Origin of the sequence: Solibacillus sp. FSL H8-0538 (genome assembly GCF_038003525.1) — a bacterium.
Classification (GTDB): Bacteria; Bacillota; Bacilli; order Bacillales_A; family Planococcaceae; genus JBBOPI01.
Genome location: NZ_JBBOPI010000001.1, coordinates 461,029 through 518,699 on the forward strand (window position 1 = coordinate 461,029; position 57,671 = coordinate 518,699).

The following is a 57,671-nucleotide window of genomic DNA, read 5'->3' on the forward strand; positions in this document are numbered from 1 at the left end:
ACATGTATCGGACAAACGAATTCGTGAGCTACGTGGTAACGAAATTTCGATGATTTTCCAGGAGCCGATGACATCACTAAATCCGGTATTGACGATTGGTGACCAAATGATGGAGAGTATTCGTCTCCACATGAAACTGGATAAAAAAGCAGCACGTCAATATGCGATTGAGATGTTAGAGAAGGTACGTATACCGCGTGCTGAAGTCATTATTGATGAATACCCACACGGATTATCAGGGGGAATGAGGCAGCGTGTCATGATCGCCATGGCACTCTCTTGTAAGCCGAAATTACTTATTGCAGATGAGCCAACCACGGCACTAGATGTAACCATTCAGGCTCAAATATTAAAGCTGATGCAGGGCTTACGTGAAGAATCGGACACGTCAATTATGCTTATTACGCATGATTTAGGCGTGATTGCTGAAATGGCAGACCGCGTCATTGTTATGTACGCAGGGCAAGTTGTAGAGGAAGCGGAAGTGTTTGAGTTATTCGACAATCCGAAGCATCCGTATACGAAAGGGCTGATGGCATCAATCCCGCATATTGAATTTGATGGAAATGAACGACTTGTTTCGATTCCAGGAACGGTTCCGTCACTCGACCAAATGCCACAAGGTTGTCGTTTTCAGTCTCGCTGTTCTTTTGCGACAGACAAGTGTATAGAGCAACAACCGTCATTAACGCAAATAACTACACAGCATGCAGTACGCTGCTTCTTATATGAATCGGGGGAGGAATAATAAATGGGCGCACAACAAACAAAAGAGCCATTATTAAAAGTTGAGCATCTAAAAACATATTACCCGATCAAAAAAGGTGTTTTGTCTAAAGTAGTTGGTCAAGTAAAGGCAGTGGATGGGGTAAGCTTTGCGATTTATCCAGGGGAGACGCTAGGGCTTGTTGGAGAATCAGGCTGTGGTAAATCGACAATTGGTAAAACCATATTAGGACTTGAAACATTAACAGAGGGGCAAATTTTCTTTCAAGGACAGGATTTAGCACAACTATCCAAAAGAGAAATGAAGCCATTTCGTAAAGATTTGCAAATCATTTTTCAGGATCCGTTCTCGTCACTAAATCCGCGTAAGCGTGTGAATGATATTTTAGGAGAGGCACTACAGGTTCATAAAATTGTGGATAAACAAGAAATTCCCACAAAAATTGACGCACTTATGGAAATAGTGGGCTTACCGAAGCATTATAAAACACGCTACCCACATGAATTTTCTGGTGGGCAACGTCAGCGTATTGGGATTGCAAGGGCGCTTTGTTTAAACCCGCAGCTTATTATTTGTGACGAACCAGTATCCGCACTCGACGTATCGATTCAGGCGCAAGTGCTAAATTTATTAAAGGACTTACAAAAAGAATTAAATTTAACATACTTATTTATTGCCCACGGACTCGGTGCAGTGAAATATACATGTGATCGTATTGCCGTGATGTACTTAGGGAAAATCGTTGAAATTGCGACAACCGAGGAAATATTTAGCAATCCGAAGCATCCGTACACACAGGCATTACTGAGCGCATATCCGATTCCCAATCCACATAAACGCGGGCAGGAACGAATCGTGATTGAAGGCGATGTGCCAAGTCCAGCGAATCCGCCAAGTGGCTGTCGCTTCCATACGCGCTGTCCAATTGCAACGGCGATTTGCCGCGAGCAGGAGCCATTACTTAAATCAGATGACGAAGGACATGAAGTTGCTTGCTTCGCATTAGACCAGTAAGAAAGAGGGGGATTCAATGGTTTCGTACATTATTCGTCGGTTATTAATTGCAATACCAGTTATTATCGGTGTAACAATTTTTAATTTCATCATTATTAATTTAGCCCCTGGTAATCCAGTTGAAATGTTCATTGATCCAAATACATCAGCGGATATGATTGAGCTACGAAAAGAGCAGCTTGGTTTAAATGACCCGATGTGGCAACAATATTTGCACTGGATGGGAAATTTGCTACAAGGAAATTTAGGCTTTTCATATACAACGAATGATCCTGTAGTGGATGTTCTTTTAGCACGTATCGGCCCAACGTTTTTATTAATGGGCTTAGCGCTAATTGTTGGGCTTACAATTGCGATTCCACTTGGGATTTTAAGCGCAAAGAAACAATACAGCTTTTTAGACTACACAACAATGGGTGTATCGTTTTTCGGTATTTCCATTCCAGGCTTCTTTTTAGGGCTTGGACTAATTTACATTTTTGGACTGACACTAAACTGGTTGCCAAGTGGTGGAATGTTCACGCTCGGAAAAGAAGGGGACTTACTCGACCGCATTAAACACTTAGTATTACCAGTTATGGTACTGAGCATTTATGTCGCAGGAACGAATATTCGTTACGTTCGTGCAAGTATGCTTGAGGTATTTGGTCAAGATTATTTACGTACGGCACGTGCAAAAGGACTAAAGGAATATGTTGTCACGAATAAACATGCCTTCCGAAATGCGCTTATTCCAATCATTACAATTATCGGAATTGAAGTGCCAGCATTACTTGGCGGTGCGGTTATTACAGAGCAAATTTTCCAATGGCCAGGTATGGGACAATTAACGATTCAATCTATCATGTCGCGTGACTATCCAACATTAATGGCTATTAACTTTATGGCCGCAATAATGGTGCTTAGCGCAAACTTAATTACAGATATAGTTTACTCGGTTGCGGATCCACGCATCAAGTATGACTAAATAGGAGGACACACTATGGCTACAACAAATGTAGAGCTCCAGCAAAATGCACCAAATTCGCAGCAACCTGCTACCACGCTTTCAAAAAAGGAACAAGGCTATTTCGGCATGGTAATGAAGCGCTTCTTTAAGCATAAAATGGCCGTTTTTGGGCTCATTTCTTTTATTGCACTTACACTTATGGCAATATTTGCACCGTTTATTGCACCATATGATCCGTATGCAATGAATAGTGTTTTTGGCGGTGCACCGTCAGCGGACCATTTACTCGGGACTGATCAAATTGGGCGTGATGTACTAAGTCGCTTAATTTACGCATCACGTGTTTCACTCGTTGTTGGCATTGGAGCAGTAAGTATTTTCGTTATTATCGGTACGATTGTTGGCGCAGTGTCAGCTTATTTTGGTGGTTGGATTGACATGGTATTTATGCGCATTACCGATGTATTTATGGCATTTCCTGCATTGATGTTAATTTTAGTCATCGTAAGTATTGTTGGGCCTAGCTTAACAAACTTAATTTTGATATTAGGATTATTAGGATGGCCGGCAGTTGCAAGGCTTGTTCGAGGAAGTGTGTTATCGCTGAAGGAAATGGATTTTGTAAAGGCGGCAGTGGCGCTTGGTTATAGCACACCACGTATTTTATTTTTGCACATTCTACCTAATGCGATTGCACCGGTGCTTGTTTACGCGACTTTCGGTGTAGCGAGTACAATTTTAATGGAAGCCGCACTTAGCTTTTTAGGGCTCGGTGTACGTCCACCAACTGCAAGCTGGGGCAATATGCTGACGGATGCTCAGTCACTAACGGTTCTAACAGAAATGCCATGGTTATGGATCCCACCTGGCTTGATGATTGTCATTGCAGTATTGTCGATCAATTTTGTCGGCGATGGCCTGCGTGATGCAATGGATCCAAAGAATATGAATTAATCAGGGGGAAAACGGATGAAAAAGAGTTTACGATTTTTACTAGCTTGTATGAGTATTTTTGCTTTGCTCGCACTGGCAGCTTGTAGCAATAGCACGCCGGACTCTTCAAAAGAAAAAGAAACAACTACGAAAACAACAGCTAGTGGCGACAAAATTATGTACGTAGGGATTATGACACCACCTACACAGCTAAATCCAATTAATGCGCGTGAACTAAATACTCAAATTTTATCATCAATTCTTTTTGAAAGCTTATTCGATCTTAATGAAAATTTCGAGTTTTTACCGAAATTAGCAGATAGCATGGAAACAGAGGATAACATCAATTTCACAGTAAACTTAAATAAAGATGCGAAATGGACAGACGGCGAACCGTTTACAACAGAAGACGTGTTATTCACACTAAAAACGATGGCAAATCCAGAAGTAACAAGCCTTGGTTTACAGCCTCTTTCTGTTATTGAAGGGCTTGAAGCGAACGGTACATTAGCTGCTGGTGCAACAGAAATTGCAGGTGTCAAAGTAGTCGATGAGCACACATTTACAGTAACAACAAAAGTAGCGACTGACATAAATTACTTGAAAGAAAAATTAGGCGTAGATATTCGTTTCTTACCTGAGCATGTGTTAAAAGACGAAGATCCAGTGAACCTACACCAAAGTGAATTTATGCGCAATCCAAACGTAACAAACGGTGCCTTTACATTTGTAAAGCTTGAAGCAGATCAATATGTAGAATTCGCGGCGAATAAAGAATACTACCGCGGCACACCAAAGCTTGAAAAAATCTTCTTCAAAGTATTACCATCAACAAACTTAGTAGCACAATTACAAACGGGCGAAGTGCATATTAACCACCCAGGTGTTGGTCCAATTGCAACAGATGATTTAGAGCGCGTAAAAAACATGTCAAACGTTACTTTATTAAATGGACATGCACTTTATAGCCAAGTTGTTTATGTAAACTTAGACACAGTATCAAATGAAAAAGCACGACAAGCACTTGTTCAGGCAATGAATCGTGACCTAATTATTGAGCAAGTACAACAAGGGTTAGCAGAACCTTCAGATGGTCCATACCCAACAGGACATCCATATTCTAATAAAGAAAAAGTGTATTCTTATGACCCTGAAGCAGCAAAAGCGTTATTAGAAGAAGCAGGCTGGGATTTCGGAAAAGTATTAAACTTTGCCGTACCAACAGGGAATAAGGCACGTGAGCAAGCTGCAACAGTAATTGCAGAAAACTTAAAAGCAATCGGAGTACAAGTTGAAATTAATAAATACGATTTACCAACTGTTGTTCAAAAAGGTGCAGCAAAAGAATTCGATCTATTAATGTTAGGCTTACCATTCACATTAGATCCAGACTTAAGTGCGTACTATGCAACAGGCGCACCTTATAACTTCTCTGGCTATAGCAATCCGAAAGTAGATGAGCTATTTGCACAAGGAAAAGCAGAGGCGGACGTAGCGAAACGTCAAGATATCTATAGTGAAGTATCTAGCATCCTTCAGCAAGATCTACCAATCATCCATTTATATGCACTAACTTCACCAGGTGTTGTGTCAAATAAAGTAGTTAATGCAAAACCAACAGATTTCGGTATGTTCTACAACATCCACGAGTGGGATTTAACAGAATAGTTTTTAATAAAAAGGAAAAATAATCATATGAAAACGTTAATCTATTGCATCATTTATGCATAGATTAACGTTTTTCTTAATTTATCACGTCTATTGATGATCGACTTGATGTGTTAAAAGCAGCGACGATGACACAGGCAAAAAGACGTGAAAAATAAAATTAAACCATTAATAACCTTGTCTATAATCGTTTGCCGGTTCGGTTTGTGAGCCTCTTTTTGTTTGGATTGTTTTCAATAATGGGTATATACGTGTAGCTAATAAACTTGTAAAAATAGCAAGCGCAATGTCTATGCCTACCGTACTAAACAATCCTGCTGCAAGTACGTGTGATAGATTAGTTGGTATGTCTAGCCAAAGATTTAATGCAACGTAAAGGTAACTAACGCCAATTGTATAAATGACGGCAGTTCCAATTAAATTTGCGATAATAAAATGTTTACGTGTAGGTTGTTCGACGCTTTCAATGATGAAGCCGATCGTATAGGCACCTGCAACGAAGCCTATTAAATAACCAAACGTCGGCTGTAATATATACATAAAACCTCCGCCTTGTGTAAAGACAGGTAGTCCTGCCAAACCCACTAGGACATAAACCAATTGACTAAGTAAACCTCGCTTACTTCCTAATAAGGAACCTGCTAAAAACACAACAATAATTTGCAGTGTAAAGGGGACAATGGGTAACGGGATTTTTATAAAGGCTCCAATTGCGGACAATGCGGCAAAAATTGCAACTAGTGTAAGAGATAAGGTACGTGAGTTTTTCAAATTATTCCCATCTTTCTTTAAAAAATTGGTCGATAACTTCCTTCGTCGTTTCAATCATCCATTCGATTTCATCTTCCGAAATGACATATGGTGGCATGAAATAGATAATATTACCAAGCGGACGGATTAGGAGCCCTTTTTCTAGTGCACGCTGATAAATTTGATAACCGATGCGCTCTTCACTTGGGAATGGGGCCTTCGTGTTTTTATTCGCAACTAATTCTATTGCACCAACAAAGCCGGTTTGGCGATATTCACCTACATAAGGTAACTGACTGAATGCTTCCTGTGCTAATTTTTTTAATAATTGTTGTTTGGGTACTAACTTAGTCATTACTTCTTCTTCTTCAAAAATTGTCAATACTTCCTGTGCTACACGTAGGGCGAGTGGGTTACCTGTATAACTATGTGAATGTAAGAAAGCCTTCATCGTTCCGTAGTCGTCATAAAAGGCGTTATACACTTCATTCGTTGTCAGTACTGCAGAGAGCGGCAAGTATCCGCCTGTAATCCCTTTCGATAAACATAAAAAATCCGGTGTAATATCAGCTTGCTCGCAGGCAAATAATGATCCAGTACGACCAAAGCCAACTGCCACCTCATCTGCAATGAGATGCACATCGTATTGATCACATAATACTCTTAATTTTTCCAGAAATACTGCAGGATACATTTTCATACCTGCTGCTGCTTGAATTAACGGCTCAATAATAGCTGCAGAAATTGTGTCGGCATGTTGTTTCAATTGTTCTTCTACGTACTGTGTACAAGGTGCATTACAGGTCGTAGGTGACTCGCTAAAAGGACAGCGGAAGCAATCAGGTCCCTGTGTATGTACGACATTTAATAACAGAGGAGCATATACTTCGTTGTATAAATCAACCCCTCCAACAGACAAGGCACCGAGTGTTTCGCCATGATAGGCATTTGTAAACGCTAAAAAACGTTTTTTCTTCGGCTGATTCGTTTGGGCACGGTACTGAAAGCTCATTTTTAGGGCCACTTCAATTGCGGCGGATCCGTTATCGGCAAAAAACACTTTTTCCAAACCTTTTGGTGTCAACGCAACGAGTTTTTCTGCCACATGAATCGCAGGCATATGGGTAAAGTTTGCAAAAATTACGTGTTCCAATTTTTGCGCTTGCTCAGCTAAAGCCTTGCTAATACGTGGATTCGTATGGCCAAATAAATTGACCCACCACGATGAAACCGCATCTAAATAGCGTTTACCTTGTTTGTCATACAACCACACCCCCTTACCACGTTCTATCACGATCGGTGGAAAGGATTCATAATCTTTCATTTGTGAGCAAGGATGCCATATATGTTTAGTATCGAGGGCTTGTAGTTCTTTATATGTCATAGGTCATCAGCCTTTCAAAAATCGATTCATGATCGAAGCTTTCAATTGTACGATTCGCCTCAATGACCACGGATGGCACATTGATAAATCTATTTATTGTGTCGATATTATTTTTTTCTATTGTACGTTGTTCAAATTGGTTGAAAACAACACCTATTAAATCGATATTACGCGCCTGCAGTGCCTTGATCGATAATAAAGTATGGTTGATTGTACCAAGCTTCGTATTCGCTACGAGTATGACAGGTAGTGCGGATTTCTGGATAACATCAATTAATGTCACAGTAGTATCCGAATGAAGTGGTACATACAACCCCCCAGCTCCCTCACAAATAATCGTGTCATAGTCTCGTTTTAACTGTTCAATGGCTATTAAAAGCGTATCTTCATTAATTGTTTCTCCTTCAAGTTCAGCGGCATAATGCGGTGATGCCGCTATGGGGAAGGAGTATGTATTCAGTGCCTCTTTAGATAAAGGCTGTAAACTATATTCTAAATAGCTTGTTGTGTCATGGTAATAATAGTGACCTTTATTTTCGACTACACCAGTTTGTACAGGTTTGTATGGTATCACTTTATGTCCTTGCATTTGCAGATGACGCATGATTAATGTTGTGATAAATGTTTTTCCAACATCTGTGTCAGTACCAACTACCCAAAAATGTCTCAATGGACTCCCTCATTTACGTGTTTTTTTAAGTTAACCAACATTGTGTTAACCTATTTTAAAAATAGGTTAACACAAAAGGGGTTTTACGTAAATGAATTATTTTATAACTGAATACTGCAATCATTCAAAATCAAGTCATGCTGCTACTCTACATAATCTTTCTGCTTCAACACGAGTTAAATAGTTGAGTGAACCATGTATTTGTTTGCGATTGTGGCAGATTCAAAAAAATGCATTGCATCCTTAAACGAAAGGGTGCAATGCATTTTTTTATAGTTCAACTTTTGGTTTTTGATAAAGGTCGTAAAAATTATAACCAGGATCAAGTGGTGACATGTATGGATCGCTATCAGTACGGTCAGCTAATTCTTGTTTCGCTTGCTCAATAACTTCTGGGTTCAGTAGTGCCGCAATGGCTGTTGCCGCAATCACTTTTCCAGCGTGCAGTGTTGCTTTATGCGCTTGAGACGTACGCCCAACTGACACGGCTTGCCACGTATGTGCAGGTGTTCCAACTACCCAAGTAGCTGTGTTGCACTGTGCAGTAGGAACTTTCCAGCTAACATCGCCAACATCTGTGGAACCAAACATAATAGCGTTCGTTTCTTCAAATGGCTCAAGAATGTCTGAAATGGCTTTTCCTTGTAACGCTTTAATGCCATTAATATCTGACTGCAATTCTTGCTCAGTTAGTGTAGCCTGTAACTTCTCCGCGAAATCTTGCTCCTTATCATCAAAAGTAGGAACGCCTAGTGCTTCGAATTGCTCGAACATTAATTTTTGTAATGTTGTATTTGGTACAAGGTCAGATAATCCACTTACACGAGGTATAATGGCTGTTGTACCTGTCATTAAAGCGGCCCCTCGAGCGACATTATTAACGCGTTCCATAATTTCACGTGCTTGTTTCACACGCGGTGCACGAATATAGTAAAATACTTCAGCTTCGGGTTGTACAACGTTTGGTGAGAAGCCGCCTGCATTTGTAATCGCATAGTGAATACGCGCTTCTTGGATGACATGCTCGCGTAAATAGTTGACGCCAACATTCATTAATTCAACTGCATCAAGAGCACTGCGCCCAAGATGAGGACTAGCTGCTGCGTGTGCGCTCGTTCCTTCGAAGCGGTAAGAGCCACCTAAGCATGCAAGAGAGCCTTCTGTCCATATTTTATTATGTGAGCTTGGATGCCATGTAAGAGCTAAATCTACATCGTCAAAATAACCATCGCGTACAAGATGCGTTTTACCTGCGCCAGCTTCTTCAGCAGGGCAGCCGTAATAACGAATCGTCCCAGCGATATTATTTTCTTCCATATAGTAACGAAGAGCAACCGCAGCCGCAAGTGCACCAGAGCCAAGTAAATTATGCCCGCAACCATGACCGTTTTCATCTCCAGGAATCGCTTTTTTCTCTGTACTACCAGGTACTTGGCTTAGGCCAGATAACGCATCAAACTCTCCTAAAATTGCAACAATCGGAGTGCCGCTACCATAGCTTCCGATAAACGCCGTATTCATGCCTCCAACAGTACGTTCAACGTGAAAGCCTTCTTTTTCTAGTGCAGCGCAAAGAATTTCTGCAGATTTTTCTTCTCTAAAGCCAAGTTCAGGATGATCCCAAACACCGTCACTTACCTCAATAATAGCATCACGTTTTTCTTCAATAATTGCTGAAAGTCTTTCAGTATAACTCATTTAAATTCGCCCCTTTGTGAGTAAATAGTTATCAATTATTGTGCTATAGCTGTTTCTTTCTCAAAAACAAGCTCGCCTTTGTAATACGTTTGCTGTACTGATAGTTCGCCAAGCTTTTCTGGTGCAACGGCAAAAATGTCATCACTGAGCACGACAAAGTCAGCTGCATGCCCGATTTCAAGTGAACCGATACCTTTAATTAATGTAGGGATTTGTGCATATTTCGTGTAGCAATATAATGATTCTTCCACGCTTACCGCATGTTGTTTTCCTGTTGATGTTCCTTCGTAAGCAGTCCGTGTTACTGCAGATTGAATCGAAATGAATGGGTCAACTGGATCAGCCCAAGCTGTAGCAGGTGCATCCGAAGAAAAGACTGTAGTCATACCGGAAGCAAGCATGTCATCGAATAAATACGTTTCTTCTGTAGGCGCTTGCCCTAAGTTAAGAATATAGCTTTCAATTTCAGCGAACATAAAAATTGGCTGAGTTACGACGGCAATATTAAGCTCTTTAGCGCGTTGCATTTGTTCTTTAGACATAAAAGTTGCATGCTCCAAACGTACAGAAGGTCCATTTTCTAGCCAAGGTGTTAATTTTGCAGCTTCCTCGAGTACCATATCAAGTGCGATATCACCCATTGCATGAACCGAAAGCTGAATGTGTAATTCTTGTGCTTTTTGTAGCGCTTGAACAAGCTCCTCATTCGTTTGCACGATAACACCTTTATTACTCGTGTTGAAATAGCTTTCACTAACAGCTGCTGATTGACCTGATACGCTACCGTCCATAAATATTTTCAACCCAGCAATATAGATTTGCTCGCTGCTATCTGTTTGTAGTGAGTCTGTTGTCGCATCCAGCATTTGCTGCCATTCAACGTAAAGACCTGTACGGTGACGATAGCCGCGTTTTTCCGCCTCTTTATATAAGTCAAAATAATTCATTGGTTCATTCAATGCCAGCATTTCTGAAACGGTCGTAATCCCTTTAGAAAATAGTAAATCACCGAGTTGTACAAGTTTTTCTGCTTCTTCTGCAATTGACGGCGTGGGCATTTTTTCAATAAAGAAATCACGTGCTGTTTCTATAATAACACCAGTTGCTTCACCGTTTTCATCGCGTTCAATAATGCCGCCTGGTGGGTTTGGTGTATCTTTTGTTACGTTAGCAATTTCCAGCGCGCGGCTATTCACGATCATAATGTGGCCACATGCACGGCGAAGTGCAACCGGTAACTCTGTACAGGCTTTATCTAAATCCCACCGAGTTGGCGTGCGGCCTTCAGCAAGTTTACCTTCCTCGTAGCCCCATCCAGTGAGCCAGCCATCTGTTGTTTTTTCAGCGACTGTGCGTACTTCATTAATTAAGTCCTCAATACTTGTTACATCTGGTGCAGAACATTTTACCCCAAGTGCCGCATTTGCTAAAAATAAAGGGTGTAAATGTGCATCAATAATACCTGGAATGACACATTGTCCATTTAAATTGACGGCTTCCGTTGATTCCTTTGGTGATGCATTAATTGCCTGAATAACCCCATTGTCAACCGTAATGGACTCCACAAAAGGTTGATTTTTGTTGGCTGTAAAAATTTTTCCGTTATAATAAGTTACTGCAGTCATCATAATCCCCCTATAGTCTAAAATAAATCCTATAATTCCATAAGCAATAAATATGCCAACTTAATACCTTTTTAATAAATGAAGAATTCCGCGTTTTATTTTTAAAAGCACCGAGTAATATGTAAAATTTTTTTTACAAAACATATAATTTTTACTTTTTAGGTGATGTATTTATTTGGTGATGCTTTTTTTCATCACCGTTGATGGAGGGATTTTGGATTTCTAAAACAATGTAAAACGAAGGTAAAAAAACTTGTCGATATCGGAGGCGGTCATATATGTAGTAGCGCAGGCGTACCTATACAATTAAATTTGAAGGATGCAAGTAAAGTTGCTAAAAGTGCAAGTAAACCAAGAAATATTGCAAGTAAAAGAGCAGAGTTTGCAAGTAAATGGAGCTATCTTGCAAGTAAAAAAGTTGGGTGCAAGTAAAGCTGCTAAAAGTGCAAGTAAACCAAGAAATGTTGCAAGTAAAAGAGTAGAGTTTGCAAGTAAATGGAGCTATCTTGCAAGTAAAAAAGAAGGATGCAAGTAAAGCTGCAAAAAGTGCAAGTAAATTAAGAAATGTTGCAAGTAAAAGAGTAGAGTTTGCAAGTAAATGGAGCTATCTTACAAGTAAATAAGAAGGGTGCAAGTAAAGCTGCAAAAAGTGCAAGTAAACCAAGAAATGTTGCAAGTAAAAGAGCAGAGTTTGCAAGTAAATGGAGCTATCTTGCAAGTAAAAAAGTTGGGTGCAAGTAAAGCTGCAAAAAGTGCAAGTAAATTAATAAATGTTGCAAGTAAAAGAGCAGAGTTTGCAAGTAAATGGAGCTATCTTGCAAGTAAAAAAGAAGGATGCAAGTAAAGCTGCAAAAAGTGCAAGTAAATTAAGAAATGTTGCAAGTAAAAGAGCAGAGTTTGCAAGTAAATTTAGTTTTCTTCCAAGTAAACCAAGCTTTCCTACAAATAAAAAAGCAAGAGAATCATTTAAGAATCCCTTACCTTAGTCTTTTACAAACCCCCGATAAACACGTAGCCTGTGAAGTATAAAAATAGGAAGCCTGATAGCAGCGAGAAGACACGCATCGTTTTGGCGCCGAAAAATTTTCCGCCGACACTACTTAAGTAGGCGAGGGTGAAGCCCCAAATGACAGAAATCGTTAAAAAGCCCAGTAAAAATGGTGTTACAGCTTCCATAGAAGAATCGCCGACTGTTGATGCAACAACGCTACCACCAACTGTTGCAAACCATAAAAGTCCAGTAGGGGAAGAAAGCACAAGACCAATGCCAGTTAAAAACTGCTTAAAATTGGATCTATCTTTTAATACGCCGCTATTTAAATCCATTTCTTTCGGCTTCCATGCATCGCGGAAGGATTGCACTGTTAGCCATAATAAAATGATTGTCCCTGCAATCCATAGTATGTTTTGAAAAAATGGATTTGATTGTAGTAGCGCGGCAATGCCAACAACGGAAAGAATCGCATACGTCATATCACCAACTGTTGATCCAATCGCGTAATAAAGTGCTGGAACAAAGCCCTTTATTATCCCTGTTCGAATTAATGCGAGATTGCCTGTCCCGATTTCTAATACAAGCGACATCCCGAGTAAAAACCCTGCCATATATAAAGCCATTTCGTAATCATCCTTTTAACATAATAAAATACCGCTCAACTTTTTGGCGGATGGGAATGTAATATTTGCTACAAATGCTGTAGAAGTAAGTTAAGTTCAGTAGAACAATAGCAACTCATTGTATCGAATAGGGAAGGATGAAATCAAGGAAAAAGTATTTTGATATAATAATTTGGATGATTCTTAATTTAAAGAAAACAAGAGGGGGTGTAGCGTCCAGTAAATCAGGGGAGAAAAAGACGCAAAAAAAGAGGCATCCATAAAGGATGCCTCTTTTGCGCCTAAGTATTTTAACTTAATTCCTAAGAATTAAAGTTTAGTTACGTTAGTAGCTTGTGGTCCACGGTTACCGTCTTCAACTTCAAATTCAACTTTTTGACCTTCGTCAAGTGATTTGAAACCTTCGCCTTGGATAGCTGAGAAGTGTACGAACACGTCGTTACCGCCTTCAACTTCGATAAATCCAAAACCTTTTTCTGAGTTAAACCATTTTACTGTACCTTGTTCCATGTGAGAAAACCTCCAAAAAATAAAATTAATCCAATTCCTTCAGTGATGTAAAAATTCACATATTAGAAAAGCGAGCGAACACGTTCACTTTTTTAATATGTGAATTCATTGTTTACGGTGAAGCAATTTAATTATTAACCTAATTGTATAACAGTTTCCCCAATATGTCCAGTTAAATACTTAAATAAATTCAATGAAATAAAAAAATAAGAAATGCAATGATATCAAGGGTTTGTAAGGTCAAAAAAATAAAGTATTCTCACTTTAATTAATCGAATTTTTAAAAAATATTTTTTCGTGGATAAGAAAATATAGCTTTTCCACCCATATAAGGAAGGACATCAACGCGCACTATTTTGGCCGAGTTTAGTCATTCTAAATTTTTTGGTAAAAATAACTTGGATAAATAATAGGTGAACAGGATCGGGTTGAAAAATTAAAAGACCAGCTAACAAAAAACATTTCGGAGTATATGTGGATAACGGATGAATGACCGCAAACGCGAAATTCCATACTAATAGAAGAAACGCATTTTTCTCATAGTAGGAAGGTACGTTTTTTGTGTTCATCCACAACGTTATCCACCTATCCACGTAGCAATCGGTATTAATATCAGAAAAATAAGAAGTTTTACACATTATTCACAATGAGCGGTGTATAACTCCGACTTTGCATAGGCAATTGTGTATAACTAATTCGACACGCTCGCTACTAGCGAAAAACTTATCCCCACTTTCTGAGAAGTTAAAAATAAATTGAACTTTTTGCTTCATTCATTTGTATAGTTAATAAATATACAAAATACGGAAGGTGATTCATGTGGATATTGGTTGGAAGATTTCATTAATTGTTTCAGGTGTGTTTATGCTAATTATTTTGGCAATAATGATTCCGTTAGACCGCAAGTATATAATACGTGAAAATCGCAAAATAAATTATAAAAAGACGACAATTTATCTACGCTGGAACGTGTTTGATACACTGACGTTAGTGTTAGCAATTTATACAATTGTCTGTGTGCAAGCTTTAAATATGCTACTGTCATCTGGACAAACGATTGAAAATCCGTACGTCCAGTTTTTCACGAACCAGTCTCAAGCCTGGGTCATTGTCATTGTAGTCTATTTCGTGTCCCGTGTTTCGATGACGTTAAAGTCGATTAAAGCTCACTGGGGGGATGAGCTTGATCAGGACTAATGAATACAATATGAAAGCTTATCAGGCAGGGGATATTGAGGCATTTGAGCGCCTTTATGAGCGAATGCAAAAGCCTTTATTCTCTTTTTTATTCCGCTACACGCGTGATGAACAGCTTAGCATTGATATTGTACAAGATACATTTGAACGTGTGCAGCTGACAAAAGACCGCTATGATGAAAGTAAGGGAACAGTAAAGTCCTACTTGTTTCAAATTGCTTATCGGCTCATGATTAATAAATTGAATCGCCGCAAAAAATGGCAAACTATTTTCCCATTTTTGACGCCCATTGCAAGAGTCCGTTTATCCATTGATGATACACTAACAATACAGTGCGCCATTACTCAATTACCGGATAAGCAACGAGCCGTGATTTTACTTGCCTATTATGACGACTTGCCGCAGAATGAAATTTCGCAGATTTTATCCATTCCGGTAGGCACAGTCAAATCTCGCTTACATACCGCAATGGCGGCCTTAAAAGAAGCGTTAAAGGAGGAATTCCGTGATGAAGGAAGACATTAAAAAAGATAAGGCTCTGATGCAACACCTAGAGCAGTATAAAGTGGAAGTCCCAGCGTTCACCTCAAAAACGAAAAAAACGAGCTGGAATCGCTTTATTCACTATTTGGCTTCCCCTACCAAGGATCCTCTAGAACAGCTCTCGACTAGTTCTGCGGGCTACATATCTTTAAAAGTCGTGCCATTAGTAGCAGCGTTTGTAATCACAGTTATACAAGTGTTGTTACACTAACATATTGAGTTGAGCCATTTCCGTTTGGTGGAGATGGCTTTTTACATGGGGATAAATCCAGTATTTATTCGAGTTATCCACTTTTCCACAATGAGCCTGTGTATAAGTTTTCAGAAAATAAAGAAATTTGACGATTTTTGCGGAAGTAAGCTGTATATAAGAGGGGATTTTGTAGAAAAAGCGTAAACTTAATAAAGTTACTCACAACCCACTTTTTTAGTGGATAAGAAAGTATTATTTCCCCATCCACATAAGTAAGGACATCAACACGTATTGTAGTTTTATTAGGAAAGCCCACTTACTAATAAATAGCAAGAGGTAGTGACATGAATTCACTACCTCTTGATGGTTTTAGAGCATTTTAACTAATTTTTCTTGTAGGAGCTCTTTATTTCTTTCTTTAAATACATCATTATGTGAAGAAACCATTGCATGTTCATAAGCAGAGGGTTCGAGGTATTTTTTTACACTGTTTACTGCGTTGACCGCATCTTGAAATGCCCCAACGAGTAAGTTGATTTTACCCTCGTAAGAAATAATGTCTCCAGCAGCAAACAGACCATCTACCGATAATTTTCCTCTTCCTGTACCGACATAATAATAGTCGTCTTTTAGTTTAGGTTGCAAATCGGCCGCGAATTCAAATGAGCTTTCACGATTGTAGCCGTGATTGATTAACACATCATCAACAGCGATCGTAACTTTTTCATAACCAGTTTCTATAACAACTTCTTTAATACATGTTCTTTCGTTATTTGCAACGAGTGACTGAATTGAAGCATTTAAAAAAATTTGACCGCCACCTTTTATAAACGCCTGGACCTGTGCTTCATGCGCTGAAAGTTGTTCTTTCCGGTAAATGACCTTTACGGAGGCAGCTACCTCTAATAGTTCGACAGCCCAATCAATTGCTGCATTTCCACCACCAGAGATCAGTATATGTTTACCACTAAATCGTTCTAAGTGTTGAACGGTATAGTGGAGATTCGTCATTTCAAATTTTTCTGCCCCTTGAATATCTAGTTTAATAGGCGAAATAATACCGCCACCGTTAGCTAAAATAACGGCCTTCGATACATGTTTCATACCTGAGTTGGTCGTAATAACAAAAAGACCGTCAATCTTCTCAATGTATTCTACCTTTGTATTTAGGCAAACGGTAGGATCAAAGGTCAAACCTTGTTGAACTAATTCTTTTACAAAATCTTGTCCTAATGTAGGGCGCATGCCACCGACATCCCAAATCATTTTTTCGGGGTAAATCTGCACTTTACCACCTAACTTCGGTTGGAATTCGATAATTTTCGTTTTCATGCCACGTAAGCCACTATAGAACGAACTATAAAGACCAGCTGGACCGCCCCCAACAATCGTTATATCGTAAATATTCTGCATTTCAATAACCCCCATAATTTATATTGACTTTTTAAAAAGAAAGGATAATAATATTGTTTGTTAAGTATAACTGAAAACGATTATCATTATCAAGTTTTTCGAAGGAAGTGACAGTATGGGGCGTTTGGTCATTGAGAATGTACAAGTCGGATATGAGCAACAAACAATCGTTCAAAATTTAACCATCCAAATTCCAAATGGAAAGATAACAACGATTATTGGTGCGAACGGATGTGGCAAATCTACACTCCTAAAAGCGATGACACGGATTATCCCTTATAAAAAGGGGAGTATTTTACTTGATGGTGAAGAAATTTATTTAACCAATACAAAGGAATTAGCTAAAAAAATGGCTATTTTACCGCAAACTCAAGATAGCGGCGCGGGGCTATTAGTTGAAGAATTGGTTTCTTATGGACGTTTTCCGTATCAAAAAGGCTTTGGTCAACTAACGAAAGAAGATAGAGAAATCATTAACTGGGCACTTGATGTTACAAATACAGCAGCGTTTCGTGAAAAAGCGGTAGATGAATTGTCTGGTGGCCAACGACAACGTGTTTGGATTGCCATGGCACTCGTACAGGACACGGAAATTATTTTCCTAGATGAGCCAACCACATATTTAGATTTAGCACATCAGCTAGAAATATTGACGCTATTACAAAAGCTGAATGAAACAGAAAAACGCACAATTGTAATGGTCTTACATGATTTGAACCATGCTGCACGTTTTTCAGATTTTATGGTAGCTTTGTCGAAAGGGAATTTAATCTGTAGTGGCACGCCAGAAGAGGTCATGACCGAAAATGTATTAAAAGAAGTTTTTAACATCGATGCTTATATTGGTGTAGATCCAAGAACAAGTAAACCAATTTGTCTAACGTACGATTTGATTTAATGGCGTTATTAAAGGCTACTGTTAGTTTTTTAAGCAAGACAGCAATCACGCTAAGCGAACTGTATGGCGTTCTACATGGTTCGTTCTCGCGCTTTAGGCAAGGCGCGATTGCAAGAAGTTTTGCATTTTTATTTATCACATCTAAATATCAACAATGAAATAAAACAGAGCCAATATAATTAAGGGAGAGAATGAATAATGAAAAAATGGATGTTATTGATGGTAGCAGCACTGATGCTCGTTTTAGCTGCATGCAGTGAGAAAGAAGAATCTACAGAAAACAAAGAGGCACAAACGGTTACATATGAATCTGAAACGGGTCCTGTCGAGGTTCCAGCAAATCCACAACGTGTAGTAGTATTATCCTCATATGCAGGAGATTTAATTAAATTAGGCGTGAATATTGTAGGCGTTGACGCTTGGTCAGCAGGAAACCCAAACTTTACTGAAGAACTAAAAGATGCAGAAGTTGTAACTAATGAAGATTTAGAAAAAATTATTGAACTTGAGCCAGACTTAATTATTGGGTTAAACAATATTGAAAATGCAGATAAACTAAAGGAAATCGCACCGACTGTTCTTTTCACTTATGGTGGCGTAGATTATCTACAGCAACATATTGAGGTAGGTAAAGCAGTAAATAAAGAAAAAGAAGCAACTGCCTGGGTAGAAGATTTTAAAGCACGTGCGCAAGGAATAGGTGAAAAAATTAAGGCTGAAATTGGTGAAGAAGCAACGATTACTGTAGCTGAAAACTATGATAAACAAATATATCTTTTCGGAGATAACTGGGGTCGTGGAACAGAGATTTTATATCAAGAAATGGGCTTGAAAATGCCACAACAAGTAATTGATGTCGCATTGGAGCCGGGTTACTTTGCCATTTCTCAAGAAGTGTTAGGAGACTATGTGGGTGATTATTTATTACTTAACTTAATTACTGAAGGGCAAGATACAACATTTACAGATTCTACTTGGTATAACGAAATTGATGCGGTAAAAAATGGTCAAGTATTTGAAGCGAACGGTGCCACATTCTACTTTAATGATGCTTTTTCACTAGATTATCAATTAGATTTCTTTGAAAACGCATTTTTAGGCACTAATTAAGGAGAGTAGAATGGTGATGATGTACACACTAAAAAGTTCATTTTTCATTAAAATGCTCATAGCGTTTAGTGTGCTCTTGCTAATAATTTTAATAGCGGTAGGCTTTGGAGCCGCTAATACAACAATAAAAGATGTGTGTGAGGCAATTATTGGCCAATCAGGTGGGGAATATTATGATGTGTTAAGAGAGATTCGTTTTCCACGTGTGCTCGCTGCCTTCTTTGTGGGAAGTGCACTAGCGGTTGCGGGTACTATCATGCAAGGAATGACAAGAAATCCTTTAGCAGATCCAGGATTACTGGGCTTAACGTCTGGTGCAAACTTAGCATTGGCCATTACGTTAGCTTTTGTTCCAACTACGCCTTATATTTTCATGATTGCCGCTTGTTTTGTAGGGGCGGCAATTGGGATGATCATTGTATTTGGAATCGGTACCTCATCTAAAAACGGCTTATCTCCGCTAAAACTTGTTTTAGCTGGAGCAGCCGTTTCGTTGTTTTTACAAGCAATTGCAGACGGTATAGGCATAGTCTTTAAACTTTCGAAAAATATTTCAATGTGGACTGCAGGTGGGCTAATTGGTACAACATGGGATGCGCTTATTGTGGTTCCGGTAATTGGCGTTGCGCTTTTCCTAGCCTTGTTTTTTGGTCGTCAGCTTACGATTTTAAGTTTAAATGAAGAATTAGCAGTTGGACTTGGGCAAAATGTGAAAAGGACTCGACTATTATTGATGGTACTTATTGTTGTTTTAGCAGGTTCTGCTGTTGCACTTGTCGGAAATTTATCATTTGTGGGCTTAATCATTCCACATATTGTGCGTAGATTAGTTGGCAGTGATTACCGCTTCATTTTACCAATGAGTATATTAGCGGGCGGCATCTTTATGATTTTTGCAGATTTTTTGAGTCGAATGATTAACTCTCCCTTTGAGACACCCGTTGTAGCATTAGTATCCTTAATCGGCTTACCATTTTTCCTATTCTTAGTGAAAAAAGGGGGACGCCGTTTTGTCTAATAAGCGAAAAAAACAACTACGTATCGCCTACTCAATGATGGGATTGATCGCATTTCTCGTTTTCATTTGCGGGATTTCTATCGGCGCGTCATCCGTATCAATTGATCGAATCCTTCCAACTTTATTCGGGAATGGTACGTTCAAAGAGGAATTTATTTTATTTACTGTACGCTTACCTAGAGTCCTTCTATTAAGTTTGGCAGGGATGTGTCTTGCTTTGGCAGGATCGATTCTTCAAACGTTAACAAAAAATGATTTAGCGGACCCTGGAATTATTGGCATAAATGCAGGAGCAGGGGTAGGAATCACCATCTTTTATTTACTGATGGATGGAGGATTGACGCACTTTGCTTATATTCTTCCTGCTGTCGGATTTTTGAGTGCGATTGTAACGGCTGCTGTCATTTACTTCTTTGCTTACGACAAGGAGCATGGCATTCAACCAGTCAATTTAGTCTTGATCGGGGTAGGGTTTGCGTCAGCATTATCTGGCCTCATGATGTTATTAATTTCATCCGCAGATCGCGCGGATGTCCAATTCGTCGCCCAATGGTTAGCAGGTTCTATTTGGGGTGCAGATTGGCCGTTTATTTGGGCATTACTCCCGTGGCTCGTCATTGCGTTGCCGATTATAGGCCGTAAGACAAAAACGCTAAATATTCTCGCTTTAAATGAAGCAACTGCTAAAGGATTAGGGGTATACCTCAAAAAAGAACGGGCAATTTTACTGACAATCGCGGTTGCATTAGCGGCAGCGGCTGTGTCTGTTACGGGTAGCCTAAGCTTTATTGGATTAATTGCACCGCATATTGCCAAAAAATTAGTGGGTGCGAGCCATCAACGCTTTATCTGGCTGTCCATGCTGATTGGGGCAACATTCCTTGTTTTAGCAGATACAATCGGTCGTGTTGTTTACAGTGAGGCAACGATCCCAACAGGAATTGTAGTGGCAGTGATTGGCGCACCGTATTTTATTTATTTGCTTAAGAAGGCGGATTAAAGCATTCACTAGAATGAAAAAGAGTAATAGAAAATCCTGCACAGAAAGGTTCATGTGCAGGATTTTTAATTGCTAGAATGATGTTGTGACAGAAGGAGTGAAAACACGCTTTTTATTGGACTAGTTGATGATGTGGTCAAGAAATTCCCATAAAAAAACGACCCGCAATTACGGGCCATCTGTAAATTATTTTGTATAAGAAAGAACCGCTGTTTGTGTAGTTTTTGCTAAAGCTGCAGTAGCTTCAGCTTTGTTGCTATATTCAAACATACGAACTGAATCTTGCTCAAAAATTGTAATTACCCACATTGTAAAAGTCCCCTTTTTGTATCCATATTTGTTATATAACAACCGAAGTTATTTTGTTGTTATGTATTATTTGTTGTATATCAGTTATGAGTCTTATTCTACTCCGATTTTTTTAAAAGAAAAGGGGTTTGTGCACACATTCACAAATCGTTCAATAATTGACGGATGTTTGTGAATGTTATGTGAATACGCACGTTTAAGTGAGTAATTCTACTGCGTTAATTGGGTAGTATCTTGAAATAAATATTTCTACCTGTACTAAGGTTGGCTGCGCTAAATAGCGAATCTTTTTTTACTGAAATAAGGTGTTTACTTTTTAAAGTTCAATTGCTGTCAATGTAGGAGAGGGATTATGGATGGAGAATCAGGGCTTTCTTTATTTGAAAGCACAATAGCTAAAAAGCCAATCCTCTACGTTTTGGGATTGGCTTCTTGCTTGGTAGATAAGTAAGGACAGCATCTCGCCCTATTTTGGGCGAGATGTGTCTTTCTAATTGTTAAGGAGATTATAAAACTTCGCCATGTGGATAACATTCAAATAAGTAAATGCTACGTCTAGGCTAAAGCGCCAGCCCCTCGAGGTCGCGGTCTGCCCTCGGGCGAAAGTGGTGGAGCGTTTACTTTCGCTTCGGGCTCGCAAGCAGCTGTCGGGGCTAAACAGGCGCTTTAGCGCATTTGTTCTTCAAATGTATCTATCACACGATTTGAGGCAGATTGGTTCTATAATAGTTAATCAAACTTCATCCCTTTTAATAAATCCGCAAAGGCATTATTAATCGGTTCTTCTTCTTTCTCTTGCTGCTTCAAATACTTCTGCACAGATTTTTTATCCACTTTGCCGCCGCCTTCTTTTTTACGGCGAGCTTCAAAAGCAGATAATTTCTCACGATAGCCACATTTACATACAAAGATTTGACCATCGCCTTCACCGCGAAGTTCTAGTTTTTTCTTACATTGTGGGCAGCGGGCGTTTGTGACGCGGGCTACGTTTTTACGGTGTCCACATTCGCGGTCTTGGCACACAAGCATTTTGCCTTTTTTGCCGTTCACTTCAAGCATTGGTTTACCACAGTCGGGACAAGACTTTGTGGAAATGTTGTCATGTTTGTATTTTTTATCGCTACCTTTTATTTCAGCAACGATTTCTTTTGTATGACGTTTCATTTCATTAATGAATGCTTCTTTTTTCAGCTTGCCATTCGCGATTTGCTCGAGCTTCATTTCCCACTCCGCTGTTGTCGCAGGGGATTTCAATTCATCCGGTACTAAATCAAGCAGCTGGCGACCTTTTGACGTAATGTGAATGTCTTTGCCACGCTTTTCGATGAGGAATGAGTTAAACAGCTTGTCGATAATATCAGCACGTGTTGCAACGGTTCCAAGTCCGCCTGTTGATTTTAAAGTTTCCGCTAGTTTTTTATCGCCCGTACCCATATACTTCGTCGGGTTTTCCATCGCAGAAAGTAACGTTGCTTCTGTAAAGCGTGCAGGTGGCTTTGTTTGGCCGGATGTTTGCGCGATTAGTTTCACGTCCAGTACATCGCCCTTATCAATGCGTGGTAAAATTTGCTCTTTTAAATCATCCGCCGCATCATCATCTTCAAAGCGGTTTTCGTAAACTTCTTTCCAGCCCGAAGCTAAAATCGTTTTGCCGCGTGCAACAAAGTTTTCATCGCCAATTTTTGCACGAAGCGTCAATTGCTCGTACTCGAAAGCAGGGAATAGCACAGCTAAGAAGCGTTTTACAACAAGGTCATAAATTTTACGCTCTTTATCGGTCATCGCTGAGAAGTTCACGTAGCCTTCTGTTGGAATGATGGCATGGTGATCACTTACTTTGCTATCGTCCACAAATGATTTCGACGTTTTAATCGGTTTTGCTAACACCTTATTTGCCAGTGTGCGGTATTCACCAACTGCACAAGCTTTCAGGCGTTCTGGTAGTGTTGGGACAATATCCTGCGAAATGAAACGAGAATCAGTACGCGGATATGTTAAAACTTTGTGCTGCTCATATAATTTTTGCATAATGTTTAATGTTTCTTTTGCCGAGTAGCCAAAGATTTTATTGGCATCACGTTGAAGCTCCGTTAAATCATAAAGACCAGGGGAGAACGTTTTCTTCGGTTTCTTTTCGATTTCTGTAACAGTCGCATTGCCATTACCTAATTTCTTCACGATGGCATCAATTTTTTCTTTTTCGAAGCTGCGGCCATTGCCTTTTGCATCTTGCCACGTTAATTTCAGTTTGTCGGCTGTTTGTGCTTCAATGCCGTAATATGTTTGCGCTTTGAAGGTTTTAATTTCGTCTTCGCGTGCGGCAATTATGGCAACTGTTGGCGTTTGAACACGGCCGCAGTTCAGCTGTGCATTATAACGTGTAGTTAGTGCACGAGTTGCGTTCAGCCCGATATACCAGTCCGCCTCCGAACGAGCGACGGCTGCATGGTAAAGGTTTTCATATGCTTTACCGGGTTTTAAGTTCGCGAAGCCATCTTTAATCGCTTTGTCTGTTACAGATGAAATCCATAGGCGTTTAATCGGTTTATTTACTTTTGCCTTTTCAATAATCCAGCGGGCAACAAGTTCACCCTCACGACCCGCATCCGTTGCGATAATAATTTCATTCACATCACCACGCGTTAATACGGATTTCACGGCATTATATTGCTTGCCTGTTTGTTTAATCACTGTTAAATTCATGCGCTCTGGTAACATCGGCAAATCTTCTAAATTCCACGTTTTATATTTTACGTCATAACTTTCAGGGTCCGCTAATGTAACGAGGTGACCTAGCGCCCAAGTGACAATATATTTATCTCCCTCAAGGAAGCCGTTTCCTTTTTTTGTACATTTCAATACATTTGCAATATCTCTTGCTACTGATGGTTTCTCAGCAATTACTATACTTTTTGCCATAAATAAAACACCCTTTCGTTAGCCATATTATAAATATAGCACATCAGGGTGGTCGTTACAGTTATTCAAATGTGGAGAAAAGCGGCCTACGTTGCTCTTCAAAACGTTAATCACTCAAACATAAGCCAAACACCCTTCATTTATTTTATAACAACTCGCCTCAATCTTCTTACAGTTCCGTTTCACATTCGCGACAGCATCAGAAAGTTCTGCTTCATTTTTAAACGTATAATGCTCGTTCGTAACAACGGCAATTGAAAGCGTCATCTCAGAGAAGACCACCTCATTACCATCGCGGTTTTTCACCATAATCGGATTCACTAAATGTGTTTCATCATAAAATTGCGCTATGCCTGCATCAAAATGCTCGATGATCCCTTCACACAACGGACCTGCATTGTAGTGCGGCACAATCGCAACGAAATCATCACCGCCAATATGGCCTAAAAAATAGTCGGGCTGGGCGATATGCTGCTTTAGTATTTGGGTTAAATAAAGGAGGACCTTATCTCCGCGGTTAAAGCCGTACAGATCATTAAATACTTTAAAGCGGTCTAAATCGAAATAAATAAAGCTGTACGCGGGCTGCTGTAGAATGTCCTCAATTTTTTTATCAATTAAGTGATTACCTGGCAATGAACTAAGCGGATTAAGGAAGCTAGCAAACTCGACTTGTGTTTCTGCAAGCTTTAATAACAGAGACCGGACACTAACGATGCCAACGAATTGCTCCTCTTTCGTCACGATAATATCATCGTACAAATCTTCTTCAATACGTGCCATTGCAAGCGTGCTAACCTCCGTGATTGGCTGATAGAAATCCACAATAAGTGGGTTCGGTTTTGCAATCAGCTTATTGGTACGGCCCATATACAAGTTATAGCCGTATAATGTACCGATTTTTTGATAAAAATGTGCGCGGGGAATATGGCCAACCGGTTTATGATCCTGCAGTACAACAATCCCGCGTAGTGTAGGATTGTTCACGAACGTTTCATTTATTTCCTTATTTTTTACTTCCTCGTCGATCCAATCGGCCAGTTCGATAATTTCACCAATATTTGTCATGTTATCGCCACCTTCAATTAGTCAAAATCAAGATATCATAGGACTATGGGCAAGGAGTAGTTGTTCGTTTGGGCGACCGAGCGCATAGCCTTGCGCATAGTGAACACCCGCTTGTTTAATAAAATGAAATTCCTCGATGCGCTCAATTCCTTCTGCGATGACTTTTGTGCCGGACTGCTGGGCGTAATGTAAAATGACTGATAATAACTGCTGCTGGGCAATCTCCATATCAATGTTTTGAATGAGTGAGCGATCAATTTTAATGAATTCAGGCTTTAAATAAATCAACGTTTTCAAACTATTATAGCCAGAACCAACATCATCAATGGCGATGCGGTAGCCTTGCGAGCGGTAATGTGACAGCACGCGCGAAAACTCATCGAAATCCGTCACCGCACTGCGCTCCGTTAACTCAAATACAACTTGCTGCGGCTGGATGCCTAATGATCTCAATAAGCTAAGCGTTTCTCCACTATGATAATTTTTATCGAGTAACACATTCGGATGAATATTTACGAAAAGGATAAAATTTTGATTTCTTAAATGATCGTCAAGTCGCTCCCTAAAACGATGTAGCGATAAATTACGGCAAAAGCACTCAAAAGAGAAAACCTTTTTCGTCTGCCCGACAAACTCATAAAACACGTCGGCATTGCTAAACAATGGAGAGGGAGTGGGGCGATTTAATGCCTCAAAGCCAAATGTTTCATTTTTTTCTATATCTAAAATTGGTTGGAAAAATGTATTCATCTGTTCTTTGCGCATGATTTTTTTTAATGCGAAAAGCCTTTTCATATAAAGGAAGAGACGGCTTTTGTAAGGATTGAAAAGCTTGGAATTCTCAAAAATACGAACAGTTTTTGGCGTTGTTACGGATATGGGCTTCACACTTGCACCTTCTTCGGTTAATAATGCTTAAATTTTATCAGAACATTGTTAGAGCAATATAAAAGTATTGTAAATTTATGTTAATTCATAAACCATTACATAGGGGAATATAACAATATTAAATTTAAATTATTACTAGTAGAAATGGCTTAAATGTGAACAAAAGATGAAAGTAAAGAGGGATTTTTCCGATAATAATGGTATATAAGTATGTAAAGAATATTTCAATCGGAATACGGAGAGGGGTGATTTGTAATGAAAATTGCTAGTTTAATACATCATGTAGGAGCAGATTTTGAAGATCGAAAGCGAGCGTTGCAGCGAAAAGAAATGGGCGAGGCTTATAAAAAGAATGCTAAATACGTAGATGCTAATAAAAATCCGATGCTAAAGGCGCTGGAAAATTTACTTTCAGGAAAGACGGAAAAGGATTTACATGCGGCTGACATTGAAGCAAAGGAGCAATCAGCACAGGAGTTAGCTGGCAATGACAAACAGCAACAGCTTGAATTGCTCGAGGTGAAGAAGGAAATTCAGCTGCTCAAGCAGACCGAGCAAAATGTTATCGCACATGAGCAGGCACATAAGGCAGCAGGTGGAGGCGTAACAGGGGCGATTTCTTATTCCCATACAACGGGTCCTGACGAACAGCGTTACATTGTGGCTGGTGAGGTTTCTATTGATGTACCGTCTAGGTCTACAACGGATGAAACAATCGCAATTTTGGAAAAGGTCAAGCAGGCCGCACTTGCACCAGCACAACCATCCCCACAGGATTTACGCGTAGCCGCGAGTGCAGCAGCGCAAATCCTGCAAACCAAATCCGAGTTGTCTGGTGAATTAGTGGAACAACTTGAAGAGGTGGAGCCGTTTGTGGACGAAAGCTTACAGGTCAGCATTCCGGAGCGCTTCCAAAATGAATTCCAGCGCAACGCTCAGGAGGAAACGATATTTGGCAAGGACTTAGAAAGCTTATTATTCAAGCGTACGTTCAATAAAGCGATAGCAAAGTACGCAACGCATATTGAGATGGTGAAAAATGGCTACCGCATGTTCGACGAGCCTAAGTTTTCACAAACAGCGTAATTTACATGGAAAACTGTGTCTTGTAGGCACAGTTTTTTTTCGTAGATTTTTGTTCACGTTTCTATGTACTTATGAGTCGCCTCCTTTTTTGATATACTGATACAAGAATTTTAGATAAAAAGAGGTGTAGGTTATGGCAAAAAAAGTAGCAAAAACAAATGCCGTTCGTCTAATTGAGCAACAGAAAATTGCACATCAATTATTTGAATATGAAACGGATAATGGGGAGGCAGTGGATGGCATTACTGTCGCAACGAAAATCGGTCAGCCGGTGGAGCATGTTTATAAAACATTGATCGCAACAGCAGGTAAGGGCCATTATTATGTATTCGTTATTCCAGTTGCAGCTGAGCTTAATTTAAAGGCAGCAGCGAAAGCAGTGGGTGAGAAAAAAGTTGAGCTCATTGCTGTGAAGGAACTACTCGGCTTAACAGGCTATGTGCGTGGCGGCTGTTCACCTGTAGGGATGAAGAAGCTATTCCCAACATTCATTGATGCCTCCGCAGAAGCATTAGACTTTATCATCGTAAGCGCTGGGAAAATCGGCATGCAAATGAAGCTTAAACCAACAGATATTGCACATATCTCCCAAGCGGCATTTGCTGAAATTACGGTATAATTCAAAAGGCTGTTTACAATTTTGTGGTGCAAGTAAATTTGCTAATTGTGCAAGTAATCTTGGGAATGTTTGCACGTAAACCGACCAAGCAGCCTATCTTAAACAATACACTTTAGAAACACATACTTGAAAGCAGGTCTCCATCATGAAAATAGCGTTCGCATGGCGCGGATGACAATGGAAATATTCGCAGTTACAGCAGGCTGGCTACTCCACGGTCCAATTGGTGTTACAACCGTCGTACTCGCATGAGGCGCTGGCTATATTATTTTAAACATCTCCTTGATCAAATCGCAGGAGAAATAGTGTAAGCTCTCCAAAATGGGGAGCTTTTTAATGCCCATTTTATTGCGTAGCATCCTTTTATATGATTTAGTTAGACTAGGAAATAAATTTACATAACTTTGTATATTTCGTAGTTAATGAAAGTGGGTTTAGGTATGAGAAAATCATTTTTATGGCAATGGGCATTTTTCCTCGTTGGATTAATGGTAATGGCACTGGGGATTACGTTAACGATTAAAGGAAAAGCAATCGGCACAAGCCCATGGGATGTTTTACATATTGGTTTATATAAACAGGTAGGCTTAACAATTGGCTCGTGGTCTATTTTAACCGGTTTATTTATCATCGTTACAACCTCTATATTTTTAAAACAGTGGCCGCGCCTTGCTACGTGGTTAAATATGTTATTAATTGGGTCGTTCATTGATTTCTTTAACTGGCTATTACCGAATACGACTGTTATTGCATTTGAGCTGGCGTATTTTATCGCAGGATTTTTTGTCATGAGTATGGGCTGTGCGCTTTATATTTCCGCGAACTTAGGAGCGGGGCCACGTGATACGGTTATGATGATAATTGCTGAAAAATTCGGGGGTTCCGTTAGGTTGGGGCGTACAGTTATGGAAGTGTTTGCGGCATTGTCCGGCTGGCTACTCGGCGGTCCAGTTGGTGTTGGTACAGTCATTTTAGCGCTTGGTACGGGATATGTCATTCAGTGGGCGCTCCCGAAATTCCAGGAAGCATTACAAAAAAGAATGATAGAGTCAAACGAAAGCACGCAACAGGCATAATGTCCATTGCGTGTTTTTACTGTTAAGGAAATTTTAAAATTTCTCCGTGTAGATAACAGTTAAATAAGTAAATGCACCATCTAGGCGAAAGTGCCAGCCCCTCGAAGTCACAGTCTGCCCTCGGGCTAAGGCAAAGAGCGCCTTCACTTCGCATTTTCCAGCGCTTGTCGGGGCTAAGCAGTTTTTGTTACTTGTGTAGTTCAACATAAGAAAACAATCGAAAAGAGAAGTTCCTCCAACTCCCGTTTCATGCTAAAATGAGAGCAACTTGCATATGAAAGGAAGAGGCAACATGTCAAAAACATTAAATGCATTTATAGACGACAACCTTCAAGCGCTGCATGATCAAGGTTTATACAATGAAATTGATCCAGTTGAAAGCGCAAACGGACCAGTAATTCAAGTGCGCGGTAAAAGTTTAATTAACTTATCTTCAAATAACTATCTTGGTTTAGCAACAAACGAGGAATTAAAAACAATTGCTAAGAATGCGATTGATAAATATGGCGTTGGGGCAGGGGCTGTACGTACAATTAACGGCACACTTGACCTTCACGTAAAACTGGAAGAAAAGCTAGCAGAATTCAAAGGAACAGAAGCGGCAATTTCTTATCAATCAGGCTTCAACTGTAATATGGCCGCTATTTCTGCTGTTATGGATAAAAACGATGCAATTCTGTCTGATGCACTAAACCATGCATCAATTATCGATGGCTGTCGCTTATCGAAAGCGAAAATCATTCCGTTTCATCACTCAGATATGGACGACCTACGCGCGAAAGCAAAGGAAGCAACAGAATCTGGCCTTTACAATAAAGTAATGGTTATTACGGACGGCGTATTCTCAATGGACGGCGATATCGCCAAGCTACCAGAAATCGTAGAAATCGCAAAGGAATTTGATTTAATTACGTATGTGGATGATGCGCATGGTTCAGGCGTTACAGGTAAAGGGAAGGGTACAGTGAAGCATTTCGGGTTAGAGCGTGAAATTGACTTCCAAATCGGTACTTTATCGAAAGCAATCGGCGTTGTCGGCGGTTATGTGGCTGGCAAGAAAAACTTGATTAATTGGTTAAAAGTCCGCTCTCGTCCGTTCCTATTCTCAACAGCATTGCCACCGGGTGATGTAGCAGCAATTACACGTGCAGTTGAAATGATTATGGAATCAACAGAGTTGCATGACAAGCTTTGGGAAAACGGCGACTACCTGAAAAAAGGTTTAGCTGAGCTAGGGTTTAACATTGGTGAATCGGAAACACCGATCACACCATGTATTATTGGGGACGAAAAATTGACACAGGAATTTTCAAAACGTTTATTTGAAGAAGGCGTTTACGCAAAATCAATCGTCTTCCCAACAGTTCCTAAAGGCACAGGTCGTGTCCGCAACATGCCAACAGCAGCGCACACAAAAGGAATGCTAGACGACGCACTCGTAATCTATGCAAAAGTAGGCCGCGAATTAGGCGTTATTCAATAAAATGAAGGTGATGAAAACGTAGAGTTTTCATCACCTTTTTTTATGGATAAGAAAAGACATCAACTCGCTCTATTTTGGGTGAGTTGTGTCTTTCTAAGGGATTTGGACTCTAAATAGAACTACAGAATCTTTAAATAGAATCCGCCTCCGCAGCCGTCTCAGCCATGGGTTTTTCTACTAATACATGCCTGCCGTTTTGCTTGGCAGTAATGGCTATGTCACAGTGTAAATCGGGAGGTGTGTAAATAATGACGGCGTCCACTTGTTCGTCAGCCCAAATTGCCTCTAATGAACGTGATGCATACTCCCTAAATCGTTTCCTTTCTTACAATCAAGAGATAGTGAAAAGGAAAAAATACACTTTTTACACAGTCTAATTAATAGGCATTTAGTTTTTCACAATCGTTAAGTTGCACACATTCGCTACACGGCTTACACCTGCAAGCCCCATGGATACTTTAAATTCATCGTATAGATTTTGCATGACTTGGCGTACGCCTGCTTCACCTGCGTAGGCTAGTCCATACACGAATGGCCGACCAATTGCGACAGCTGTTGCGCCTAAAGCTAATGCTTTTAGTACATCGATACCGCGGTACACGCCGCCGTCCAAAATAACCGGAATGCGTCGGTCAACAGCTTTCACAACTGCAGGAAGCGCATCCAAGCTACCAACCACGCCGTCTAATTGGCGCCCCCCATGATTGGAAACAAAAATTCCATCTACGCCTGCTTCAATTGCTAACTTTGCATCTTCAGGATGTAAAATTCCTTTTAATAATACAGGTAATTTCGTACGTTCCTTCAATTCACGCACATTGTCCCAGCTTAAAGTGGGATGATAAATATTTGCCAGCAAACCTTCAATAAATGCCTCGGATGAATCATCACGTAGCGTTGACATGAACACAGGATCGGTTTCATAGTTACCACGCGAGAAGCCTTTTTTCAAGGGTGAAAATTGGTTGCGAACATCGTGCTCTCTCCAGCCAAGCATTACGGTATCAATTGTTAATACAATGGCTTCAAAACCAGCTTGTTCTGCGCGCTCTACCATACTAAATGAAATATCTTCATTTGTTGACCAGTATAATTGGAACCATTTCGTATGATGTGGTGCAGTTTCTGCAATTTGTTCCATCGAATAACTTGAAACGGTGCTTTGTACATACGGAATTTGTAAATCCATTGCTGCACGCACAACCGCTAGCTCACCGTCTTCGTGCGCAATTTTATTCATGCCGACGGGAGCAAATAGTAGGGGAGTTGGATGTGTTTTTCCGAATAATTCAATGGATGTATCCAGTATTGATACATCATTTAAAAAACGCGGTACAATGGAATATTTGTGAAAAGCATCACGATTATTACGTAGTGACTGCTCGCCGCCCGCACCTGAACGTACATAGCTATAAGGGCCAATATCAATTTTGTCTTTAACCGCTTGCTCTAATTCTTCAAAACCAATCGGAAAAGCTTGTGCCGTTCCGATATTTTTTAATAATAAATCACCTTTACTCATGAACTCATCTCCATTAATCACGTTTTAGGTTGCTTGCCACGCGGTTCCCAACAGACTGAATGATTTGTACTAAAATAATTAAAATAAATACGGCGGCATACATCACGTCGACTTGATAACGAATATGACCGAAGCGGTAGGCCAAGTCACCAAGGCCACCTGCACCCACAAGCCCAGCCATCGCTGTTGCACCGACTAAGCCAACTGTTGCGATCGTTAAGCCTAGAACGATGGATGAACGTGCTTCGCGAAGTAGAACATTCATCACGATATGACGGCGTTTAATGCCCATTGCTGTATATGCTTCAACGACACCAGGTGACACCTCAAGCAGTGCCGATTCCAATAATCGTGCGATATACGGCGCTGTGTATACAACAAGTGGAACGATTACCCCTTTAACCCCAATCGTCGTCCCAACAATGAACTTTGTAAATGGAAGGATAAAGAATAGTAGAATAATGAACGGAATCGAACGGATAATATTAATAACTAAGTTTAAAATTTGGTAGAGCCATTTATTTTCGAATAATTGCCCAGGTCGTGTTAGAACGATTAAAATCCCGAGTGGAATTCCAATTAATACAGCTAGCACAAGGGAAATAGACGCCATTTGAAGCGTTTCGCCAAGTGATTTCAAAATAACATGTCCCCATTGATCAAAAAATGCTTGTAAACTACTCATTGTCGTCGCCTCCTAATCGTTCAATTTGGACGCCATTTTGTTCAAGATAGGATGTGATTTGTTGGATTTCTTGCGGCTTTCCCCCTACATGAACAACGATATTGCCGACAATGCCGTTTTTCAATTCAATAATGTTTGCAGCTAAAATATTCGGCGCTACATTAAAGCGGTTACTAATATCGGCAATCAGTGGTTTTCCTGTGCTTTCACCAACAAATGTTAAACGTACTACCGCACCTGTTAAGTTCAGCTGGTTGATTAATGATTTAGATAATGAACGTTGTGAAATAGTGTTCAAGAATTTGCGCGTTGTTGGATGCGTGGGCTTTTTAAATAGCTCGATTGCTGAGTTATGCTCCACAAGCTTCCCTTTTTCGAGTACATACACGTAATCGCAAATTTTTTGGATTACGTTCATTTCATGGGTAATCAGTAAAATAGTAATCCCAAGTTCACGATTGATTTTTAACAGAAGCTCTAAAATGGAGTCTGTCGTTTCTGGATCAAGTGCGCTCGTTGCTTCATCGCTTAGTAAAACTTCGGGTTCCTGTGCAAGGGCGCGGGCGATAGCGACACGTTGTTTTTGTCCACCAGATAATTGGTTAGGGAAGTTCGTTAATTTATCCGTTAACCCAACAATCTCAGCATACTTTGCGACTTTAGCTGCTACCTCTTTTTTACTATAGCCGAGTAAGTTTAGAGGAATTGCAATATTGTCATAAACTGTTGCTGTTTTAAGTAGGTTAAAACCTTGGAAGATCATCCCGATTTTTTGACGTGTTTTCCGAAGGTCCTCTGTTGATGCAGACATTAAATCCACACCGTTAATTCGAACATTGCCACTAGTTGGGCGCTCAAGTAAGTTGACACAACGAATCAGTGTACTTTTTCCGGCACCACTATAGCCGATGACGCCGTGAATTTCGCCTTTTTTGACATGTAAATCTACATCATCAACGGCATTGAATACACCTTGCTTAGATGGGTACTGCTTCACGATGTTTTGGAGTTGTATCATAAAAATCCTCGCCTTTCTAGAGAAAAAGCTACCGGCAAAGTTGCCGATAACTTTTCGTATTTTTGGTGGATAAGAAAGTATAACTTTTCCATTCACATTAGTAAGGACATCAACTCGCCGTATTTTGGGCGAGTTGTGTCTTTCTAATTACGAATTAAAATCCTGGAATAACTGCGCCTTCATATGTTTCTATAATATAATTACGTACTTCGTCAGTTTGGTAAGCTTCGATGAATTTCTTTAAATCTTCGCTATCTTCTTCACCTGGACGTACAACTAATTTGTTTACGTACGGAGAGTCAGATGATTCAAGAATGATCGAATCGTTTTTCGGATTTAAACCTGCTTCAAGTGCGAAGTTTGTGTTGATTGCTGCAAAATCTACTTCAGCTAATTGAGTTGGTAATTGAGCGGCTTCTAGTTCGATAAATTCATAATTATGTGGGTTATCTACTACATCAAAGATGGATGCGTTAATGCTCACACCTTCTTTTAATGTGATATAACCAGCATCTGCTAATACAACTAATGCACGTCCACCGTTTGTCGCATCATTAGGTAAAGCAAATGTTGCACCGTCAGGAACTTCTTCCATTGACGCGTATTTAGACGAGTATATGCCCATTGGATTTAAAATTGTATTTCCTACTGATACAAGTTCTTCGCCGCGGTCCGTGTTGAATGTATCTAAGAATGGCTGCGTTTGGAAGTTGTTAATATCAAGATCGCCTTCTACTAGCGCTGTGTTCGGTAATACATAATCAGAGAATACACGGATGTCTACTTCTAAGCCGTTTTCCGCTGCGATGTCTGCTGCAATTTCTGTAATTTCTTCGTGTAAGCCAGCAGTTACGCCGATTACTAATTTACCGTCATTTAATGTGTCTTCTGCAGTTTCTTCTCCGCCACAAGCTGCAAGAGCAAGTGCTAAGGCTGATGTTGCAAATAAAAAGCCGATTTTTTTAAATTTCATGGTTGAAATCCCCCTAGATGTTTTGTTTTAGTTAATAAAAAAATGCCTCTCTTGAAAAAGAGAGGCATCGAAAAGTCAATTTAGATTACCACTCTTATCTTTCAAAACATTTCTGTTTTGTAGGAATTAGCACCGGCCAACAAGTGTTGGTGGTTGCCGAGCTTCATAGGGCCTATCCCTCAGCTACTCTTAATAAGAGAAAAACATTATATTTAAAAACTAATTAATGTAAATATACAGACTATTTAGAACAAAATCAATATAAAATTATATTTTTCTGAAAAAACTTTATTTTAAGATAGTTTGTTGTTAAATAGAAAAAAGCACATCTTATGGGAGGGATGTGCTTTTCATAACTATTTGACGATGACTTGCTTGAATAAATTTAATTTTTCTACGCGGCGTACAGCTTCACGCATACGATCCTCATTTACAAGTAGACCAACGCGCACATAGCCTTCACCGTATTCACCAAAGCCATTACCAGCAGCAACGGCTACGTCTGCCTTTTCTAATAGTAAATTTGCAAATTCCTGGCTTGTGTAGCCTTCTGCAACAGGCAACCATGCAAAGAACGAGCCTTTTGGTGCCGTAATGTTCCAGCCGATGCGGTGCGCTTCTTCAACGAGTATATTGCGGCGGCTTTCGTATGTTGTCCGTAAAGCTTCAACACAGTCCTGTTCCGCATTTAATGCCACTGCTGCAGCATGTTGCACAGCGGGGAACTGGTTACAAAATAGATGATCTTGAATGATATTGATTGCTTCAATTATTTTGGCATTGCCGACAGCAAAACCAATGCGCCAGCCTGCCATATTATATGATTTTGATAATGTATACAGCTCGATGCCGACATCTTTTGCACCGGCCGCTTGTAAGAAGCTCGGAGGACGAACGCCGTCAAAGCCGATTGCACCGTACGCAAAGTCATGCGCAACGGCAATATTATTTTCCTTCGCAAACGCTACTGTGTCTTCAAAAAAAGCTAAATCTGCTGTGCCCCCAGTTGGATTGTTCGGATAGTTTATGTACATCAATTTTGCTCGCTCGCGTACTTCTGGAGAAAGTACCTTGTAATCTGGTAAAAATGCATTCGCCTCTTCAAGCGGCATCGTATCAAATTTCACGTCTGCAAGTGCAACTCCTGATAAATAATCCGGATAACCTGGGTCTGGCAACAGCATATAATCGCCAGGATTTAAAATTGCCATTGGTAGCTCTACTAAACCAATTTTTGTTCCGCCTAAAATCGCTATTTCTGTGTTCGGATCAATATCCACGCTGTATTCACGTTTGTAAAAATCAGCGGCTGCCTGTTTAATTTCTGGGATACCGCGGAACGGAGAATATTTATGCGTTTGCGGATCCATCACTGCATGCTGCAGGGCTTCAACAATATGACCTGGTGTTGGTTGATCAGGATTGCCTTGCCCTAGATTAATAATATCGCGTCCTTCCGCAAGCGCTGCATTTACTTTTCCAACGAGTGCAGCAAAAAATTGCGGAGGGAGTTGCTGTAGTTTTTTCGAAAATTCCATGTACATTCACCTTTTTCAGAATATAATAAAAATAGTACTGTTATGGTAGTCTTTTTTTAGCGAATAGTAAAGTGTATTTTTAGGTTATCCGCATAAGAAAGTATAACTTTTGGAGATGTCTAGGCATTCGCGCTTTTGCTAAGAGGTCGTTTTAATTCCTTGGGTGTAAACGGGTGCGAATGCGCTTTTTTAGTAGATAAGAAAGTATAACTTTCTTATCTACATAAGTAAGGACATCATCTCGCCCTCTATTGGGCGAGATGTGTCTTTCTAAATAAAAATGTCTAGAGGTGGGGTTCTAATGAAAATCGGATGTATCCAATTAAATGTAGGTTTTGGAAAAGTAGAAGAAAATTATGCGCGCGCAGAGAAATTTATTCGCGAGGCGGCGGCAGGTGGAGCAGAAATCATCGTACTACCTGAAATGTGGAATACCGGCTATGCACTTGAAAAATTAGGGGAGCTTGCAGATGTGAACGGTGAGCGCACGCAAAAATTTTTAAGTGAACTGGCACGCGAATTACACGTACATATTGTTGGCGGTTCTGTTTCAGTGAAGCGCGGCGATAAATTTTACAATACGATGTACACGTTTAATCGCACAGGCGAGCTAGTCGGCGAATATAGCAAGGCGCATTTGTTCCGCTTAATGGACGAGCATTTGTATTTGGAGGCGGGGGATGCAATGAACCGCTTCCAGCTTGACGATATTGAAGCAGCGGGTGTGATTTGCTACGACATTCGTTTCCCGGAATGGCTACGCTCGCATGCACTGGATGGCGCGAAGGTATTATTTATTCCCGCACAGTGGCCAACACCCCGTATTGATCACTGGAAAACGCTATTACAAGCGCGTGCCATTGAAAATCAGTGCTTCGTTATTGCGGTAAATCGCATTGCGAGTAAGGTAGAAAACTTTAACGGGCAGTCGATGATTATTGAGCCGTGGGGCGAGGTCTTATGGACAGGCGCTGATGATGAGGAGTTAGCCATTATCGACGTTGATTTTTCAATTGTTGATGAAGTGCGCAGCCGCATCCCAGTATATGATGACCGTCGCCCGGGATTATATGAAGAAGTAGTAAAACAATCAGTTCGTAAATAATTTAGAGAGACAAAGTCGGAGCAATTCGATTTTGTCTTTTTTAGTGGATAAGAAAGTATAACTTTCCCATCCACATAAGTAAGGACATCAACTCACCCTATTTTGGGCGAGTTGTGTCTTTCTAATCGTTAAGGAAATTATCAAATTTCGCCTTGTGGATACCATTTAAATAAGTAAATGCAACGCCCAGGCGAAAGCGCTAGCCTCTCGAAGTCGCGGTCTGTCCTCGGGCGAAAAGCGCCTTCACTTTGGATTCTCTAGCGCTTTTGTTACTTCTCGCCCCAAAGTGCGGCTATTCGCTAAAAATTCCCACTTGCCGTCTTAAGCGTCTCATTTTAAAATAGGAACAAATGTTCTGTTGTTGGGTATCATATAGTAGAAAGAGGTGAGACTATGTATGAAAATGCTCCGAATCGTTCCGTTATTTGTATTGATATGCGCTGCTTTTACGCCAGCTGCATAGGGCTTCTTGAAAATTTAGATGTGATGAAGGTGCCGATTGCTGTTGTGGGGAACTTTAGCCAAAAGGGAAGTGTTGTGCTCGCTGCGTCTCCACCGATGAAGGAGCGCTTTCACATTAAAACAGGCTCCCGCTATTATGAAATTCCGAAGCATCCAGACATTCGTTTATTTGAGCCGAAAATGGAGTTTTTCGTTAAAATTTCGATGGAGATTACGCGGCTCTTAAATGATTTTGTACCGAAAGAGGCGATTCATGTGTATAGCGTGGATGAAAGCTTTGTCGATTTAACCGGTACTGAAAAATTATGGGGACCACCTGAGGAAACGGCGAAGTATATGCAACAGCGCATTTACGATCAGTTTCAAATTCCGAGTGCAATCGGGATGGGACCGAATATGCTCATGGCAAAGCTTGCTCTTGATATTGAAGCGAAAAAAACAGACTTTGCGAAGTGGACGTATGCAGACGTACCAACAAAGCTCTGGCCTATATCACCACTAAGTGACATGTGGGGCATCGGCAGGAGAACGGAGCGCACACTAAATAATATGGGGATTTTCTCGGTAAAGGATCTCGCGCATACAGACTTAAAAACGCTCGAGAAACGCTTTGGCATTATGGGCAACCAACTGTATTACCATGCGTGGGGCATTGATTATTCAAAAATGGGCGCGCCCATTATGCAGGGGCAAATTAGCTACGGCAAAGGACAAATGCTAATGCGTGATTACCGCAGCCGAAAAGAAATTTTAACGGTTATTTTAGAGATGTGTGAGGATGTAGCAAGACGTGCGCGCGAGGCACAGCAAATCGGCCGCACAATTTCTCTTGGACTTGGCTACAGCAAAGATGCATTTGGCGGGGGCTTCCACCATTCACGGACGATTTACGAGCCGACGAACGATACGATGAAAATTTACAAAGTGTGTGAGCGACTACTCGATGAATTTTATGCTGAACGACCAGCACGTCAGCTATCGATTGCACTGACAAACTTAGAAAGTGAACATTCAATGCAGCTGAGCCTTTTTGATGATCAAAAATGGAGGAAGCGAAAACTTGGTGCGGCGATGGATAAAATTCGTACGAAATATGGCTCGACGTCAATTTTGCGTGCAGTGTCATATACAGAGGCGGGAACAGCGCTCTCTCGCTCCGCATTACTAGGAGGACATAAAAAATAGTGGCAGGTGGAGAAGATGAACCGAGATCGAGGAACAATCAAATGGAATGCAATGATGCTGCCAGAGCATGTGAAGCTACTTCGTGAATGGCAGAGTGAGGATAAGCTCGTTGAAAAACCAGAACTCGATGAATGGGCGCTGCAGGAACTGAGCGAGCAATTAACACATGCATATGAAAATGCGCTCCAAGTTGAAATGAAAATATGGGAGACGACAGCGATTTATAAGGTGCGCGGCAAAATTGATAAAATCCAGTCAGAAAAGCAACAACTACGACTAGAGGACGGGCGCACATTCAGTTTTCATCGAATTTGCGGTGCCGCATTGGCTGACTAAATAAGTGTTTATGTTATAGATTAAATACGAACAGCACTTACTGAAAATGGTTACTAGCTTTGTGCAGAACGATTACAATGTATATGCATATAATAATTGTAAAGATGTGCGGAGTCGAAAAAATGAAAGAACGGCGATTAAAATTATATTACAGTAGCAAACAAAAGAGCTAACTCAGTTACAATGAGTTAGCTTTTTTTCTCGAAAATGGTAATGGATTAATAATTTTTTTTAGTGGTTGTCTTTTTAAAAAGAACAACGTATAATAATTTTCATCGAAAAGCTTGTATAGAGCGTAAAAAACGAGTTCATTTGTATTTTTACAGTGTACAAATGTTTTACATCAGAGGAGGGTACTCAACATGAAAAAAATAATCGTAACGGGTGCGTTAGGTCAAATTGGTTCAGAATTAGTAGGAAAGCTTCGTGAAACATACGGAACGGATAATGTTTTAGCAACAGATATTCGTAAAATTGGAAACAGTGCAGGACCATTTGAAGTATTAGACGTAACAGATGGCCAGCATATGCATGACTTGGCGAAAGATTTTGGCGCAGATACAATGATTCATATGGCAGCTTTACTTTCAGCGACAGCGGAAAAAAATCCGGTGTTTGCTTGGAATTTAAATATGGGCGGGCTAATGAATGCGCTTGAAGTTTCGCGCGAGCTTGATATGCAATTTTTTACACCGAGCTCAATCGGTGCATTTGGGCCTTCAACGCCAAAAGACAATACACCACAAGATACGCTACAACGTCCGTCAACAATGTACGGCGTCAATAAAGTAGCGGGTGAATTATTATGTGATTATTACCATACGCGTTTCGGTTTAGATACACGCGGTGTGCGTTTTCCAGGATTAATCTCATACGTAACGCCTCCAGGTGGCGGTACGACAGATTACGCGGTGGATATTTATTACAAAGCAATTGAAGAAGGCCGCTACACTTCATATATTGCAGAAGGCACGTATATGGACATGATGTATATGCCAGATGCACTGCAAGCGATTGTCGATTTAATGGAAGCAGATGGTTCTAAATTACAGCACCGCAATGCATTCAATATTTCAGCGATGAGCTTCGAGCCGTCACAGATCGCAGCCGAAATTCAAAAGCACATCCCAGGCTTCCGAATGAGCTATGATGTAGATTTAGTGCGCCAAGCAATTGCTGATAGCTGGCCAAATGCAATCGACTCATCAGCCGCTGTTGCAGAATGGGGCTTTAAAGCACAATATGATTTAGCAAGCATGACAACTGATATGCTTGAAAAACTAAAAAAGCAACTTAAGAAAAAAGCGATTTCTTAAAATAATGAAATAGAATCCCGAGTAGGTCCACTTTTTAAAGTGTTCACTATTCGGGGTTCTTTTTGTTAGCAGGAATATGTGAATTGAAAATGGAAGTATTAGAATGTGGTAGGAGCTTACATATTACAACGGAGGTATGAAAATGAAACCAAAAGTGTTGATAACACATGAGTTGCCAGGGGATTCCATACAAAAATTAAAAGAAATTGCAGATGTAGAGATTTTAGAGGATTCTAACGTCAACAAAGCCGTGCTAATGGAGAAGATTGTCGACAAAGAAGCCATTATCTCCTTTTTAGGTGATGAAATTGATCAAGATATTATTAAACAGGGAAATAAATTAAGAATTATTGCTAACTATGCTGTTGGCTTTAATAATATCGATGTTGAATCAGCAAAAAAATGTGGAATTATTGTAACGAATACACCTGACGTATTAACGGATTCTACAGCGGATTTGACGTGGGGTCTTATCATGGCAATTGCGAGAAGAATTCCTGAAGGGGACGCTTTTGTAAAGAATAACTTATTTAAAGGGTGGGAGCCGCAATTATTAATCGGACAAGCCGTTTCAGGCAAAACGTTAGGCATTATTGGGATGGGGAGAATTGGCCAAGCTGTAGCAAGACGTGCAAATGGATTTCAAATGAAGGTGCTATATACAAAAAGAACCCGATTAACAGAAGCGGAAGAACGCTCATTAAATGCAGAATACTGTAGTTTAGAAGAATTACTACAACAATCCGATTTTGTTTCCTTGCATACACCTTTATCAGACGCTACAAAACATTTAATAAGAAAAGAACAATTAGACTTCATGAAGCCAACAGCCTATTTAATCAATACGTCACGCGGAGCTTTAATCCATGAAAAAGACTTAGTAGAGAAATTAAAGGCCAAGGAAATTGCTGGAGCTGCTTTAGATGTATTTGAGGATGAACCTAAGTTAGCACCGGGATTAACTGAGTTAAAAAATGTTGTCTTAACGCCCCATATTGGAAGTTCTACGATTGAAACGCGAATACAAATGGCGGACTTAGCGATTGCAAATGTCATAGCTGTACTTCAAGGGGAGAAACCGCTAACGATGGTTTAACTGTCCACCGTATTTCAAAGGAGGATAAAATGAAAATTGTTATTGCTCCAGATAGTTTCAAAGGCTCTTTAAGTGCACTAGAAGTATGCGAATGTGTGAAGAAGGGTATTGATAAAGTCCTTTCTAATGTTGAAGTTATAAAAGTACCATTATCAGACGGTGGTGAGGGAATAACCCAAACGCTTATAGAAGCAATAGGAGGAATATATGAACATCATATCGTGGCAGATCCATTAAAACGAACTGTGAAAGCGTATTATGGTGTACTAGGAGACAAAGAAACTGCAGTTATCGAAGTTGCTCAAGCTTCTGGTCTCGTGCATCTGAAACCCAGTGAAAAAAATCCATTAGTTGCTACAAGCTTAGGTACTGGCCAATTATTAATGCATGCTGTAAAGAAAGGTTATCGTAAATTTATCATTGGTTTAGGTGGCAGTGGTACGAATGATGGAGGTATTGGGATTCTTATAGCTCTAGGCGTTCGTTTTTTTGATAACAGCGGTCAGCTAATTGAAATGAATCAAGTAGCTGACATTTTAAAAGTAAGAAAACTACACTTAGAAGAAGTGCCAAAAGAGTTCAATGACTGTGAATTTTTGGTGGCTAGTGATGTATCAAATATTCTTTGTGGACCAAATGGCGCTACTACAATTTTTGGACCGCAAAAAGGTGTAAATCAGAGCAATCATCATATTTTAGAGAGGGCTTTGAAACATTTTGGAACAATATTAGAGGAACAATTTCAGGATACTGTATTAAACTTTCCTGGTAGTGGAGCTGCAGGTGGTATCGGGGCGATATTTAAAGCAATATTTAAAGCTAGATTCTCATCAGGTATTGAGCTAGTAGATAAATATACCGAATTAGAAAGTAAGATTGCAACTGCGGATCTAATATTTACAGGAGAAGGTAAATTGGATACTCAAACGTTATCTGGAAAAGTTATTTATGGAGTAGGCAAATTAGCAAGTAAATATGAGAAGCCCGTAATTGCTTTATGTGGAGTGAATGAATTAGATGATAAGGGACTTGATACATTAAATTTGATCGCTGCATTCTCGATTGTCAAAGGCCCATGTACAGTTGACTATGCAATAGAAAACGCAGCTGAATTAGTAACCAATCTAACTGCTAACATCGTAAGAACTATACTGATTTTTAATAAAGGGAATAAGTAAAAAAGCCATCTCCTAGTAGCATTATGCTTACAAAGGGAGATGGCTTTTTGGTAGATAAATAAGGACAGCATCTCGCCCGATTTTAGGGGGATTTGTAAATGAACAAATAGAGAATAAACTATTAAAACGAGAAAAAATAATTAAATTTGACGGAATATACACTCAATTCAGTATAATGTACTAAACTAGTATTGTTGGGGGAAATATCAAATATAAGGGGGACAAATATTATGATGCAAACACCGTTATTATTAAATGATTTGCTAAAGCGTGCAGAAATGTATTATGCGCACAAAGAAATAATTTCACGTACAAGCGACACAATGACACACCGCTTAACATACGGCGAGTGGGGGAAACGTACGCGGAAATTAGCCCATGCACTAACAAAACTCGGTATGAATCAAGGGGATAAAGTAGCTTCGTTCGCCTGGAATCAACATCGCCACCTAGAAGCCTATTTTGCTGTACCGTGCGCGGGTGCTGTGCTGCATATGGTCAATATTCGTCTATCAGCAGAGCATATTAGCTATATTATTAATCATGCTGAGGACGAAATCATTTTAATCGATCAAGATTTAGTACCATTAATTGAAGAGATTCAACTTGAACTAAAAACAGTGAAGCATTTTGTCATTATGGCGGACGGGGATTTGCCAGAAACGACATTGCCAAACGCGTTGTCTTACGAAAAATTATTAGAGGAAGCGGATGAAAACTTCGAATTCCCAACAAATATTGATGAAAACGCACCAGCGAGCATGTGCTATACAAGTGCAACAACGGGCAATCCAAAAGGGGTTGTATACACGCACCGTTCACTAGTGCTACATAGTACGATGCTATCAATGGTTGATACGATGGGGATTGGTGAGCGCGACGTTATTATGCCAATCGTGCCAATGTTCCACGTAAATGCATGGGGAATGCCGTTTGCAGGCGTGAATGTCGGTGCCACACAAGTATTAATTGGGCCACAATTTACTCCGGGCTTAATTTTAGATGTCATTGAGCAGTACGGTGTCACAAAAACAGCAGGCGTACCAACGATTTGGCTAGGTGTTGTTCAAGAAATGGAGAAGCGCGCACGTGATTTGTCTAAGCTGCAAACGATTTTCTGCGGCGGCTCGGCTTCACCAAAAGGACTAATCCGCACATTTGAAGAGAAATTCGGTGTCAATTATGTCGTTGTATACGGTATGACAGAAACGTCGCCCATCGTCTCACTTTCAAACTACTTAGCGAAAATGGATGATTGGTCTGTTAGGGATCAAATCGATGCACGCGCCATGCAAGGTTTAACCGTGCCAGGTATTGAATCAAGCATTGTGAATGAAGAAGGCGAAGTGCCATGGGATGGTGAAACGATGGGGGAGCTGCGTTTACGTGGACCATGGATTGCGAGCGAATATTATCAAGATGAGCGCACTGCTGAAGCTTTTAAAGATGGCTGGTTGTACACCGGTGATATCGCTGTTCGTTCAAAGGAAGGTTTCATTAAAATTACAGACCGCACGAAGGATTTAATTAAATCTGGTGGGGAATGGATTTCATCTGTAGAGTTAGAAAATGCGTTAATGTCACATGATGCTATATTTGAAGCGGCAGTAATTGCAATTCCCCATCCAAAATGGCAGGAGCGTCCGTTAGCATGTGTTGTGCTAAAAGAGGGTGTGGAAGTTTCGAAGGAAGAACTCATGGCGTTTTTAGCAGATCAATTTGCAAAATGGTGGATGCCAGATGATATTGTGTTCTTAGAAGAAATTCCGAAAACATCAGTAGGGAAGTTTTTAAAGGCCAAGCTTCGTGAAAACGTGAAGGAAATTTACCCACAGCTGTCATTTTAATTAAATTTGATGATGGCATGGTGGATGTGCGTGAACTGAAGTGACTGTCACCCGCACTAAATGGACGTCTGATACATCAAAAATTGCTTTTAATAATAGGGACTTAAACATGCGAATTTAGGGAAGATGAATCGCGTTCTGTCCGTTGTCTAAACAATATTTTGTTTTTAACTCTTCTAAAATGAGTGGAAATCAACAAGTTTATTGATTGGGGGGGAGCATGTTATCTTTTGGCACAACAATATCGTAAATCGCCATTAATGGGCATAAGTTGAGTGTTTCTTGGTTTGAAATCATCGGGAGCACAACCTGTAATTCATTCGTTTTATTTTACAAGAAAATCACTCTTTTTGGATAAGAGAATGATACATTCATTCTTAGCGTTTACAAGTTGATTGGAGTGGAGGCGACGGCTTCTAGGGGATTAGCGAGCAGCTTGAGACCCTGGACTGAGCGTAGCGAGGGAAGCGGCTCAAGGCTCGCCCCCAGAAAAGCGTTCGCCGCAACGGAAATCAACGACATCGAAGAAAAAAGCCAGTTCTTGAACGATGTCTCGTTCAAGAACTGGTTAAACTAATTTATAGACTTTTTCGGTACCCTCCAAAAAATCAGCGCGTTTCTTCATTTTTCTTATGCTGGTTTCGAGCGCTTATAGTTTTTACTACTAACTATTCCTAAATTAAATAGTACAAACACCATAATTAAGCGGTAGACGAGGAGACCGTATTGCTTAATCGTCGTTGTTTCAGTAAATAGCTGAGGCATATTTTGAACGATCAAATAAATAAAATATCCAGTAAGGCCGAAAAATAGTAAGCTTACGAAAAAATCTTTCATTTATTCTCACCTCCATCTCTCACGTTTACCTTATTTTAACATATTAAATACTTGCTCAACATCTTTATCACCGCGGCCTGAAATATTAACGATAAGGCTATCTTCGGATGATAGTGTTGGGGCTAATTTCAGTGCATGGGCAACCGCATGTGAGCTTTCAAGTGCCGGAATTATGCCTTCAACTTTTGATAGCGTTTGGAAGGCTTCTAGCACTTCTTCATTCGAAATCGTTACATATTCAGCGCGGCCTATTGAATGTAGGTAGCTATGTTCTGGTCCGACACCTGGATAATCTAGGCCTGCAGCGATTGAATACGTTGGTAGTGGATTGCCTTCTTCATCTTGAAGCACCATGCAGCGGAATCCATATAAATTACCAGGTGAGCCTTCTGTAATTGAAGCTGCTTTATCTGGTTCCACACCGATTAGACGTACTTCAGTGTCATCAATATAGTTAGCAAATGCACCAATTGCGTTACTACCGCCACCACAGCAAGCAATCACTGCAGTAGGAAGTTTGCCTTCTTTTGCTAAATGCTGCTCCTTCGATTCCTTACTAATCACTGATTGGAAGTGTTTCACCATCGTTGGGAATGGATGAGGTCCTACTGCTGAGCCTAGTAAATAGAATGTATTCTCATAGTTTTCGACTAAATCAGCAAAAGCCTCATCTACAGCTTCTTTTAAGCGACCTTGACCTTTGTCCACCGTGACTACTTTCGCACCAAGTAGCTCCATACGGAATACGTTTAATGCTTGGCGTTTTGTGTCCTCAGAGCCCATATAAATTGTGCAGTCCATACCAAACATTGCACAAACGGTAGCTGTTGCTACACCATGCTGACCTGCGCCAGTTTCAGCAATAACGCGTTTTGCGCCCATACGTTTCGCGAGTAAAATTTGGCCAAGTACGTTATTAATTTTATGAGAGCCGGTATGGTTTAAATCTTCACGTTTTAAGTAAATTTTCGCCCCGCCACATTGTTTTGTTAAATTTTCGGCAAAGTAAAGTGGTGATTTACGGCCAACGTATTCCGTGAAGTAGTAGTCAAGCTCAGCTAAAAATTCAGGATCATTTTTATATTGCTCAAATTGCTCGTCTAAAATATTGAGTACATTTTGTAGGGCTGGGGGTACAAAGCTCCCGCCAAATTCGCCGAAATAACCTTTTTCAGTTGTCGTTGTCATAATAATTCTCCCCTTAGTTTGAAGTAGAAAGCTGCGTTGCTTTAATTAGTGCTTCAATCGTTGCCCAATCATCGTTTACAAGCGCATCGACGATTTTACTGCCGACAATAACGCCGTCTGCAAATGCACCAAATTGCTTCACATGTTCAGGCGTTGAAATACCGAAGCCGGCTAATACAGGAATGGAGCTCGCTGCTTTTAGTTGATTAAAATGGTCAGCAAGATTTTCAGCAAAGCTTGAACGAGCACCCGTAATGCCGTTTACTGTTACCGCGTAAATAAAGCCTTCACTAGCACTGGCAAGCTGGGTTATTCGTTCAGCTGGACTTGTTAAAGAAATCAGCTGGACAAGAGCAATCCCTGAATTTTTTAATGTAGGGTGGATTATGTTCATTTCCTCCATTGGCATATCTGGAATAATGACACCGCGAATTCCTGCACGACTTGCATCTGCTGCAAAGCTTTCAGCACCGTAAGCTAAAATCGGATTTAAATACGTCATCGCAACAAGCGGCACAGTAATTTCATCCGCAAAGGTAATTAGTGTTTCAATGACTTTTCGTAAAGTTGTGCCGTGCGCTAAAGCGCGTTTACCAGCTTTTTCAATTGTTGGTCCGTCTGCAACGGGATCTGAAAACGGAATCCCTACTTCGATTGCGGTTACGCCAAGCTCTTGCAGACGTAAAATCGTTGGCTGTAATTTTTCAAGTCCGCCGTCACCTGCCATAATATAAGGAACGAACGCTTTGTCCCCGCGTGCATTTACTTTTAAAATTGCCTCTGTTACAGCTGTCATGAAAGGTCACCTCCGAATGCATCCACTAACGTGTGCACATCTTTATCGCCACGCCCTGATAAACAAACAACAACAACTTCTTCAGCAGGACGTGTTTTTGCAAATTGTGAAGCATAATAAATCGCATGTGCACTTTCTAATGCCGGTAAAATGCCTTCTGTTTCGCACAATAGCTTTACACCTTCAAGTGCTTGTGCATCGGTAACGGATGGATACTGCGCACGACCGCTTGCATGCAAATGACAATGCTCTGGTCCAACGCCTGGATAATCAAGCCCAGCAGAAATTGAGTGTGCTTCTTGTACAAAGCCGTTGTCATCTTGTAATAAATACATAAATGCCCCGTGCAGTACACCCATTTTTCCTACGTGAATTGCCGCTGCATGCTTATCTGTATCGACACCAGCGCCGGATGCTTCAATCCCATAGAGCGCCACGTCTTTATCTTCGATGAACGGGTAGAACATGCCGATTGCGTTACTGCCCCCACCGATACAAGCAATGACTGAATCTGGTAAACGACCTTCTTGTTGTAAAATTTGTGCACGTGTTTCATCCCCAATAACACGTTGGAAATCACGGACAATTGTTGGGAACGGGTGGGGCCCCAATGCTGAGCCTAAAATATAATGTGTATCTTCAACATGTGTAACCCAGTGGCGAAGCGCCTCGTTTACAGCATCTTTTAGGGTAGCTGAGCCCTTGTCAACGCCGACCACTTTTGTTCCAAGTAACTCCATACGGAATACGTTTAGCTGTTGACGTTTTACATCCTCTGCCCCCATATAAACGATGCATTCCATATCTAGTAGGGCACAGGCAGTAGCGGTTGCCACACCGTGCTGACCAGCGCCGGTTTCTGCAACAATTTTCTTCTTGCCCATACGTTTTGCAAGCAGGGCCTGTCCAAGTGCATTATTAATCTTATGTGCACCCGTATGATTCAAATCTTCACGCTTTAAATATATTTTTGCTCCGCCAACGCGCTTCGTTAAACGTTCTGCATAATAAAGCGGTGTTTCGCGACCTACGTATTGTTTTAAATAATAGTCTAACTCTTGTTGGAAGGCAGGATCCTGCTTTGCTTCCTCGTACGCTTGCTCTAATTCAATTAACGGTGTCATTAATGTCTCGGGAACAAATTGTCCGCCAAATTTACCGAATCTTCCTTTAGTCGTTGTCATGAAATCCTCGCTCCTTTAGCTGCCTGTAGAAATGCTTGAATAAGTTCGTGATTCTTTTGTCCATCTAGCTCAACCCCGCTTGAAACGTCTACGCCAAATGGCTGCACAAGATTAATTGCCTCAGCAATATTTTCAGCACGTAAGCCACCTGCTAAAATAACTTTTTCCTTTGGGATGTGTGCTTCTTGAAGTAGTGACCAGTCGAATGTATGGCCACTGCCACCGCGGAAGTCTGTGCCTGGAGCATCAAATAAATAGTAGTCCACGTTATAACGTACGGCTTGTTCAATATCTTCTTTTGTACGAATGGAGAAAGCTTTAATTGAAGGTAGTCCAATTTCCGTAATAAATTCAGGCGTTTCGTCCCCGTGATACTGTACATAATCGAGCGGCACCGTTTTCGCGAAATGCTCAATTGCTTCGCGTTCTGCATTGACGAACACACCGACCTTTTTGACATGTGGGGGAATTGCTTTCGTGAGCTCGGCTGCCTGTTCAACTGTAATTTCACGCTTGCTCGGCGCAAACATAAATCCGATAAAATTAACACCTGCTTCAACAGCGGTTTCAATATGTGCGCGTTCTTTTAAGCCGCAAATTTTTACAAATGTCATACCGTTTCACCAAACTTTTTTGATATGTCGATTTGTAACGATTGTAGGTCTGCCACAACATCACCACTGCGCATAAGTGATTCGCCAACAAGCACCCCTTTTGCGCCAGCATTCGCCACGCGAGCCGCATCTTCTGCGTTCCAAATACCACTTTCACTAATAAACGCTACACCATCTGCTGCAAAATGCTTGGCAATTTCTTCAGTTTGGATTAAATCCACTACGAATGTTTTTAAGTTGCGGTTATTCACGCCGATAATTTTCGCTTTTAATTTTAGTGCGCGCTCCAGTTCTTCGACATCATGCACTTCGACTAAAATTTCAAGACCGAGGTCCGTTGCGTACGCAAAAAGGGAAGCGAGCTCCTCATCTGAAAGCGCTGCGACGATTAATAAAATAACCGAAGCCCCAGCCGCCTTCGCGTAATCAATTTGTACGGGGTCGATCATGAAATCCTTGCATAGCACAGGAATACTGACGGCGTTCACTACATTATATAAATCCGCAAACGATCCTTTGAAAAAAGCTTGTTCTGTTAACACTGAAATACAAGCCGCACCCGCTGCTTCGTATTGAAGTGCCTGTTCTACTGGTTCAATATGCGTTGCAATATTTCCTTTAGAAGGAGAGGCACGTTTCATTTCGGCAATAACTTGTAATTTGTCGGCACGGATTAATGTTTCATATAGAGAAGGGCGCTGTTTTTCGACAACAGTAAAGCTAGGTGTCTGAGCATGTAATCCCGGGAGCTCCGTTTTTTTCTGTTCAATAATCTTGTCTAAAATTGTCATTGTTTCGCACCATCTTTCATTGCATTTTGACTATAGGCAATAACATTGTTTAATTTTTCGAGCGCACGCCCAGAGAAAATACTGTCACGCGCCATTTCAATACCTTCCATCATCGTGTCAGCTAATCCATAAGCGAAAAAGCCAATTCCTGCATTTAATATAACCGTATCAAAATAAACACTTTGTTTACCTGCAAGTAAATCGCGCATGATTACCGCGTTATCAGCAGGACTGCCACCGCGAATCGCAGATAGTGGCTGTGGTGTTAACCCAACATCCTCTGCGCGTAATTTAAACGGAATGATATCGCCGTGATCTAGCAGTACGAATGTGTTTTCACCATCTAAAGAAGCCTCATCCATACCGCAAGAGCCAGATACGACAACTGCACGTTCACGCCCAAGCATATGAAGTACTTGTGCATAATCTGTTGTAAACGCTGGGCGATTAATGCCAACAAATTGTGTTTTTAATGGAACCGGATTTGTTAACGGGCCAGCTAAATTGAAAATTGTTGGCTTACCAATCGCCTGGCGTACCTCACCGATGCGCTTTAATTTCGGATGCATATTTGGTGCATGTAAAAAGGCAATTCCGTGTTTTTGTAGCAAATCAACTGTTTGTTCCATTGTTGGGACAAGCTCAATACCAAGCGCTTCTAATACGTCAGAGCTACCAGAAGAGCTTGAAACTTTTCGGTTGCCATGCTTTGCAACAAGCAGTCCGCCACCCGCAAGAACAAAGGCGGAAGTCGTACTAATATTGAAGCTATGCAAGCCGTCACCACCAGTTCCGCAATTATCGATATAAATGCCTTCAGGAACGTCTACTTGAACCGCATGAGAGCGCATAACAGAAGCAAGACCTGCCACTTCATGAGCCGTTTCACCTTTTTCACTCATCGCAATTAAAAAAGAAGTAATCTCCTCTTTTGGTGTTTCTTCATTAAATACAAGCTGAGCCGCTTCGACCATTTCCTCAAATACTAAATTTCCTTTTTGTACGACGCGCTCAATAAATGGTTGCAATATCATATGAGTCACCCTTGTGCTAGCGCGCATAAAGACTGTGCTTTCATCGCAATTTGCTCCGCTGCATCCTTTGTAGTTGTTTTTGCCGAAATCGAAGTGCCTACTTGTAAATACGCTTTGTTATTTTTAATAAGCATCGTGCGGGCAGTTAGTGCAAAATCAATTTGTCCGTTAAACCCGATATAGCCAAGTGCGCCGCCGTAAAAACTTCGGTGAACTGGTTCAACTTCATCAATGAGCTGCATTGCTTGAAGCTTTGGACTACCTGTTACACTTCCAGCTGGAATACAATGTGCCAATGCGTCGATTGCGTGTAGGGTAGGGGACAACTTGCCTTCCACTGCAGATGTAAGTTGCATCAAATTTTCGGTACGAATGGTTGCTGTATAATTTGTCACCTTAACAGAACCTGCTACACAAATTTTTTCTAAATCTTCCTTGGCTATGTCAACGAGTGCGTTATGCTCGGCAATTTCCTGTGCATTTGAACGTAATTCTTGTTCAATGGCTAGATCCGCTGTTGTCGTGAAGCCACGTGGACGAATGCCAGCAATAGGCTTCGTTGTAACCACACCATTATGAACACGCACTAAGCTTTCTGGCGAGGAGCCGACAATTGTGTGATCGTCAAACTCGATGTAATACATATACGACGCTTGATTGTGAATGCGTAGCTTGCGGTAAAGTGCAAAAGCGTCGCCGTCAAATTCAGTTTCTAAGCGGCGAGATAATACGACTTGAGTGCTATCATTTTTAGCAATTGCTCGTTGCAGTGTTTCGATTTGCTGCTCAAATTCAAGCTCTGTTGTTTGATAGCGGAACGGGCTTAGCGAATAGTCCGTTGACTTAGCTGGTGTTGCATAAAGCAACTGCTCAATAATGGCATCAATATTCGGTTCCTTTTGCTCGGCTTCAATATTTGTATGGAACACGACTAATTCATCTGTTAAATGATCAAAAATAATGAGCGTATCATAAATATGGAAGTTGACAGTCGGAATGCCGATTTCTGTATCGCTCTGTTGGCTATCTAAACTAGTAGCACCGTAGCTAATATAGCCAATTGCGCCTCCCGTAAATGGGTATTCCGTATGATTGGAAATGCGTGGCATCACTTGCTTCAACGAATGGATTAAATCACCTTCATAGCTATATGTTTTATTCGTAAGGTGAGATAGTTCCGTCAATGTCGTACCAGAACCGCTATATGTTTTGCGCGGGTTTGCACCGATAAATGAGTAGCGGCCAGCGCCTTCGCTTTTTGTTGAGCTTTCAAGTAAAAATTTCCGCTGCCCTTGCAAGCGGCTAAAAATTAATATCGGTGTTAACAGATCGCCATTTACTTTTTTCATTGTCGTGCGGAATTTTTGTTTGATTGACATAAAATCACTCCTTCATTTTTTGTCGCTGTTAAATTATATTGTTGTTATTTGGTAGAATCCGCTAGCTTTTTCGCGGGTGAACCAATAAGACCGGAAGTGTAAACGCAGGATGCCACGCTTTTTGCGGCCAATGCGAGTGTAAAAACGCAAAAAAGCCCTCTACAAAAAGAGACTACTCTTTTTGTAGAGGACGATATATGACCGCGTTGCCACCTCAATTGAAGCCTAAGCTTCCACTTCATGTCCTTGTAACGGCAGGAAACCGTCCACTAACTAGCGCTAGCGGCTTTCATAAGGCCCATTCACAAAGATTACACAGACGCGTTTGCACCAACCACGCGCTCTCTAAGCAGGTTATCATTTGCTACTCTTCTTATTCATCAATTTACTCAGCTATACTATTCTCAGCTCTGTCTAGACGGTGGTCACGCTCCCGTGACCTGCTACCGTATCCGAACAATATTAATATTCAAATTGTACGACTAGTTAAGCGAATAAGTCAATATATTCTGAAAATATTTTCTGTTTTAAGACGAAAAAAACCGATCCGCTACAGCAGACCAGTTGAAAAATTTTAGATTAAATTTTTGAAGTTGAGACGTTTGTTTAACGTGTACATAATCGGTACACCGACAGCAAGTACAATAAATTCACCAGCAGCAACGGTTACCCATGTCCAAAAGAACGGTAACTCTAGTGCTAAGTTTAGCTCGAACGCAATAATAAACATCGTACATGTAAACAATAATGTATTAATGAGTAATCTTGCTAAGATATTTTTTACAAACTTACATACGACAATAAAAATCGCCAGTGTAATGATTGAATGTCCAACACCGAAAACAAGATCATACATGCCAAGCGGTGAGGACAGATTTGAAATGAATACGCCTATAATAATCCCAATTGCAAAGCGCGGATTGAACGCCACTAAGTGGTTAAACATTTCAGAAACACGAAATTGTACTTCCGTGAAACCAAATGGGGCAACAAGCATTGTAACAGCAATATAAAGTGCCGCAATAATACCACTCGTTGCTAAAAATTTTACCTTCATTCTTCTATTCCTCCTAGTTTTTTTTACGTGGGATGGTTACGAACCACGGTGTGTTAAACACAAATACCTATATTAATATAGTACAATCTATTCGTCAAATAATGCGGTTAATTGTTGTTGTTAGAAAATTGACACAAAGTTAGTTTAGTAAGTATAGTTTAATTAATTGAGGAATTTAGCGATTTAAAGCGCCAAATTAATAGTTGTGTCGAAAAATATGTGCTACTATATAATTAGAACATTCATAATATTGTTGACTATCTGAAAACGTAGATGTAAGATAGCGATAAAATCACGCTTTATTTGGATGTAACCTAGTGAAGCAAAGTGAGATAGAGAATAATAGGGGGATTTCATTTATGAAACGTAGTATGACAAAATTTTCATTTTTATTGTTCGGTCTTCTGTTTTTACTAGCTGCTTGTGGCAGTGATACAGAATCTACGAACGACACAGCAAGTACTGGTTCATCTTCAGAGCCGGCAACAGAAGAAGCAAAAACATTTAAAATCGGTACAACACAAATCGTGGAACACCCTTCTTTAGATGCAGCAACTGAAGGTTTTAAAGCGGCAATTGCTGACGCTGGTATTAAAGCAGAGTACATTGATAAAACAGCTAATGGTGATAACAGTGCAAACATGACAATCGCACAGCAATTAGTAAGCGAAAACGTAGACTTAATTTTCGCCAACTCAACACCATCTGCACAAGCAGCAAAAGGTGCAACATCTGATATTCCAGTGATCTTCACATCAGTAACAGATGCTGTTGGTGCTGAATTAATCGCTTCAATGGAAGCACCTGGCGCTAACGTAACAGGTACAATCGATTTACATCCAGATACAATTACTAATACAATTGCATATTTAAAAGATTTAGGTGCAAAAAATATCGGAATGGTTTACAACGCTGGTGAGCAAAACTCAGTAGCTCAAATCGCACAAGTAAAAGAAGCGGCAACAGCACAAGGCTTAACAATTGTTGAAGCAGCTGTATCTACTTCAGCTGAAGTAAAGCAAGCTTCTGAATCTTTACTTGGTAAAGTGGACGCTTTCTATATCATTACAGACAATACAGTTGTATCAGCACTTGAATCAGTAATTGACGTAGCAAATGCAAATAAACTTCCATTAATCGTTGGGGAATTAGACTCTGTAGCACGTGGCGGCTTAGCGGCATACGGCTTCGAGTATTATGATATCGGTTATGAAGCAGGACAAATGGCAGCAAAAATTTTACTTGAAGGTGTTGCACCTGCTGACATTCCATCAGCATACCCAGCAAACCTTAAACTAGTAATTAACAAAGCAACAGCTGAACTACTTGGTCTTGAAATTAAACCAGAGTGGAACGCTGAAGTACAATAAATAACAAAGGGGATTTGTGCCCTTCATACCCGAGTAGTGAGAGCGTCGTATCCATGCGACATCGAGGGTGTGGTACAAATGCCTAGACAATAAGAATTAAATGTTAGGAGATGATTCAACGTGTTTACAGCTTTGTTTGGTTCGGTTGAGCAAGGAATCATCTATGCAATTATGGCACTCGGAGTGTATTTAACATTCCGAGTGTTAGATTTTCCGGATTTAACGGTTGATGGCAGTTTCGTAACGGGTGCCGGCACAGCAGCGATGATGATTGTGCTTGGCTACCACCCGATACTTGCTACATTAACAGCAATTGTTGCGGGATTTATTGCAGGATGTATGACAGGGATTTTACACACAAAGGGCAAAATTAATCCGCTTTTATCAGGGATTTTAATGATGATTGCATTGTATTCAATCAATCTACGGATTATGGGACTATCTTCTGATACCGGCGTAACGCGTCCTAATATTCCTCTTTTGAATACAGATACAGTGTTTTCATTGTTCCAAGGGTTCTGGAGTAACCTTGGAATTGATGCGGCAATTTCAGATGCATTACGTGGAATGGGGCTAGAGTCAGTGCCTTCAACATGGGGTACACTTGTCGTCGTGTTAATGTTAACAATCTGCATTAAATTCATCGCAGACTGGTTCTTAAAAACGGAAGTCGGCCTAGCCATTCGTGCAACAGGAGACAATAAACGGATGATTCGTAGTTTTTCTGCGAATACAGATACGTTAATTATTTTTGGTCTTGGTATATCAAATGCACTTGTAGCATTATCAGGTGCATTAATTGCACAATACACAAAATTTGCCGACATTGGTTTAGGAATCGGGATGATCGTGATTGGTCTTGCTTCTGTTATTATCGGGGAAGCAATTTTCGGAACAAAATCGATTGTTCGCACAACATTTGCTGTTGTAGCTGGAGCGGTTATTTATCGGTTAATTTATGCAATTGCGCTACGTGTCGGCTGGCTAGATACAGGGGACATGAAGTTAATTACTGCGATTATCGTAATTTTAGCGCTTGTTATTCCACAAGTGTTGGATAAACGCAAAGAGAAAAAACGTAAGGCGAAACGTTTAGAAGATCGGTTGTCTGCTCAAAAAGCGGGCGCTGTTGCAATCGAGCAAGGAGGGAATCACCTTGCTTAAACTGGATGGCATTAATAAAATTTTCAACGAAGGCACACCGGATGAGAAGATAGCTTTAGATAATATTAATTTGCATCTCGCTCCTGGCGATTTTGTGACAATTATCGGAAGTAATGGTGCAGGGAAATCGACGATGATGAATATGATTTCCGGTGCACTATCACCTGATTTTGGTACGGTAACAATTGATGGGACGGATGTAACAAGACTACCGGAGCATAAGCGTTCGCAGTTTATCGGACGTGTCTTTCAAGATCCAATGGCAGGTACAGCACCTTCTATGACAATCGAGGAAAACTTAGCTATTGCTTATTCACGAAACGGCAAGCGTGGAATGCGAAGCGGGGTAGATCGTAAGCGTCGTGAGTTTTTTAAGGAGTCTTTAGCGAAGCTTCATTTAAACCTTGAAAATCGTTTAAGTGCGAAGGTGGGACTTCTTTCAGGTGGTGAGCGCCAGGCGTTATCTTTGTTGATGGCCACGTTTACGAAGCCGTCTATTTTACTACTGGATGAGCATACCGCTGCACTTGACCCTTCACGTGCAGAGCTAATTACCCGCTTAACGAAACAGCTTGTTGAAGCGGACCAACTAACGACACTAATGGTTACACATAATATGCAACAAGCACTTGACCTTGGTAATCGTTTAATTATGATGGATAAAGGACAAATCATTTTAGAAATCGGCGCAGAACAGAAACCAGGCCTCACAATCCCGGATTTAATGGCTGAATTCGAACGCATCCGCGGCGAAAAAATGAACTCTGACAGAGCACTGTTGGGGTAACACATACATGAACTGTAGGCAAACTCGATGAACGTCGGGCGAGCCTACAGTTTTTTTGTATGAAAGCGATGTTACAGAGTATTTTGAAGATCTTTTTGTAAAATGGATATGATGAAAAGGGGTTTTTGCTAGCTGAAAATCAGTCAAGTTTTACTTTTCGTAATTTGCAAAAAAACAATCAAACAACGTACAATCTCGGAAAGAGGTGAGTACTTTAGTGATTGCACTTAAAAGGGGAGTATCAGAGAAGGATTTGACGTTACAAGCAGCTATTCGCAGAGGTGTAGCAGATTACCAAGCAGAATTGCGGCGTATGCAAACAGGATTAGCCGGCGAACTATATATCGATCAGCGTTGGGAAGACATGAATTTAAAAGGGGAATATTATTTAATTCATGACTACTATGTTCAAATCAATGAAAATATCTCGCATCAAATCGATACTTTATTTCTTTGTAAGAACTTCTTATTATTGCTAGAAATCAAAAATATAGCAGGGCGGATAGATTTCGAGGAGGAGAAGCATCAATTCATTCGAACGAGAGATGATGGAATTGTACAGGGATTTCGTAATCCGATTGATCAAGTAAGACGACATAGAAGGTGGTTGCAAGATTTTATAGGCGGTAGTTTACCAGTGGAATATGCCGTTGTATTTTCTCATTCGAAAACAATTATTGGGCGTGTTCCTAAAAATGAAGCTATTTTTCATGGCAGTGGATTAGAGTCGCATTTATACAAGCTCTTTAGTAAGTATGAAGCGCATGTATCAAGTCAGGAATTGCAACAACTTAGTCAAAAACTATTGAAAATCAAAACGGAGCCGCAAAGGAAGTTAGTGGT

At 40.4% G+C, this 57,671-nt stretch carries 57 protein-coding genes, 2 pseudogenes, 2 riboswitches and 1 other annotated feature (2 of these 62 only partly in view); of the genes and pseudogenes, 31 read left to right on the plus strand and 28 right to left on the minus strand.

Features of this window, described 5'->3' with window-relative positions; all coding sequences use genetic code 11:
- The 5 genes in view from MHH87_RS02145 to MHH87_RS02165 are tightly spaced (at most 16 nt apart) and all read left to right on the plus strand, a layout consistent with a single transcriptional unit that may run on beyond the window.
- On the plus strand, positions 1-748 hold the 3' portion of the coding sequence (locus MHH87_RS02145; RefSeq protein ID WP_340747687.1) for an ABC transporter ATP-binding protein. 230 nt of this gene lie to the left of the window's left edge; only the last 748 of its 978 coding nucleotides appear in the window; the start codon falls outside the window, past its left edge; it ends in the stop codon at positions 746-748.
- A 3-nt stretch (positions 749-751) separates the two neighbouring features.
- Complete coding sequence (locus MHH87_RS02150; protein WP_340747688.1) at positions 752-1,741, plus strand: ABC transporter ATP-binding protein; 990 nt, start codon at positions 752-754, stop codon at positions 1,739-1,741.
- Positions 1,742-1,757: 16 nt separating this feature from the next.
- Complete coding sequence (locus tag MHH87_RS02155) at positions 1,758-2,708, plus strand: ABC transporter permease (RefSeq protein ID WP_340747689.1); 951 nt, start codon at positions 1,758-1,760, stop codon at positions 2,706-2,708.
- A gap of 15 nt (positions 2,709-2,723) precedes the next feature.
- The gene (opp4C, locus tag MHH87_RS02160) at positions 2,724-3,644 is read left to right on the plus strand and encodes an oligopeptide ABC transporter permease (RefSeq protein ID WP_340747690.1); all 921 of its coding nucleotides are present in this window, start codon (positions 2,724-2,726) and stop codon (positions 3,642-3,644) included.
- Between the two features lie 15 nt (positions 3,645-3,659).
- A complete protein-coding gene (locus tag MHH87_RS02165) occupies positions 3,660-5,291 on the plus strand; it encodes an ABC transporter substrate-binding protein (protein WP_340747691.1) in 1,632 nt (543 codons plus the stop codon).
- Positions 5,292-5,459: 168 nt separating this feature from the next.
- On the opposite strand, the gene MHH87_RS02170 is transcribed toward MHH87_RS02165, so the two are convergent.
- The 5 genes from MHH87_RS02170 to MHH87_RS02190 form a co-directional block, all read right to left on the minus strand.
- Positions 5,460-6,062, minus strand: coding sequence for a biotin transporter BioY (locus MHH87_RS02170; protein WP_340747692.1), 603 nt, complete (start codon positions 6,060-6,062; stop codon positions 5,460-5,462).
- A gap of 1 nt (position 6,063) precedes the next feature.
- Positions 6,064-7,425: an adenosylmethionine--8-amino-7-oxononanoate transaminase gene (bioA, locus tag MHH87_RS02175; protein WP_340747693.1), complete on the minus strand. Its 1,362-nt coding sequence runs from the start codon at positions 7,423-7,425 to the stop codon at positions 6,064-6,066.
- A complete protein-coding gene (gene bioD / locus MHH87_RS02180) occupies positions 7,415-8,095 on the minus strand; it encodes a dethiobiotin synthase (protein ID WP_340747694.1) in 681 nt (226 codons plus the stop codon). The genes bioA and bioD overlap by 11 nt, the downstream gene beginning before the upstream one ends.
- A 270-nt stretch (positions 8,096-8,365) precedes the next feature.
- Positions 8,366-9,793 (minus strand): M20 family metallopeptidase, encoded by a 1,428-nt coding sequence (locus tag MHH87_RS02185; protein WP_340747695.1) that lies wholly within the window; start codon positions 9,791-9,793, stop codon positions 8,366-8,368.
- A gap of 35 nt (positions 9,794-9,828) precedes the next feature.
- Positions 9,829-11,418, minus strand: coding sequence for an amidohydrolase (locus MHH87_RS02190; RefSeq protein WP_340747696.1), 1,590 nt, complete (start codon positions 11,416-11,418; stop codon positions 9,829-9,831).
- A gap of 331 nt (positions 11,419-11,749) precedes the next feature.
- Between MHH87_RS02190 and MHH87_RS02195 the strand changes: the two genes are divergently transcribed.
- The 3 genes from MHH87_RS02195 to MHH87_RS02205 are packed head-to-tail and all read left to right on the plus strand — an operon-like array spanning position 11,750 to position 12,404.
- The gene (locus MHH87_RS02195; RefSeq protein WP_340747697.1) at positions 11,750-11,953 is read left to right on the plus strand and encodes a hypothetical protein; all 204 of its coding nucleotides are present in this window, start codon (positions 11,750-11,752) and stop codon (positions 11,951-11,953) included.
- Positions 11,954-12,006: 53 nt separating this feature from the next.
- On the plus strand, positions 12,007-12,159 hold the full coding sequence (locus MHH87_RS02200) for a hypothetical protein (RefSeq protein WP_340747698.1): 153 nt from the start codon (positions 12,007-12,009) through the stop codon (positions 12,157-12,159).
- A 29-nt stretch (positions 12,160-12,188) separates the two neighbouring features.
- Positions 12,189-12,404, plus strand: a complete 216-nt coding sequence (locus MHH87_RS02205; RefSeq protein ID WP_340747699.1) for a hypothetical protein — start codon at positions 12,189-12,191, stop codon at positions 12,402-12,404.
- 4 nt (positions 12,405-12,408) lie between these two features.
- Here MHH87_RS02205 and MHH87_RS02210 read toward each other — a convergent pair whose 3' ends face one another.
- Together MHH87_RS02210 and MHH87_RS02215 are read right to left on the minus strand one after the other, a co-directional pair.
- The gene (locus MHH87_RS02210; protein WP_340747700.1) at positions 12,409-13,035 is read right to left on the minus strand and encodes a LysE family translocator; all 627 of its coding nucleotides are present in this window, start codon (positions 13,033-13,035) and stop codon (positions 12,409-12,411) included.
- Positions 13,036-13,344: 309 nt separating this feature from the next.
- Positions 13,345-13,545, minus strand: a complete 201-nt coding sequence (locus MHH87_RS02215; protein ID WP_340747701.1) for a cold-shock protein — start codon at positions 13,543-13,545, stop codon at positions 13,345-13,347.
- A gap of 819 nt (positions 13,546-14,364) precedes the next feature.
- On the opposite strand from MHH87_RS02215, the gene MHH87_RS02220 reads away from it, so the two are divergent.
- From MHH87_RS02220 to MHH87_RS02230, 3 genes are read left to right on the plus strand one after another with little or no spacing between them, the layout of a single operon-like run.
- Positions 14,365-14,742, plus strand: coding sequence for a group-specific protein (locus MHH87_RS02220; protein ID WP_340747702.1), 378 nt, complete (start codon positions 14,365-14,367; stop codon positions 14,740-14,742).
- Positions 14,723-15,268, plus strand: coding sequence for an RNA polymerase sigma factor (locus MHH87_RS02225; RefSeq protein ID WP_340747703.1), 546 nt, complete (start codon positions 14,723-14,725; stop codon positions 15,266-15,268). The genes MHH87_RS02220 and MHH87_RS02225 overlap by 20 nt, the downstream gene beginning before the upstream one ends.
- Entirely contained in the window at positions 15,252-15,497 is a 246-nt protein-coding gene (locus tag MHH87_RS02230; RefSeq protein ID WP_340747704.1) for a hypothetical protein, read from the plus strand. The genes MHH87_RS02225 and MHH87_RS02230 overlap by 17 nt, the downstream gene beginning before the upstream one ends.
- Before the next feature lie 351 nt (positions 15,498-15,848).
- Here MHH87_RS02230 and MHH87_RS02235 read toward each other — a convergent pair whose 3' ends face one another.
- The gene (locus MHH87_RS02235) at positions 15,849-16,892 is read right to left on the minus strand and encodes an NAD(P)/FAD-dependent oxidoreductase (RefSeq protein ID WP_340747705.1); all 1,044 of its coding nucleotides are present in this window, start codon (positions 16,890-16,892) and stop codon (positions 15,849-15,851) included.
- A 115-nt stretch (positions 16,893-17,007) separates the two neighbouring features.
- On the opposite strand from MHH87_RS02235, the gene MHH87_RS02240 reads away from it, so the two are divergent.
- From MHH87_RS02240 to MHH87_RS02255, 4 genes are all read left to right on the plus strand, one after another.
- On the plus strand, positions 17,008-17,790 hold the full coding sequence (locus MHH87_RS02240; RefSeq protein ID WP_340747706.1) for an ABC transporter ATP-binding protein: 783 nt from the start codon (positions 17,008-17,010) through the stop codon (positions 17,788-17,790).
- 198 nt (positions 17,791-17,988) lie between these two features.
- On the plus strand, positions 17,989-18,900 hold the full coding sequence (locus MHH87_RS02245) for an iron-hydroxamate ABC transporter substrate-binding protein (protein ID WP_340747707.1): 912 nt from the start codon (positions 17,989-17,991) through the stop codon (positions 18,898-18,900).
- Positions 18,901-18,916: 16 nt separating this feature from the next.
- Positions 18,917-19,918: a FecCD family ABC transporter permease gene (locus tag MHH87_RS02250; RefSeq protein WP_445683113.1), complete on the plus strand. Its 1,002-nt coding sequence runs from the start codon at positions 18,917-18,919 to the stop codon at positions 19,916-19,918.
- A gap of 34 nt (positions 19,919-19,952) precedes the next feature.
- Positions 19,953-20,918 carry a FecCD family ABC transporter permease gene (locus MHH87_RS02255; RefSeq protein ID WP_340750856.1) on the plus strand — a complete coding sequence of 322 codons (966 nt, stop codon included), beginning with the start codon at positions 19,953-19,955 and terminating at the stop codon, positions 20,916-20,918.
- A 186-nt stretch (positions 20,919-21,104) separates the two neighbouring features.
- On the opposite strand, the gene MHH87_RS02260 is transcribed toward MHH87_RS02255, so the two are convergent.
- From MHH87_RS02260 to MHH87_RS02275, 4 genes are all read right to left on the minus strand, one after another.
- On the minus strand, positions 21,105-21,227 hold the full coding sequence (locus tag MHH87_RS02260; protein ID WP_340747708.1) for a hypothetical protein: 123 nt from the start codon (positions 21,225-21,227) through the stop codon (positions 21,105-21,107).
- 729 nt (positions 21,228-21,956) lie between these two features.
- Positions 21,957-24,146, minus strand: coding sequence for a DNA topoisomerase III (locus MHH87_RS02265; protein ID WP_340747709.1), 2,190 nt, complete (start codon positions 24,144-24,146; stop codon positions 21,957-21,959).
- Positions 24,147-24,260: 114 nt separating this feature from the next.
- The gene (locus MHH87_RS02270) at positions 24,261-25,214 is read right to left on the minus strand and encodes a GGDEF domain-containing protein (RefSeq protein WP_340747710.1); all 954 of its coding nucleotides are present in this window, start codon (positions 25,212-25,214) and stop codon (positions 24,261-24,263) included.
- Between the two features lie 27 nt (positions 25,215-25,241).
- Positions 25,242-26,102: an EAL domain-containing protein gene (locus MHH87_RS02275; protein WP_340747711.1), complete on the minus strand. Its 861-nt coding sequence runs from the start codon at positions 26,100-26,102 to the stop codon at positions 25,242-25,244.
- A 255-nt stretch (positions 26,103-26,357) separates the two neighbouring features.
- Here MHH87_RS02275 and MHH87_RS02280 point away from each other — a divergent pair, with 255 nt between their 5' ends.
- The 5 genes from MHH87_RS02280 (at position 26,358) to MHH87_RS02300 (ending at position 30,366) form a co-directional block, all read left to right on the plus strand.
- Positions 26,358-27,188 (plus strand): putative metalloprotease CJM1_0395 family protein, encoded by an 831-nt coding sequence (locus tag MHH87_RS02280; RefSeq protein WP_340747712.1) that lies wholly within the window; start codon positions 26,358-26,360, stop codon positions 27,186-27,188.
- Positions 27,189-27,321: 133 nt separating this feature from the next.
- Positions 27,322-27,807: a Cys-tRNA(Pro) deacylase gene (gene ybaK / locus MHH87_RS02285; RefSeq protein WP_340747713.1), complete on the plus strand. Its 486-nt coding sequence runs from the start codon at positions 27,322-27,324 to the stop codon at positions 27,805-27,807.
- A 126-nt stretch (positions 27,808-27,933) separates the two neighbouring features.
- The gene (locus MHH87_RS02290) at positions 27,934-28,059 is read left to right on the plus strand and encodes a hypothetical protein (protein WP_340747714.1); all 126 of its coding nucleotides are present in this window, start codon (positions 27,934-27,936) and stop codon (positions 28,057-28,059) included.
- Positions 28,060-28,247: 188 nt separating this feature from the next.
- Positions 28,248-28,883, plus strand: a complete 636-nt coding sequence (locus MHH87_RS02295) for a YczE/YyaS/YitT family protein (RefSeq protein WP_340747715.1) — start codon at positions 28,248-28,250, stop codon at positions 28,881-28,883.
- A 292-nt stretch (positions 28,884-29,175) separates the two neighbouring features.
- Entirely contained in the window at positions 29,176-30,366 is a 1,191-nt protein-coding gene (locus MHH87_RS02300; RefSeq protein WP_340747716.1) for a glycine C-acetyltransferase, read from the plus strand.
- A 130-nt stretch (positions 30,367-30,496) separates the two neighbouring features.
- On the opposite strand, the pseudogene MHH87_RS18855 reads toward MHH87_RS02300, so the two are convergent.
- The 6 genes and pseudogenes from MHH87_RS18855 to MHH87_RS02325 all read right to left on the minus strand — a co-directional run.
- A pseudogene (locus MHH87_RS18855) lies at positions 30,497-30,655 on the minus strand (Gfo/Idh/MocA family oxidoreductase); the annotation flags it as partial.
- A gap of 99 nt (positions 30,656-30,754) precedes the next feature.
- Positions 30,755-31,888 (minus strand): alpha-hydroxy acid oxidase, encoded by a 1,134-nt coding sequence (locus MHH87_RS02305; RefSeq protein ID WP_340747717.1) that lies wholly within the window; start codon positions 31,886-31,888, stop codon positions 30,755-30,757.
- Between the two features lie 13 nt (positions 31,889-31,901).
- Entirely contained in the window at positions 31,902-32,573 is a 672-nt protein-coding gene (locus MHH87_RS02310) for a methionine ABC transporter permease (protein WP_340747718.1), read from the minus strand.
- Positions 32,566-33,591, minus strand: a complete 1,026-nt coding sequence (locus tag MHH87_RS02315) for a methionine ABC transporter ATP-binding protein (protein WP_340747719.1) — start codon at positions 33,589-33,591, stop codon at positions 32,566-32,568. Before MHH87_RS02315 ends, MHH87_RS02310 begins: the two co-directional genes overlap by 8 nt.
- A gap of 154 nt (positions 33,592-33,745) precedes the next feature.
- On the minus strand, positions 33,746-34,564 hold the full coding sequence (locus MHH87_RS02320) for a MetQ/NlpA family ABC transporter substrate-binding protein (RefSeq protein WP_340747720.1): 819 nt from the start codon (positions 34,562-34,564) through the stop codon (positions 33,746-33,748).
- Positions 34,565-34,655: 91 nt separating this feature from the next.
- Positions 34,656-34,763, minus strand: a riboswitch (SAM riboswitch).
- Between the two features lie 157 nt (positions 34,764-34,920).
- On the minus strand, positions 34,921-36,102 hold the full coding sequence (locus tag MHH87_RS02325; RefSeq protein ID WP_340747721.1) for a pyridoxal phosphate-dependent aminotransferase: 1,182 nt from the start codon (positions 36,100-36,102) through the stop codon (positions 34,921-34,923).
- Positions 36,103-36,403: 301 nt separating this feature from the next.
- Here MHH87_RS02325 and MHH87_RS02330 point away from each other — a divergent pair, with 301 nt between their 5' ends.
- The 7 genes from MHH87_RS02330 to MHH87_RS02360 all read left to right on the plus strand — a co-directional run bounded on the left by MHH87_RS02330 (position 36,404) and on the right by MHH87_RS02360 (position 44,627).
- Complete coding sequence (locus MHH87_RS02330; protein ID WP_340747722.1) at positions 36,404-37,207, plus strand: carbon-nitrogen family hydrolase; 804 nt, start codon at positions 36,404-36,406, stop codon at positions 37,205-37,207.
- A gap of 393 nt (positions 37,208-37,600) precedes the next feature.
- On the plus strand, positions 37,601-38,854 hold the full coding sequence (locus tag MHH87_RS02335; protein ID WP_340747723.1) for a Y-family DNA polymerase: 1,254 nt from the start codon (positions 37,601-37,603) through the stop codon (positions 38,852-38,854).
- Positions 38,855-38,869: 15 nt separating this feature from the next.
- The gene (locus MHH87_RS02340; RefSeq protein WP_340747724.1) at positions 38,870-39,190 is read left to right on the plus strand and encodes a YolD-like family protein; all 321 of its coding nucleotides are present in this window, start codon (positions 38,870-38,872) and stop codon (positions 39,188-39,190) included.
- A 362-nt stretch (positions 39,191-39,552) separates the two neighbouring features.
- Positions 39,553-40,506 carry an L-threonine 3-dehydrogenase gene (locus MHH87_RS02345; RefSeq protein ID WP_340747725.1) on the plus strand — a complete coding sequence of 318 codons (954 nt, stop codon included), beginning with the start codon at positions 39,553-39,555 and terminating at the stop codon, positions 40,504-40,506.
- Between the two features lie 142 nt (positions 40,507-40,648).
- Positions 40,649-41,602 (plus strand): 2-hydroxyacid dehydrogenase, encoded by a 954-nt coding sequence (locus MHH87_RS02350; protein ID WP_340747726.1) that lies wholly within the window; start codon positions 40,649-40,651, stop codon positions 41,600-41,602.
- 29 nt (positions 41,603-41,631) lie between these two features.
- Entirely contained in the window at positions 41,632-42,780 is a 1,149-nt protein-coding gene (locus MHH87_RS02355) for a glycerate kinase (RefSeq protein ID WP_340747727.1), read from the plus strand.
- 230 nt (positions 42,781-43,010) lie between these two features.
- Positions 43,011-44,627, plus strand: a complete 1,617-nt coding sequence (locus MHH87_RS02360; protein WP_340747728.1) for a long-chain fatty acid--CoA ligase — start codon at positions 43,011-43,013, stop codon at positions 44,625-44,627.
- A gap of 54 nt (positions 44,628-44,681) precedes the next feature.
- Here the strand turns inward: MHH87_RS02360 and MHH87_RS02365 are convergent.
- From MHH87_RS02365 to MHH87_RS02410, 10 genes and pseudogenes are all read right to left on the minus strand, one after another.
- Positions 44,682-44,924 (minus strand): annotated as a pseudogene (locus MHH87_RS02365) (IS5/IS1182 family transposase); the annotation flags it as partial.
- A gap of 333 nt (positions 44,925-45,257) precedes the next feature.
- The gene (locus MHH87_RS02370; RefSeq protein WP_340747729.1) at positions 45,258-45,464 is read right to left on the minus strand and encodes a sulfate permease; all 207 of its coding nucleotides are present in this window, start codon (positions 45,462-45,464) and stop codon (positions 45,258-45,260) included.
- Positions 45,465-45,494: 30 nt separating this feature from the next.
- Entirely contained in the window at positions 45,495-46,652 is a 1,158-nt protein-coding gene (trpB, locus tag MHH87_RS02375) for a tryptophan synthase subunit beta (protein ID WP_340747730.1), read from the minus strand.
- 13 nt (positions 46,653-46,665) lie between these two features.
- A complete protein-coding gene (gene trpA, locus MHH87_RS02380) occupies positions 46,666-47,448 on the minus strand; it encodes a tryptophan synthase subunit alpha (RefSeq protein WP_340747731.1) in 783 nt (260 codons plus the stop codon).
- Positions 47,445-48,632, minus strand: coding sequence for a tryptophan synthase subunit beta (gene trpB, locus MHH87_RS02385; protein ID WP_340747732.1), 1,188 nt, complete (start codon positions 48,630-48,632; stop codon positions 47,445-47,447). The genes trpA and trpB (MHH87_RS02385) overlap by 4 nt, the downstream gene beginning before the upstream one ends.
- Complete coding sequence (locus tag MHH87_RS02390) at positions 48,629-49,246, minus strand: phosphoribosylanthranilate isomerase (protein ID WP_340747733.1); 618 nt, start codon at positions 49,244-49,246, stop codon at positions 48,629-48,631. Before MHH87_RS02390 ends, trpB (MHH87_RS02385) begins: the two co-directional genes overlap by 4 nt.
- Positions 49,243-50,037, minus strand: a complete 795-nt coding sequence (trpC, locus tag MHH87_RS02395) for an indole-3-glycerol phosphate synthase TrpC (protein ID WP_340747734.1) — start codon at positions 50,035-50,037, stop codon at positions 49,243-49,245. The genes MHH87_RS02390 and trpC overlap by 4 nt, the downstream gene beginning before the upstream one ends.
- Positions 50,034-51,071 (minus strand): anthranilate phosphoribosyltransferase, encoded by a 1,038-nt coding sequence (trpD, locus tag MHH87_RS02400; RefSeq protein WP_340747735.1) that lies wholly within the window; start codon positions 51,069-51,071, stop codon positions 50,034-50,036. Before trpD ends, trpC begins: the two co-directional genes overlap by 4 nt.
- A gap of 5 nt (positions 51,072-51,076) precedes the next feature.
- Positions 51,077-52,450 carry a chorismate-binding protein gene (locus tag MHH87_RS02405; protein WP_340747736.1) on the minus strand — a complete coding sequence of 458 codons (1,374 nt, stop codon included), beginning with the start codon at positions 52,448-52,450 and terminating at the stop codon, positions 51,077-51,079.
- A gap of 183 nt (positions 52,451-52,633) precedes the next feature.
- Positions 52,634-52,840, minus strand: a binding site (T-box leader).
- Between the two features lie 184 nt (positions 52,841-53,024).
- Positions 53,025-53,507: a QueT transporter family protein gene (locus MHH87_RS02410; protein WP_340747737.1), complete on the minus strand. Its 483-nt coding sequence runs from the start codon at positions 53,505-53,507 to the stop codon at positions 53,025-53,027.
- A 7-nt stretch (positions 53,508-53,514) separates the two neighbouring features.
- A riboswitch (PreQ1 riboswitch) is annotated at positions 53,515-53,560 on the minus strand.
- Between the two features lie 306 nt (positions 53,561-53,866).
- Between MHH87_RS02410 and MHH87_RS02415 the strand changes: the two genes are divergently transcribed.
- The 4 genes from MHH87_RS02415 to MHH87_RS02430 form a co-directional block, all read left to right on the plus strand.
- Complete coding sequence (locus MHH87_RS02415) at positions 53,867-54,877, plus strand: ABC transporter substrate-binding protein (protein ID WP_340747738.1); 1,011 nt, start codon at positions 53,867-53,869, stop codon at positions 54,875-54,877.
- Positions 54,878-54,997: 120 nt separating this feature from the next.
- The gene (locus tag MHH87_RS02420) at positions 54,998-56,041 is read left to right on the plus strand and encodes an ABC transporter permease (RefSeq protein WP_340747739.1); all 1,044 of its coding nucleotides are present in this window, start codon (positions 54,998-55,000) and stop codon (positions 56,039-56,041) included.
- Positions 56,034-56,828: an ABC transporter ATP-binding protein gene (locus MHH87_RS02425; protein WP_340747740.1), complete on the plus strand. Its 795-nt coding sequence runs from the start codon at positions 56,034-56,036 to the stop codon at positions 56,826-56,828. The genes MHH87_RS02420 and MHH87_RS02425 overlap by 8 nt, the downstream gene beginning before the upstream one ends.
- A 217-nt stretch (positions 56,829-57,045) precedes the next feature.
- A protein-coding gene (locus tag MHH87_RS02430; protein ID WP_340747741.1) for a nuclease-related domain-containing protein crosses the window boundary here: on the plus strand, positions 57,046-57,671 show its 5' portion. Its footprint extends 301 nt past the window's final position; 626 of the gene's 927 nt are visible here — the first part of the coding sequence; the start codon lies at positions 57,046-57,048; its stop codon lies off the right edge, out of view.

Coding starts and splice junctions, on each gene's coding strand:
- MHH87_RS02150 (WP_340747688.1), top strand. CDS start 752: ATGGGCGCACAACAAACAAAAGAGCCATTATTAAAAGTTGAGCATCTA.
- MHH87_RS02155 (WP_340747689.1), top strand. CDS start 1,758: ATGGTTTCGTACATTATTCGTCGGTTATTAATTGCAATACCAGTTATT.
- opp4C (WP_340747690.1), top strand. CDS start 2,724: ATGGCTACAACAAATGTAGAGCTCCAGCAAAATGCACCAAATTCGCAG.
- MHH87_RS02165 (WP_340747691.1), top strand. CDS start 3,660: ATGAAAAAGAGTTTACGATTTTTACTAGCTTGTATGAGTATTTTTGCT.
- bioA (WP_340747693.1), bottom strand. CDS start 7,425: ATGACATATAAAGAACTACAAGCCCTCGATACTAAACATATATGGCAT.
- MHH87_RS02185 (WP_340747695.1), bottom strand. CDS start 9,793: ATGAGTTATACTGAAAGACTTTCAGCAATTATTGAAGAAAAACGTGAT.
- MHH87_RS02190 (WP_340747696.1), bottom strand. CDS start 11,418: ATGACTGCAGTAACTTATTATAACGGAAAAATTTTTACAGCCAACAAA.
- MHH87_RS02205 (WP_340747699.1), top strand. CDS start 12,189: ATGTTGCAAGTAAAAGAGCAGAGTTTGCAAGTAAATGGAGCTATCTTG.
- MHH87_RS02210 (WP_340747700.1), bottom strand. CDS start 13,035: ATGGCTTTATATATGGCAGGGTTTTTACTCGGGATGTCGCTTGTATTA.
- MHH87_RS02215 (WP_340747701.1), bottom strand. CDS start 13,545: ATGGAACAAGGTACAGTAAAATGGTTTAACTCAGAAAAAGGTTTTGGA.
- MHH87_RS02225 (WP_340747703.1), top strand. CDS start 14,723: ATGAGCTTGATCAGGACTAATGAATACAATATGAAAGCTTATCAGGCA.
- MHH87_RS02230 (WP_340747704.1), top strand. CDS start 15,252: ATGAAGGAAGACATTAAAAAAGATAAGGCTCTGATGCAACACCTAGAG.
- MHH87_RS02235 (WP_340747705.1), bottom strand. CDS start 16,892: ATGCAGAATATTTACGATATAACGATTGTTGGGGGCGGTCCAGCTGGT.
- MHH87_RS02240 (WP_340747706.1), top strand. CDS start 17,008: ATGGGGCGTTTGGTCATTGAGAATGTACAAGTCGGATATGAGCAACAA.
- MHH87_RS02245 (WP_340747707.1), top strand. CDS start 17,989: ATGAAAAAATGGATGTTATTGATGGTAGCAGCACTGATGCTCGTTTTA.
- MHH87_RS02250 (WP_445683113.1), top strand. CDS start 18,917: ATGATGTACACACTAAAAAGTTCATTTTTCATTAAAATGCTCATAGCG.
- MHH87_RS02255 (WP_340750856.1), top strand. CDS start 19,953: ATGATGGGATTGATCGCATTTCTCGTTTTCATTTGCGGGATTTCTATC.
- MHH87_RS02260 (WP_340747708.1), bottom strand. CDS start 21,227: ATGTGGGTAATTACAATTTTTGAGCAAGATTCAGTTCGTATGTTTGAA.
- MHH87_RS02265 (WP_340747709.1), bottom strand. CDS start 24,146: ATGGCAAAAAGTATAGTAATTGCTGAGAAACCATCAGTAGCAAGAGAT.
- MHH87_RS02270 (WP_340747710.1), bottom strand. CDS start 25,214: ATGACAAATATTGGTGAAATTATCGAACTGGCCGATTGGATCGACGAG.
- MHH87_RS02280 (WP_340747712.1), top strand. CDS start 26,358: ATGAAAATTGCTAGTTTAATACATCATGTAGGAGCAGATTTTGAAGAT.
- ybaK (WP_340747713.1), top strand. CDS start 27,322: ATGGCAAAAAAAGTAGCAAAAACAAATGCCGTTCGTCTAATTGAGCAA.
- MHH87_RS02295 (WP_340747715.1), top strand. CDS start 28,248: ATGAGAAAATCATTTTTATGGCAATGGGCATTTTTCCTCGTTGGATTA.
- MHH87_RS02300 (WP_340747716.1), top strand. CDS start 29,176: ATGTCAAAAACATTAAATGCATTTATAGACGACAACCTTCAAGCGCTG.
- MHH87_RS02305 (WP_340747717.1), bottom strand. CDS start 31,888: ATGAGTAAAGGTGATTTATTATTAAAAAATATCGGAACGGCACAAGCT.
- MHH87_RS02310 (WP_340747718.1), bottom strand. CDS start 32,573: ATGAGTAGTTTACAAGCATTTTTTGATCAATGGGGACATGTTATTTTG.
- MHH87_RS02315 (WP_340747719.1), bottom strand. CDS start 33,591: ATGATACAACTCCAAAACATCGTGAAGCAGTACCCATCTAAGCAAGGT.
- MHH87_RS02320 (WP_340747720.1), bottom strand. CDS start 34,564: ATGAAATTTAAAAAAATCGGCTTTTTATTTGCAACATCAGCCTTAGCA.
- MHH87_RS02325 (WP_340747721.1), bottom strand. CDS start 36,102: ATGGAATTTTCGAAAAAACTACAGCAACTCCCTCCGCAATTTTTTGCT.
- MHH87_RS02330 (WP_340747722.1), top strand. CDS start 36,404: ATGAAAATCGGATGTATCCAATTAAATGTAGGTTTTGGAAAAGTAGAA.
- MHH87_RS02335 (WP_340747723.1), top strand. CDS start 37,601: ATGTATGAAAATGCTCCGAATCGTTCCGTTATTTGTATTGATATGCGC.
- MHH87_RS02340 (WP_340747724.1), top strand. CDS start 38,870: ATGAACCGAGATCGAGGAACAATCAAATGGAATGCAATGATGCTGCCA.
- MHH87_RS02345 (WP_340747725.1), top strand. CDS start 39,553: ATGAAAAAAATAATCGTAACGGGTGCGTTAGGTCAAATTGGTTCAGAA.
- MHH87_RS02350 (WP_340747726.1), top strand. CDS start 40,649: ATGAAACCAAAAGTGTTGATAACACATGAGTTGCCAGGGGATTCCATA.
- MHH87_RS02355 (WP_340747727.1), top strand. CDS start 41,632: ATGAAAATTGTTATTGCTCCAGATAGTTTCAAAGGCTCTTTAAGTGCA.
- MHH87_RS02360 (WP_340747728.1), top strand. CDS start 43,011: ATGATGCAAACACCGTTATTATTAAATGATTTGCTAAAGCGTGCAGAA.
- MHH87_RS02370 (WP_340747729.1), bottom strand. CDS start 45,464: ATGAAAGATTTTTTCGTAAGCTTACTATTTTTCGGCCTTACTGGATAT.
- trpB (WP_340747730.1), bottom strand. CDS start 46,652: ATGACAACGACAACTGAAAAAGGTTATTTCGGCGAATTTGGCGGGAGC.
- trpA (WP_340747731.1), bottom strand. CDS start 47,448: ATGACAGCTGTAACAGAGGCAATTTTAAAAGTAAATGCACGCGGGGAC.
- trpB (WP_340747732.1), bottom strand. CDS start 48,632: ATGACAACGACTAAAGGAAGATTCGGTAAATTTGGCGGACAATTTGTT.
- MHH87_RS02390 (WP_340747733.1), bottom strand. CDS start 49,246: ATGACATTTGTAAAAATTTGCGGCTTAAAAGAACGCGCACATATTGAA.
- trpC (WP_340747734.1), bottom strand. CDS start 50,037: ATGACAATTTTAGACAAGATTATTGAACAGAAAAAAACGGAGCTCCCG.
- trpD (WP_340747735.1), bottom strand. CDS start 51,071: ATGATATTGCAACCATTTATTGAGCGCGTCGTACAAAAAGGAAATTTA.
- MHH87_RS02405 (WP_340747736.1), bottom strand. CDS start 52,450: ATGTCAATCAAACAAAAATTCCGCACGACAATGAAAAAAGTAAATGGC.
- MHH87_RS02410 (WP_340747737.1), bottom strand. CDS start 53,507: ATGAAGGTAAAATTTTTAGCAACGAGTGGTATTATTGCGGCACTTTAT.
- MHH87_RS02415 (WP_340747738.1), top strand. CDS start 53,867: ATGAAACGTAGTATGACAAAATTTTCATTTTTATTGTTCGGTCTTCTG.